Below are 56,846 nucleotides of genomic sequence, written 5' to 3' on the forward strand. Positions count from 1 at the left end.
GATCAAACTCTCCAATAAAGTTAGTTTGTCTAGCATCTAAAATAAAAATTGACGTTTCACGTTGTTTGTTTCGTTCAGTTTTCAAAGAACTACTTAGTCGCTCATTTGCGACTTCCTTATGTTAACATCTTCATTTTTCAATGTCAACTAAGTTTTTAAATTTCTTTTTTGTCGTTTTCTGCGTTTTCGCATCAGCGACGGTTATTAATTTACCATATACAAACCGTTAACGTCAACACTTTTTAATAAAAAATTCTTTTTCTTACATAACGAATACATTCTTCTGTGTTAGCTACTCTCCGGAATAAACAGAAAATGATTTTATATCTTTCTTCCATGGCTTTTTTTACAACTTCATGAATACGCTCATCTTCAAAATCAAATAAAAGTTCCTCTAATTCTCTCTTCAATATGTATTCCATTTCTTTTCTTTCTTCTTTTGTCAACATCAGCCCAAGCAAACAATCACCTCAATAATTCCTTACGCAACAATAAACGTTCCGCTCATTTTCAATTATCACAATCCTATCATCCATTATATCCACTACTTACGATATTAATCCTTTGTTCTCTTTTTTATATTTACAGCATATATGTAACTGAAAAGGATTGGACAAAGGGGCGTAATATTATGTTTTTCTTTTTTATTACGAGTAAGAGAAATTTTAAACACATTAGCTTAATAGTGATACTGTCCTTATTTACAGCATGGCTACTCTTTTTAAAAACATATTCACATGAATCTGCTTTTTCAACTGCTACAGGCCCTAAAGTAATTTACAAAAGAGACACCGCTAAAAAGCACGTTGCATTTACGTTTGATATTAGTTGGGGAGACAAAAAAGCAATTCCAATCCTAGATACTCTTAAAGAAAGAGAAATTAAGAATGCAACATTCTTCCTTTCTGCTGCATGGGCCGAAAGACACCCCGATATTGTAGAGCGAATCATGAAAGACGGACACGAAATTGGTAGTATGGGGTACAATTACACATCCTATACTTCTCTAGAGACAAATGAAATAAGACGAGACCTTTTACGAGCACAAGATGTTTTTACGAAACTTGGTGTAAAACAAGTCAAGCTGTTACGTCCACCTAGTGGCGAATTTAACAAAGCAACCCTTAAAATCGCAGAATCACTTGGATACACCGTCGTGCATTGGAGTAATAATTCAAACGATTGGAAAAACCCAGGTGTAAATAACATCGTTTCCACTGTCTCTAATAATTTGAAAGGTGGAGATATCGTCTTATTACACGCATCCGATTCTGCCCTTCAAACAAATAGAGCTTTACCGCTGCTCCTGCAAAAAATAAAAAGTGATGGATATGAGCAAATATCCGTGTCACAACTTATTTCCAACACAAGTACGAAAAGTGAAGATGTGAAGTAGCTTCTTCCCTACTACTCTTCACGCATAAAAAGCTCTACTACCTTTCAAGAAGGTGGTAGAGCTTTTTTAATCATACTATTTCCAGCATTATAACTGCTGGTGTATAAAACCTCTCTCTATTAAGCTGATTTACTTGTTTTTCCGATTAAACGATGTAATACAAGTAATTGATACGCATTACATAACAATAGCGGTATAACCATTAAATATAGCCAATCTGTATCATTAATCCGAAGCGCCGGTACCCATTCAAGGATTGTTACAACAACCATAAAGAACAGAGCTGGCACAAATGCTTTTTTATTTGTTTCTTTACTTTTTACATAAGCAACAATTGCTCCAAACACAAATAATATTCCAGCAACAAGTATGTTATTCCCTAACGAGACTTCCCCATTTGCAATAAGTACAGATCTTAAATACACAAAATCAAATAATACGAATGCAATAAAGAAGAGCTGGACTGCATTCCATAAAGAAGATGAGCGAAACATCCCTAGTCCAAAACGGTGGATTGTTAAATATGCAAAGAATCCCATTTGACTTATAACACTAAAAATAAATCCTACACCCATCAGCCAGAAAGATACTGCTAAAATCTCCTTACCGTCGAAATTTTTAAAAAATTCATTGTACTTGTCCCACTCCAAAACAAAACCAATAATAACTGTGCTAATCCCACCAAGAAACAACGTCGTTAAAAATAGTCGTACCCACTTGCGGCTATTCACAACACATCCCCCATTATCCTTATATTTCTAATTAAATTGTATCAATGACAATTTCAAAAAGCTAGCCATGTTCATGTATAAATTCCTTAAAGATATTTATATTAAAAAGAGAGAACTGTGCTGAAAGGAGTTCCAACTTATGAAACGGATGCTATTCATTTTCGTTTCTTCTTTTCTACTTATCGCACTTGCAGCATGCGCACAAGGAAAAGAAACGAAATCCGAACTAGATTACGATCAAACAAAGAAAATGATTGTTGATATTTTAAAAACAGATCAAGGTAAGAAAGCTATTCAAGATGTATTAACTGATGAAAAAATGAAACAAGCACTCATACTAGATGAAACAGTAGTAAAGAAAACGATTGAAGATGCCATGGTATCCGATAAAGGGCAACAATTCTGGGAAAAGCTCTTTAAAGATCCTGAGTTCTCATCAAAGTTTGCTAAAAGTATGGGGAAAGAACAAACTCAATTAATGAAAACCTTACTAAAAGACCCTGAATACCAAGCAGGTGTTATAGAAATTATGAAAAATCCTGAAGTAGAAAAAATGATGTTACAAACAATGAAGAGTAAAGAATACCGTCAATATCTACAACAAGTACTAACAGAAACTGCTGAAAGTCCACTCTTCCAAGCCAAGATGATTGATATCATTAGTAAAGGTGTGCAAAAAGCTGAAAAAGGCGGATCTGGTAAGAAAGAAGCAGGCGGTGACGGTGGTTCTCAAGGCGAGAAGAAGGAAGAACAGTAAAAAATAATAACTATAATAACGAGTGAACAATGTATACATTGTTCACTCGTTATTACTTTATCTTACTATTAACAGACAAAATGGACCGCCTCTAGTTAAGTGAAAGGTTTACTAACAACAAAAGCCTTATTGTTGTCAGTAACAGGTGAACCCCACTAATTAAAGTTTCACTTTATTTTTGTGTAACAGCTGTTTTATCAATTACTGTTTCAGCTATTTTACTATAAATAATGCCCGTTGTATGTGTATCTTCATATACTGAAGGAGCAAAGTCTTCTTTATTCCAATCGGGTTGTTGTAGCGGAATTCGACCAAGAACATTCGTTTGTAATTCGGTAGCTAACTTATCTCCCCCGCCTTTTCCAAATACATATTCTTTCTCACCAGTTACCTTACTTTCAAAATATGCCATATTCTCAACAACACCAAGAATACTATGTTCAGTGCGCAATGCCATCGCTCCAGCACGCGCTGCTACAAACGCAGCTGTTGGATGAGGCGTCGTTACAATAATCTCTTTGCAAGATGGCAACATTGAGTGCACATCTAACGCAACATCACCTGTGCCTGGTGGCAAATCTAGTACTAAATAATCTAAATCGCCCCATTCTACTTCTGTGAAGAAGTGGTTTAACATTTTCCCAAGCATAGGTCCTCTCCAAATAACTGGTGCATTATCCTCTACAAAGAAGCCCATTGAGATTACCTTTACACCTAAACGTTCCACCGGAATTATCTTGTCACCTCTTACGATAGGACGTTTTTCTATCCCCATCATGTCTGGCACACTAAAACCGTAAATGTCCGCATCGATAATACCAACTTTTTTTCCTAAACGAGCTAAAGCAACTGCAAGGTTAACGGAAACAGTTGATTTTCCCACGCCACCTTTTCCACTCGCTACCGCTAAGAATGTTGTTTTTGAATTAGGTGACAATAAAGATTCACTTTGCTCTTCTTCTTGTTCCGGTGCAAACTGAGCTAATTCCTCTTCTGTAAATTCTGCAAAACGAAGTCCAACTGTTGCTGCCCCAAGTTCTTTTACTAACTTTACAATTCCAGACTGCAACTGCATTTGTTCCGCTGTACCGGTTTTTACGATTGCAATTTTGACACTCACATGTTCCTTCTCTGGCTTGACTGTTACCTCTTTAATTGCACTTGTTTCTTTTAAAGTTTTATGTAAAAACGGATCTACAATCCCTTCTAACGCTTCAACCACTTGCTCTTTCGTTACCATAATTAGCCCAGCCCCCTGTATGAAAAATAACGTAATGTTAATTGAATTTATCTCTGCTTATTCTTGAAATAAATGCGTTTACATTTCCAGTATAACATATTTTCCGAAAACTTCGTTAACGAGAGAAGCTCAAAAAAATCCTCCTTATTCTGGAGGATTTCCTTTTTCCGTGAAATAACGTAATATACCACGGTATATTGCAGCTGCTACCTTTTGCTGATATTTCTCCGAATTTAACATATACCTTTCGTTCACATTCGATAAAAAGCCAGCTTCAATTAAAGCACCTGGTGTTTTAGAATACTTTAATAAATACACATGCGAAATAGTCTTAGCAGAACGATTCGTGTTCTCTAAACTTGTTCTCAATTCAGCCTGTATAAATTTTGCAGCACGTTCATTTTCAATTGAAGAGCGGTAATAGAACGTTTGTGCGCCTTTCGATCCACTACTAGTTAAAGCATTTAAATGAATACTTGCAAAAAAGTCTACATCAGGTTTATTGATGATTTCTACACGTTTTTTTAAATCCTCTGCTTTACGTCTGCTATATGACTTTGTATCTTTGTTAGCTAAATCATAATCTCCCTCACGCGTTAAAATGACTAGTGCACCTTGTTCTTGTAAATAGTCTTGTACCTTTTTTGTAATTTCAAGCGTAATATCCTTTTCTATAATATCCTTTCCACCAACAGCCCCTCCATCTGGTCCACCATGCCCAGCATCTAATACGATTACTTTCCCTGATAAGGGTAAATTCCAAGCACGCCACGATTTTGTAATTTGAAATTCTTGTTTGACTAAAAAAAACAATACAACCGCAGCGAGTGCAAAAGAGATAATTCGAATTCTCTTCATACCTTTCCTCCTCCAGCTAGTCCCTCTAATTACTTATATGGGACAAGAGGAAAGTTTATGCTTGTCTTAATGAAGCTTTAATCGATATCTTCTTTCACCTTTTTCATACCCTTCTTGCCACCACAATCCTATGAACTGCTGACAAGATTCAAAAAGTAATTTCTCATCTTTCAACTTTATTTCTCGCATAGTCATACTCGTTAAAAATTGAAATAGCGTTTCAGTTAATTGTTGTTCTTCTTCTAAAGCTCTATATTTCACATCAAAAAACGATTCACCATAATAACCAAATTTACTATATCTCGCTCCTAATAAATAAGATTCTATCCCTAATTCAATACAGTAATCTTCATACTGACGATGAAGCTCTTGCATTTGAAAGGCATCACGAATATTTGAACGCAATGTTTTTAATGATAATTCCCGCAACATCTTCCGCTCGTATTTTAACTGCTTTTCTTTTTGTTTTTCTTGTAAGCTGACAATGACATTCATAGTACTTATAAACCTCCCTAATACGTATTAGTCTAAACTTCTAAAGAAGAAGCATACGCGTGGCGGTAGCACTAAAATATTCCAAGCTATAAAAATTGCAAAAGAGGAATGAAACATAAAAAAAACCCCAACCAAAATGGTTGGGGTTTGTAGTTCGCAAAAATTAACGTTTTGAGAACTGAGGTGCACGACGTGCGCCTTTAAGACCGTATTTTTTACGCTCTTTCATACGTGCGTCACGAGTTAATAGACCTGCACGTTTTAGTGTTAGACGGTATTCTGGATCAGCTTTTAATAAAGCGCGAGAAATACCGTGACGAATAGCACCAGCTTGACCAGTGTATCCACCACCATTTACGTTTACAAGTACATCGTAGTTACCTAAAGTTTCTGTTGCAACTAGAGGTTGTTTCACTACTTCACGTAATGCAGCAAATGGGATATAGTTTTCAAAATCACGACCGTTAATGATAACGCGTCCTTCGCCTGGAACTAGGCGTACGCGCGCTACTGAACTCTTACGACGTCCAGTGCCATAGTATTGAACCTGTGCCAAAGTAAGCCCTCCTTTAATTAATTATCCGCGAAGTTCGTAAACTTCTGGTTTTTGTGCTTGGTGTGGATGCTCTGCTCCAGCATACACGTTAAGTTTCTTAAAAACTTGACGGCCTAAGCGTCCTTTTGGAAGCATGCCTTTAATTGCAAGCTCTAACATTTGTACAGGGTAGTTTGTACGCATTTCAAGAGCTGTTCTTTGCTTAAGTCCACCTGGGTGGTTAGTGTGACGGTAGTAAATTTTATCGTTTAATTTATTACCTGTTAAATGAATTTTCTCAGCGTTAATAATAATTACATGATCACCCGTGTCAACGTGTGGTGTAAATGTAGGTTTGTTTTTACCACGTAAAATGGATGCTACTTCACTAGCAAGGCGACCTAAAGTTTGACCTTCAGCATCAACCACATACCATTTACGCTCAACTTCGTTAGCTTTTGCCATAAAAGTCGTACGCATGTGTTTCCCTCCTCGTTATCTTTTCCATAGAAAAAATCTATTGTTTATCTTAAACACGATTTCCTTCCGGGGCTAATCGTGGTTTTAGAAACAATACCATATGTTATGATATACTTTTGAGTTTCTAATGTCAAGCAAATGTTACACCAGGATTAGTTGTTATAGTTTACCTCCCATAAGTAAAGCCCATGACCTGGAGCCATCTTTCCAGCAAACTGACGATTTTGTTTCGCTAAAATCTCTGGAATGCTATCAGGATCAAGCTTTCCTTGCCCTACGCTAAGTAACGTACCAACAATAATTCTGACCATATTATATAAAAATCCATTACCTACAAAACGAAAAATTATTTCATCATCTTGTTCAATTAACTCGATTTCATAAATTGTTCGCACTTTATCTTTTTTGTCAGTTTTTGCCGAACAAAAAGAAGTGAAATCATGCGTTCCAATAAAATAAGGAATTGCTTTTCTTATAGAGTTGATTTCGAGCGGGTATGGATATTGATATACGTAATTTCTACGGAATACATCCGCAGTCTTTGATAATAATACACGATAACGATATTCTTTTTTCTCAACACCGTAACGTGCATGAAATTCTTCTGTTTTTTTCTCTACTTGCCTAATAACAATATCATCTGGCAACATTGTGTTTAAAGCATTACTCCATTGCCACTCTTCAAGAGACAAAGGAGTATCAAAGTGTATTACTTGTCCTTTTGCATGAACTGTAGAATCTGTTCTACCAGATGCCTGAACACGAACAAGTTCTCCCTTATGCAATTTCTGCAATGCTTTTTCTATCTCCTGTTGAACAGTACGATGGTTCGGCTGAATTTGATAACCACAAAAATGCATGCCATCATATGCAACCGTACATTTTATTCTATCCATTTCTCTATTCTCCATTACGATCGCACCCATGCCAAAATACAAGCTAAACAAAATAAGCTGACAATCGTTACTGTATCGCTTGTTTTCCAGCGTAGTTGCCTAAATTTAGTACGTCCTTCACCACTTTGATATCCACGAGCTTCCATCGCAACGGCTAAGTCCTCTGCACGCTTAAAAGCACTGATAAACAGAGGAACGAGCAGTGAAATAATAGCTTTCATTCTATCTTTTATCGGTCCCCCGGCAAAATCAATACCACGTGACGCTTGTGCTTTCATTATTTTACTCGTTTCATCCATTAATGTCGGGATAAAACGAAGAGAAATTGACATCATTAATGCGATTTCATGAACAGGAACCTTTATACGCTTCAACGGCTTTAATAACGTCTCCAAACCATCTGTAATTTCAATAGGTGTCGTCGTTAACGTTAATAATGTCGTCATTAAAATAATAACGAAGAATCGTACAGAAATGTATATCCCTTGCTCTAATCCTTTTTCATATATCGAAAACCAACCAAGCTGGAATAGTACATCCCCCTCTTTATTTGTAAAAATATGCAGGAAAAATGTAAAAAGAAAAATCCATAAAATTGGTTTTAAGCCCGAAAGTACATAACGAATCGGCACTTTTGCAAAAAATAAAGCAATGAGTGCATATAAAAATAAAAATCCATATGAAATCGCATTATTTGCTAAGAAAACAACAAATACATATAAAAAGACAATCAGCAGCTTCGTACGTGGATCAAGTTGATGAATAAGTGAATTCCCCGGGATATATCTCCCAATAATCAACTGCTGCATGATTCATGACCACCTTTTCGTATCACCTGCACAACTTCATGAGTAAGATCCTCTAAGGATAAGGTAGCCTTTGGAATTGAAATACCAAACTTCTCTTCAATTGCACGTTTATACTTTAATGACATAGGAAGATCCACACCAATTTTCTCTAGTTCATCAGCATGTGAAAATACTTCCTCTGCACTTCCTTGCAAAAAGACCGTTCCTTTATGCATAACTACAATCTGCTCCGCATACTGAGCAGCATCCTCCATATTATGCGTTACAAGGATAACTGTAAGACCCTTCTCCTTGTGCAGCTTATAAAACATCTCCATAAGTTCGTTCTGCCTTTTTGGATCTAGTCCTGCTGTAGGTTCATCTAATACAAGCACTTCAGGTTCCATCGCCAGTACACCCGCTATAGCAACACGTCTCGTTTGTCCACCACTTAATTCGAACGGAGAACGTGTTAACAGTTCCGGTTCTAGCCCTACAAGTTCAATTGCCTTTCTAGCCTTTTGCCTTGCTTCGTCTACAGATACTCCAAAATTAGTAGGGCCGAAACAAATATCCTTCTCCACAGTCTCTTCAAACAACTGATGTTCTGGGAATTGAAAGACAACCCCTACTTTTTTACGTAGTGGTTTTAGCTTTTTTTCTTTCTTTCCTGCCGAAATCAAATGTTCACCAATTTGAACTGTACCATTTGTCGGCTGCAATAAACCATTTAAATGTTGAATCATCGTCGACTTACCTGAACCAGTATGACCGATAATGGCATAATAGCCCCCACTTGGAAACGACACGTCTACATCATAAAGTGCGCGTCTTTCAAATGGAGTTTTATATTGATAACGATGCTCTACTTTTTGGAATGTAATCTCCAAAGTTCGTTCACCAAGCTTTCCATTGTAAGATGCGTATTTTGCAAGAGAATTTCATTTCTTTTTAATAATTCTGCTATTTTCACTGAAAACGGTACATCTAAGCCAATTTCTTGGAGCATATGAGAGGATTTGAAAATTTTTTCTGGAGTCCCTTCCTCTAATATTTCTCCCTTATTTAAAATAATGACACGATCTGACTGTGCCGCTTCTTCTAAATCGTGCGTAATCGATAACACAGTAATACCTTTTTGAGTAACAAGCTGTCTAACCGTTTCTACTACTTCACGTCTCCCTTGAGGGTCTAACATTGACGTTGCTTCATCTAATATTAAAATAGATGGTTGAAGTGCTAAAACGCCTGCTATTGCCACTCGCTGCTTTTGCCCACCGGATAAGGAATGAGGCTCATCATTAAGAAAATCTTCCATACGGACAAGTTGCAAGGCCTGTTCTAATCTTTCAATCATTTGTTCTCTTGGCATTCCGATATTCTCTAAGCCAAATACAACATCATCTTGCACTGTTGTTCCAACAAATTGATTATCTGGATTTTGAAATACCATTCCAATTTGTTTTCGAACATCCCATACCGTTTCCTCTGATAAAACCATTGTATCATTTATTATAATAGTCCCTGCTTCTGGCAAAAACAAACCATTCAATAATTTTGCAAGTGTAGACTTTCCTGAACCGTTTTGTCCAATAATAGATACCCATTCTCCCTCATATAAGGAAAATGAAACATCTTTTAATGCATAAGTGGCTGCCCCAGGATATTGAAATGATATATTTTTTATCCGAAGTTTCTCTTTTTTCAATAGAAGGCACCCTTTCCTTCGCCAAGTTAGCCTATTTTTATATTTAAAAAAAAGGGCCATGACCAGTTTCTTGAAAAGAACTGTCCTGCCCTTTTAATTATCATTATACTAACTCGATAATTACCATTGGTGCTGCGTCTCCGCGACGTGGACCAATTTTTGCAATACGAGTGTATCCGCCTTGGCGCTCAGCATAGCGTGGAGCTACATCAGCGAATAGTTTTTGAAGTGCATCTTGACCAGTCTCAGCGTTAGCTACTTCATTGCGAATGAAAGCTGCTGCTTGACGACGAGCATGAAGATCTCCGCGTTTACCTAAAGTGATCATTTTTTCCACTACAGAACGAAGTTCTTTTGCACGAGTTTCTGTCGTTTGGATGCGCTCGTTGATAATTAAATCAGTAGCTAAATCACGTAACATAGCTTTACGTTGCGCACTTGTACGGCCTAATTTTCTGTATGCCATTCGTAGTTCCCTCCTTTGTTGATGGGTTTAAATCCTCAGTCGTCTTTACGTAAACCTAAACCTAATTCCTCAAGTTTATGTTTAACTTCTTCTAAGGATTTACGTCCTAAGTTACGAACTTTCATCATATCTTCTTCTGTTTTGTTCGCAAGCTCTTGTACAGTATTAATTCCTGCACGTTTTAGGCAATTATAAGAACGAACAGAAAGGTCTAGTTCTTCGATAGTCATCTCAAGAACTTTCTCTTTTTGATCTTCTTCCTTCTCGACCATAATCTCAGCATTTTGTGCTTCATCAGTTAAACCAACAAAGATATTTAAATGCTCAGTTAAGATTTTGGCACCTAAAGAGATAGCTTCTTTTGGCCCGATGCTTCCATCCGTCCATACATCAAGCGTAAGCTTATCATAATTAGCCACTTGTCCGACACGTGTCTTTTCCACTTGGTAAGTCACACGTGATACCGGAGTATAAATAGAATCAATAGGAATTACTCCTATTGGTTGATCTTCGCTTTTATTTGCATCAGCTGGCGTATACCCACGGCCACGCTTTGCAGTTAAACGCACGCGGAAATGCGCATCTTTTGCTAACGTTGCAATGTGTAAATCTGGATTTAAGATTTCTACATCACTATCGTGAGTAATATCAGCAGCTGTGACAATACCTTCGCCCTGTACATCAATTTCCAACGTCTTCTCTTCTTCAGAGTAGATTTTAAGAGCTAACTTTTTCAAGTTTAAGATGATCGTCGTAACGTCTTCTACTACGCCCTCAACTGTTGAAAATTCATGTAATACGCCATCGATTTGGATAGCAGTAACAGCGGCACCAGGGAGTGAGGATAAAAGAATACGACGTAAGGAGTTACCCAAAGTAGTACCATATCCACGCTCAAGCGGTTCAATTACGAATTTACCATATTTAGCATCTTCGTTAAGTTCAACCGTTTCGATTTTCGGCTTTTCGATTTCAATCATTAACTAAACCCTCCTTCAAAACGTCGAAACCCCGGTTAAACAAAGGTATAACCCCTGTCTAACCGAAAGTCCCCCTTAGGCAGTTCCCGATTGTGCACAACAAGCGATGTTTCTGTACGAAATTTCTCGATAATGCATCATATCCATTATAGACAAAAGGGAAAATTCTATACAGAAAAATTACACACGACGACGTTTTGGTGGACGACATCCATTATGAGGAACTGGAGTAACATCTCTAATTGCTGTTACTTCTAGACCTGCAGCTTGAAGAGCACGAATTGCAGCTTCACGACCAGCACCAGGACCTTTAACAGTAACCTCTAAAGTTTTTAAACCGTGTTCCATTGCAGCTTTAGCAGCAGTTTCAGCAGCCATTTGCGCAGCGAATGGAGTAGATTTACGAGATCCACGGAAACCAAGTGCACCAGCACTAGACCAAGAAAGTGCGTTACCGTGAGTATCTGTAAGTGTTACGATTGTGTTGTTGAAAGTAGAACGAATATGAGCTATACCAGCTTCAATATTCTTTTTCACACGTTTTTTACGAGTGTTTGTTTTACGTGCCATTGTTAGTTCAACCTCCTTTACTTATTATTTCTTTTTATTTGCTACTGTACGACGTGGACCTTTACGTGTACGAGCATTGTTTTTAGAGTTTTGACCACGAACTGGTAAACCACGACGGTGACGAAGACCACGGTAAGAACCGATCTCCATTAGACGTTTGATGTTAAGAGATACTTCACGACGAAGGTCTCCCTCAACTTTAATACGATCGATGATATCACGGATACGTCCTAATTCGTCTTCCGTTAAATCACGAACTCGTGTTTCTTCAGAAATACCTGCTTCAGCAAGAATTTTTTCAGCAGTTGTGCGACCAATGCCGAATACGTAAGTTAAAGAAATAACAACGCGTTTGTCTCGAGGAATATCTACACCTGCGATACGTGCCATTACGAATGCACCTCCTTCTGATTAACCTTGTTTTTGTTTATGTTTAGGGTTTTCACAAATAACCATTACTTTTCCACGTCTACGAATAACTTTACATTTTTCGCAGATTGGTTTAACTGACGGTCTTACTTTCATGTCTCGAACCTCCTTAAAGATTACGGAGTGCTATATTATTTAAAACGGTACGTAATACGACCACGATTTAAATCGTACGGAGATAATTCTACCGTAACTTTGTCTCCTGGTAAAATACGAATGAAGTTCATACGGATTTTACCAGAAACGTGAGCCAATACGACATGCCCATTCTCTAATTCTACTTTGAACATAGCATTTGGCAACGTTTCAAGAACGGTACCTTCGACTTCAATTACATCATCTTTAGCCATTCAATAGTTCTCCCTTCTTCAAATCAGTAACATTTTACACTGCTCTGAAATCCCGGAGAGCCAGCTACTTATAAAGTGGTAAGGATTTCGTATCCTGCTTCTGTAAGAGCAATCGTGTGCTCAAAATGGGCACACCATTTACCATCTACCGTTACCACTGTCCAGTCATCAGATAGTGTTTTTACATATCGTCTTCCTTGATTCACCATCGGCTCAACACAGATGACCATTCCTGGCTTTAATCTAGGGCCTCTATTTGGTGGACCATAGTGCGGGATTTGAGGGTCCTCATGTAAGTCTTGCCCGATTCCGTGACCAACATACTCCCTAACGATCGAGAATCCATTCTCTTCAGCATGGGTTTGAACCGCATGTGAGATATTTGATAATCTCTCGCCTGGTTTTACTTGTTCTAGACCAAGATACAACGATTTTTCTGTGACATCAAGTAGCTTTTGAACAGATTCAGAAATGTTTCCAACTGGATACGTCCATGCAGAATCTCCATGGTACCCATTGTATTTCGCACCAATATCGATACTGATGATATCGCCCTCTTTGAGCTTGCGCTTCCCTGGAATTCCGTGTACAAGCTCTTCATTTACAGAAGCACATATGCTCCCCGGAAATCCGTTGTATCCTTTAAAAGATGGCGTAGCACCATATTTTTGAATCGTCTTTTCCGCTATTTGATCGAGCTCTTTCGTTGTAATTCCTGGAGTAATGTGCTGTTTCAACTCTTGATGAGTCAAAGCAACGATCCTGCCAGCTTCTCGCATGATTTCTATCTCGCGAGGAGTTTTGCAGATTATCATTACGCTAAGCCTCCGATGAGAACATCGATATCAGCAAATACTTTATTGATATCTTGCTCACCATTAATGCTTTGTAAGTAACCAAGCTCTTCGTAGAAATCAAGCAAAGGTTTTGTTTGCTTAATATTTACATCTAAACGATTTGCTACAGTTTCTTCATTGTCATCAGAGCGTTGATATAATTCGCCACCACATTTATCGCACACATCAGCTTTTGCTGGTGGATTGAATTCTAAGTGGTAAGTCGCACCGCACTCTTTACAAATGCGACGGCCTGTAAGGCGTTTTAATAACAACCCTGAATCCACATTAATGTTTAAAACATAGTCGATTTTTTTGCCAAGATCTTTCATAATTTCTTCAAGAGCTGATGCTTGTGCAACAGTTCGTGGGAAACCGTCTAGTAAGAAACCTCTTACGCAGTCGTCTTGACTTAAACGTTCACGAACGATTCCGATTGTAACTTCATCTGGAACAAGTGCACCTTTATCAATAAAAGATTTTGCTTGTAGACCCATTTCAGTTTCAGCCTTCATAGCTGCACGGAACATGTCTCCTGTTGAAATGTGAGGGATGTTATACTTGGCAACAATCTGTTCGGCTTGTGTACCTTTACCAGCACCAGGAAGCCCCATTAAAATTAAGTTCATCCTTGTTCCCCCTCAGAGTACATGAGCATGTAGGGAAGACAATTCTTCCCACTTACTCACTGCTTGATAAACCCTTTGTAATGGCGTTTTACCAGTTGGCTTTCTAGCTGCTTCATTGTTTCTAAAGCAACGCCGACAACGATTAACATACTCGTTCCACCGATCTGTGCAGACGGAGGAAGATTTCCCAATTTCGTAAAGATAACTGGTAAGATTGCAATCGCTGCTAGGAAAATTGATCCTACAAAGGTCAAACGATACAAGATTTTTGTTAGATATTGTTCCGTATTCTTACCCGGACGAATACCTGGAACATATCCACCTTGCTTGTTTAGATTCTCTGACATTTGCTCTGGATTAACCTGAACAAATGCATAGAAATATGTGAAGGCTACAATGAGCGCAACATATATGATCATTCCCACTGGGTGAGAATAGTTAAAGTTTGCAATAATCCACTGCGATACATCATGTTTCGGGAAGAACTGTGCAATAGTCGGAGGCGTAATTAAGAATGAAACAGCAAAAATTACTGGAATAACACCAGCACTATTTACCTTAAGCGGTAAATGTGTGTTTTGTGCTCCAGCATAACCACCATTTCCTCCTGTTACACGCTTCGCATATTGAATTGGAATCTTTCTAACAGCCTGTTGAATGAAAATAACACCCACAATAACTGCTAGCACAGCTAGTAAAATCAATGCAACTTTAACGATACTCATGAACAATTGATCTCCGATATTTTGAAACTGTTGCTGATACACTTGAGATATAACACTTGGGATCGCTGCGGCAATACCGCCAAAGATAAGGATGGAAATACCATTACCTACACCTTTAGCTGTAATCTGTTCACCTAACCACATTAAAAATGCAGTACCAGCAGTCAGTACCGTAGCAATGTATAAATAAGTGCTCCAACCTGGATTCAAAATTAATTGTCCACCTACCATACCGTTAAAACCGATTGACATACCAAACCCCTGAATAAACGCAAGAACAATTGTAAAGTAACGCGTGAATTGCGTTACTTTACGACGGCCCATTTCACCTTGCTTCGACCATTCCGAAAATTTAGGAACAACATCCATCTGCAATAATTGCACGATGATGGATGCTGTAATATACGGCATGATTCCCATCGCAAAGATGGAGAAGTTTTTCAAGGCTCCACCGCCAAATGTATTTAGAATACCTAAAGCATTTAATTGATCTTGTGCCTTCAGTACGTCTCCATTTGTAAATGGCACGGGGATAAACGTGCCAATCCTGAATACGATTAACATCGCTAAAGTGAATAATATTTTACGTCTTATCTCAGCAACGCGCATAAAGTTGGAGATTGTACGAAACATTAGATCACCTCAACTGATCCGCCAGCTGCTTCAATTGCTTCTTTAGCACTTGAAGAGAACTTGTGCGCTTTAACAGTTAGTTTTTTCTCTACTGCTCCGCTTGCAAGAACTTTAACACCGTCGTTTAACTTGCTGATAACGCCAGTTTCCAGCAATAATTCAGGTGTTACTTCTGTACCATCTTCAAAACGATTTAACGTTGATAAGTTTACAATAGCAAACTCTTTACGGTTAATGTTTGTGAAGCCGCGTTTTGGTAAACGACGGAATAATGGAATTTGACCACCTTCGAAGTCAAGACGAACACCGCCGCCAGAACGTGCGTTTTGTCCTTTATGACCTTTACCAGCAGTTTTACCGTTACCAGAACCGATACCACGACCGACACGGTTACGTACTTTACGAGAACCTTCTGCAGGTTTTAATTCATGAAGTTTCATTCCCAGGCACCTCCTTATATTAATGAGTTATCCTTAAGCTTCTTTTACAGTTACAAGGTGAGAAACTTTGTTGATCATACCAAGAATAGCAGGAGTTTCTTCCTTAACTACAGTTGAATTCAACTTTTTAAGACCTAAAGCTTCTACCGTCGCACGTTGATCTTGTGGACGACCAATTACACTACGAGTGAGGGTAATTTCTAACTTTTTCGCCATTTGTTTTCCCTCCTTAACCTAGTAGCTCTTCTACAGATTTACCGCGTAATTTTGCAACATCTTCAGCGCGCTTAAGTTCGCTTAATCCGTTCACAGTAGCGCGAATCATGTTGATTGGTGTGTTAGAACCAAGAGATTTCGAAAGAATATCTTGTACACCAGCTAATTCAAGGACCGCACGAACAGGTCCACCAGCAATAACACCAGTACCCTCAGCAGCAGGTTTTAAGAATACTTCACCAGCGCCAAAATGACCGTTGATTGTGTGTGGAATTGTTGTACCAACTAATGGTACAGCGATTAAGTTTTTCTTAGCGTCTTCGATAGCTTTACGGATTGCGTCTGGTACCTCTTGTGCTTTACCAGTACCGAATCCAACATGACCGTTTTTATCGCCAACTACAACTAGTGCAGCAAAGCGGAAACGACGACCACCCTTAACAACTTTCGCGACACGATTTATCGTAACTACACGTTCTTCAAGTTCTAATTTACTTGGGTCAATGCGATGCATCAATTTTCCCTCCTTTGACCATTAAAATTGTAATCCAGCCTCACGAGCAGCCTCAGCTAGAGCTTTAACACGGCCATGGTATAAGTAACCACCGCGATCAAATACTACTTCTTTAACGCCTTTCTCTACAGCACGCTTAGCAACTGATTCTCCAACTTTCGTAGCAGCTTCAATATTGCTAGTACCGTTAAGAGCAAGGTCTTTATCAAGAGTAGATGCACTTACTAACGTTACACCATTCACATCATCAATAACTTGAGCGTAAATATGTTGGTTAGAACGGAACACGTTTAAACGTGGACGCTCTGCAGTACCAGTAAGTTTAGCACGTACACGTGCATGTCTTTTCTTACGAGTCGCATTTTTATCAGCTTTAGTGATCATTCTTGTCACTCCTTTCTCTCACCTAACGGGTTTACTTAGCAGTTTTACCTTCTTTACGACGAACAACTTCGCCTTCGTAACGAATACCTTTACCTTTGTAAGGCTCAGGAGCACGTACAGCACGGATGTTAGCAGCGAATTCGCCAACACGTTGCTTGTCGATACCTTTAATTACGATCTTAGTTGGTGCAGGTACTTCAACTTCAAGACCTGCTTCCGGAGTCATTTCTACTGGATGAGAATAACCTACGCTTAATACAAGTTTATCACCTTGTTTTTGAGCACGGTAACCAACACCGACTAATTCAAGTCCGCGTGCGAAACCTTCAGTTACACCTTCAACCATGTTTCCGATTAAAGCACGAGTTGTACCGTGTAATGCACGGTGTTCCTTCTGTTCAGATGGACGCTCAACTGTTAATGTATTCTCTTCAATTTTGATAAGCATATCAGCATTGAAAGTACGAGTTAATTCACCTTTAGGGCCTTTTACTGTTACAGTATTGTCTTCTGCAACTGTAATAGTAACACCTGCAGGGATTTCAAGAATCTTTTTACCAATACGAGACATGTGGTCACACCTCCGTTCGTTTTAAATATATATTACCAAACGTATGCTACTACTTCTCCACCAGTTTGTAATTGACGAGCGTCTTTGTCTGTCATTACTCCCTTAGATGTAGAAACAAGAGCGATACCTAATCCGTTAAGTACACGTGGTACTTCGTCAGCTTTAGCGTAAACGCGTAAGCCAGGTTTACTGATACGTTTTAATCCAGTGATTACACGTTCATTGTTTGCACCATATTTCAGGAAAATACGAAGGATACCTTGTTTGTTATCCTCGATGTATTCTACATCACGAATGAAACCTTCACGTTTTAAAAGTTCAGCGATCTCTTTTTTGATTTTAGAAGCAGGAACCTCTAATTTCTCATGACGTACCATGTTCGCATTACGGATGCGAGTAAGCATGTCTGCAATTGGATCTGTCATCACCATGTGTTTTACCTCCTTCCCATTTGTGGGTTTTACCAACTAGCTTTTTTAACACCAGGAATTTGACCTTTATATGCAAGTTCACGGAAACAAATACGGCAAAGTTTAAATTTGCGGTATACAGAATGCGGACGACCGCAGCGTTCGCAACGTGTATACTCTTGTACTTTAAACTTAGGAGTACGCTTTTGTTTCGCTATCATAGATTTTTTAGCCACGTTTTCGCCTCCTCTACTTAGCGTTGGCTTCCATTATTTTTGGAATGGCATACCGAATTGTGTTAAAAGTTCACGAGCTTCTTCATCAGTTTTCGCTGTAGTAACGATTACGATGTCCATACCGCGGACTTTGCTTACTTTATCATAATTAATCTCAGGGAAAATAAGTTGCTCTTTAACACCTAATGTATAGTTTCCACGACCATCGAATGATTTCTTAGAAACACCACGGAAATCACGTACACGTGGTAAAGAAACTGATACTAATTTGTCGAAGAACTCATACATTTGCTCGCCGCGTAAAGTTACTTTCGCACCGATTGGCATACCTTCACGAAGACGGAAACCAGCGATTGATTTTTTAGCACGAGTTACAACAGGTTTTTGACCTGTGATTTGTGTTAATTCTTCTACTGCGTTGTCTAACGCTTTTGAGTTAGATACCGCGTCACCAACACCAGTGTTGATTACGATCTTTTCGATTTTTGGTACCTGCATTACAGATTTATAGTTAAACTTGCTCACTAGAGCAGGAGTAATTTCCTTTTGGAACTTCTCTTTAAGGCGATTCAATGAAGTGACCTCCTTTCTTAAGAAAATTATTTATCTAATAATTCACCAGATTTTTTTGCAATACGAACTTTTTTACCATCTTCTACTTTGAAGCCTACACGAGTAGGTTCACCTGTTTTCGGATCTAAAATCATAACGTTAGAAACGTGAATAGGTGCTTCTTTAGTAATAATTCCACCTTGTGGATTTAATTGAGATGGCTTAGAGTGCTTCTTAACGATATTGACACCCTCAACGATAACACGGTTTTGCTTTGGGAAAGCCCCAAGGATAACGCCTTGTTTTCCTTTGTCTTTACCAGTGATTACCTGTACTTTATCACCTTTTTTTACATGCATCTTAATTCTGCACCTCCTTAGCAAGGCAATACCTTAAATTATAGAACTTCTGGAGCTAAAGAAACGATCTTCATGAAGTTGCTATCACGTAATTCACGAGCTACTGGTCCGAAGATACGAGTACCACGTGGGCTCTTATCGTCTTTAATGATAACCGCTGCGTTTTCATCAAATTTGATGTAAGAACCGTCCGGACGACGAGCTCCGCTCTTCGTACGTACCACTACTGCTTTAACAACGTCACCTTTTTTAACAACGCCACCTGGTGTTGCTTGTTTTACCGTAGCAACGATAATGTCACCAATGTTAGCATGTTTACGACCAGAGCCGCCTAATACTTTAATTGTTAAAAGTTCACGTGCACCAGAGTTGTCAGCAACTTTCAAACGAGATTCTTGTTGGATCATGTTATGAAACCTCCCTTCGGACTAAAAATTCCGATTCGTCTATTTAGATAATAACCGCTTCTTCAACGATTTCAACTAAACGGAAACGCTTAGTAGCAGAAAGCGGGCGAGTTTCCATGATTTTAACGATATCGCCAAGTTTCGCTTGGTTTTGCTCATCATGGGCTTTGTACTTCTTAGAATACTTAACACGTTTTCCGTACAAGGAATGAGTTTTGTAAGTTTCAACTAAAACTGTAATCGTTTTGTCCATTTTGTCAGACACTACACGACCAGTATAAACTTTGCGTTGGTTACGTTCGCTCACTATGCAAACCTCCCCTCAATTTATCGATTAATTCCGATCTCTCTTTCACGAACTACAGTTTTCATACGAGCAATTGCTTTACGCACTTCACGAATGCGAGTTGGATTCTCTAATTGTCCTGTAGCAAGTTGGAAGCGAAGATTAAACAACTCTTCCTTTAAAGCTTTAACTTTTGTTTCGATTTCGGCAGTGGTTAATTCACGAATATCATTAGTTTTCATTAGATTCACCACCATTTTCTTCACGTTTTACGAATTTACATTTCACAGGTAACTTGTGAGCTGCAAGACGTAATGCTTCGCGTGCTACCTCTTCAGATACACCCGCGATTTCGAACATGATTTTCCCAGGTTTTACTACTGCTACCCAGCCTTCTGGTGCCCCTTTACCGGAACCCATACGTACTTCTAGAGGTTTTGCAGTGTAAGGTTTAGAAGGGAAAATTTTAATCCATACTTTACCGCCACGTTTCATGTAACGAGTCATTGCACGACGAGCAGCTTCGATTTGACGGTTTGTAATCCATGAAGCAGCTTGTGCTTGTAAACCGAATTCACCGAAAGCAATTTCAGTTCCACCTTTAGCACGACCACGCATTTTACCACGATGCTCTCTACGATATTTTACGCGTTTTGGCATTAACATATTATTTTCCTCCTTCCTCAGAAGCTTTCTTTTTTGTAGGAAGGACTTCTCCACGGTAGATCCATACTTTTACGCCTAATTTACCGTATGTTGTATCAGCTTCAACTGCTGCATAGTCAATATCAGCGCGAAGTGTATGAAGTGGAACAGTTCCTTCACTGTAAGATTCTGCACGAGCGATATCAGCTCCGCCAAGACGACCAGAAACCTGTGTTTTAATACCTTTAGCACCTGCACGCATAGCACGTTGAATAACTTGCTTTTGTGCACGACGGAATGATACACGGTTTTCTAATTGACGAGCGATGTTTTCGCCTACTAATTTAGCGTTAAGATCAGCTCTCTTAACTTCTAAAATGTTGATGTGTACACGCTTGCCTGTTAATTGGTTAAGAGCTTTACGAAGTGCTTCAACTTCAGTACCACCTTTACCAATTACCATACCAGGTTTTGCAGTGTGAATTGTAACATTTACACGATTTGCTGCACGTTCGATTTCTACTTTAGCAACAGCAGAATCTTTTAAGCGTACATTAATGTACTCACGGATTTTGATGTCTTCATGTAATAATGTAGCGTAATCTTTCTCAGCGAACCAACGAGATTCCCAGTCACGGATAACGCCGACACGAAGACCAATTGGATTAACCTTTTGACCCATCGATTATCCCTCCTTCTTTTCTGATACCACAACTGTGATGTGGCTTGTGCGTTTGTTAATTTGGCTTGCACGACCCATTGCACGTGGACGGAAACGTTTTAACGTTGGACCTTCGTCAACGAAAACTTTTTCAACAACTAGGTTGTTAATGTCCATCTCATAATTGTGCTCTGCATTTGCGATTGCAGATTTTAAAACTTTTTCTACAACTGGAGAAGCAGTTTTTGGTGTGTGGTTAAGGATAGCAATCGCTTCACCCACTTGCTTACCTCGGATTAAGTCTACTACTAAACGAACTTTACGAGGAGCAATACGAACTGTTCTCGCTACTGCTTTAGCTTGCATTGAAGTGCCTCCTCTCATTATCTTCTAGTTTTCTTATCGTCAGCAAGGTGACCTTTATACGTACGAGTTGGTGCGAATTCACCTAACTTATGGCCAACCATATCCTCAGTGATGTACACAGGTACGTGTTTACGACCATCATATACAGCGATTGTGTGTCCGATGAACTGAGGGAAGATTGTTGAACGGCGAGACCAAGTTTTAACAACTTGTTTTTGCTCAGATGCAACTAATTTTTCCATTTTGCTCATTAAGTGATCATCGACAAATGGTCCTTTTTTTAAGCTACGAGCCATTTTGGTGCCTCCCTTCGTGATTGGCGTACGGTTCTAGAAATGAACCGTACTACAATCCCATTATTTTTTACGACGACGAACGATGAATTTGTCAGACGCTTTGTTTTTCTTACGAGTCTTGAATCCAAGAGTTGGTTTACCCCATGGAGACATTGGAGACTTACGTCCGATTGGAGAACGTCCTTCACCACCACCGTGTGGGTGATCAACCGGGTTCATTACAGAACCACGAACTGTTGGGCGTTTACCTAACCAGCGAGAGCGACCTGCTTTACCGATTTTGATAAGTTCGTGTTGTTCGTTACCTACTTGACCGATTGAAGCGCGACAAGCAGATAATACAAGACGTACTTCACCAGAAGTTAAACGTACAAGTACGTATTTACCTTCTTTACCAAGTACTTGAGCAGATGTACCAGCAGAACGAACTAATTGTCCGCCACGACCAGGCTTAAGCTCGATGTTATGAACAACAGTACCTACTGGAATGTTGATTAATGGTAATGCGTTACCGATTTTAATGTCAGCTTCTGGGCCAGACATAACTTCCATACCTACTTCTAAAGATTTAGGAGCAAGAATGTAACGTTTTTCACCGTCAACGTAGTTAATTAATGCGATATTCGCAGAGCGGTTTGGATCGTATTCGATCGTAGCAACGCGTCCTGGAATTCCATCTTTGTTACGCTTAAAGTCGATGATACGGTATTGACGCTTATGTCCGCCACCTTGATGACGTACAGTGATTTTACCTTGGTTATTACGACCAGCCTTCTTGCTTAAAGGAGCAAGTAATGACTTTTCGGGTCTATCAGTCGTGATTTCAGCGAAATCATTCGTAGTCATATTACGACGACCGTTAGTAGTTGGATTATACTTTTTGATTCCCATCTCAATTTCCCTCCTTCTTTAGTAAGAATTAAACGCCTTGGAAGATTTCGATTTCTTTGCTGTCAGCAGTTAGCTTAACGATTGCTTTACGACGACGGCTAGTAAAACCAGCGTGACGACCAACGCGTTTTGCTTTCGGCTTGTAGTTCATGATGTTCACTTTTTCTACTTTAACACCAAAGATCGCTTCAAGAGCATCTTTAACTTCTGTTTTATTAGATTTAACGTCCACATCGAACGTGTATTTTTTTTCAGCCATCATTTCCATAGAACGTTCAGTGATAACTGGGCGCTTAATGATATCACGAGGATCTCTCATTATGCAAGCACCTCCTCTACTTTTTCCACTGCCGCTTTTGTCATGATTAGCTTATCATGATGAAGCACGTCTAAAACGTTTACGCCATCAGCAGTGATTACTGTTACTCCAGGGATATTGCGAGCAGATAACTCTACAGATTCGTTTGCATCAGCAGTTACGATAAGAGCTTTCTTCTCAACAGTTAATCCTTTAAGTACTGCTAGCATATCTTTTGTTTTTGGTGCATTTAACACTAGGTCTTCAAGAACTACAATGTTGTTCTCAACTACTTTAGTAGCTAATGCAGATTTGATTGCTAAACGACGAACTTTCTTAGGAAGTTTGTACGCATAGCTTCTTGGTGTAGGTCCGAATACCGTACCACCACCACGCCATTGAGGAGAGCGGATAGACCCTTGACGAGCACGTCCAGTTCCTTTTTGACGCCATGGTTTACGACCACCACCGCGAACTTCAGAGCGAGTTTTTACTTTGTGTGTACCTTGACGTAAAGATGCACGTTGCATCATTACAGCTTCGAAAAGTACAGCTTCATTTGGTTCGATACCGAAAATAGCTTCAGCTAATTCGATTTCACCAACCTGTGAACCAGTTTGGTTATATACAGTAACTTTTGGCATTGGAATTCCTCCTTCCTATTGTGAATTATTTGCTAACCTTCACAGCGCCTTGAACAACTACAAGAGATTTCTTAGCACCTGGAACGTTACCTTTTACTAGTAATAAGTTGCGCTCAGTGTCAACTTGAACGATTTCTAAGTTTTGGATAGTAACTTGGTCTCCACCCATACGTCCAGCAAGTTTTTTGCCTTTGAATACACGGTTCGGAGCAACTGGGCCCATTGAACCTGGACGACGGTGATAGCGAGAACCATGAGACATAGGTCCGCGAGATTGTCCGTGGCGTTTGATAACACCTTGGAAACCTTTACCTTTAGAAATTCCTGTTACATCAACGATTTCACCTGTAGCGAATACGTCAACTTTTACCTCTTGACCAACCTCTAATCCGTCCACGTCTGCATCGCGGATTTCGCGAATGAAGCGCTTAGGAGTTGTAGATGCTTTAGCAGTGTGGCCTTGTTCAGGCTTGTTAGTTAACTTTTCACGTTTATCTTCAAATCCTAACTGGATTGCATTGTAGCCATCAGTTTCAGTTGTTTTCTTTTGAAGAACAACGTTTGGATTAGCAGCGATAACTGTTACTGGGATTAACTCACCGTTCTCAGCAAATACTTGAGTCATACCGATCTTTCTTCCTAAGATTCCTTTGGTCATGAGTTACACCTCCTACATTTTTAAGTTATATAAATTATAGTTTGATTTCGATATCTACACCAGATGGTAAGTCTAAACGCATTAATGAATCTACTGTTTGTGGAGTAGGACTCACGATGTCGATTAGACGTTTGTGCGTGCGCATTTCGAATTGCTCACGAGAATCTTTGTACTTATGAACAGCACGAAGAATTGTGTAAACAGTTTTTTCAGTTGGTAATGGGATCGGACCAGAAACTGTTGCCCCAGAACGCTTAGCTGTTTCTACAATTTTCTCAGCTGACTGATCAAGAATACGGTGATCGTAAGCTTTTAAACGGATACGAATTTTTTCTTTTGCCATTATTTTCCCTCCTTCGTTCGCCTATTTCTAAAATAGACCTTCTCCATGGAAATTTCCCCACACCATGCCATGGCAAAGCGGCCGGGTGTGTCAGCAACCTTCCACTTCATCGCAGTCAAAGACCAACATTGTTTATTATACAATGTTATTCGTCTAGATGCAAGCATCTTTTTGTTTGCATCTGCTTTTCTCTACTTTTGCTATTATACATGGCACTTTAAAGAATTTCAAGTTTTCATCTAACAGAATTCATTTTACAGTTTCTGGATTATCTTTTATTGTTTTTATATTACTATAGAAGAAACTCGTCAAAACAAAAAACACTCTCTTCTCCCTTATATAAACGCAAACAAAAAACCTAAGGGAAAATCCCTTAGGTTTTTTTATATCAGTTAAGATTACTCAACGATAGTAGCAACTACACCGTAACCTACTGTACGTCCACCTTCACGAATAGAGAATTTAGTTCCCTCTTCGATAGCGATTGGAGCGATAAGTTCGATAGTCATTTCGATGTTGTCACCGGGCATTACCATTTCAGTACCTTCTGGTAATTGGATGATACCAGTTACGTCAGTTGTACGGAAGTAGAACTGAGGACGGTAGTTAGCGAAGAATGGAGTGTGACGTCCACCTTCTTCTTTAGATAATACGAAAACTTCAGCTTTGAATTTAGCGTGAGCTTTTACAGAACCGCTTTTTGCAAGTACTTGTCCACGTTGGATGTCTTCACGAGCAACCCCACGAAGTAAAGCACCGATGTTGTCTCCAGCTTGAGCTTGGTCAAGAAGTTTACGGAACATCTCTACACCAGTTACAGTTGTAGAAGCATTTTCTTCAGCAAGACCGATGATTTCTACTACGTCACCAACTTTAACGATACCGCGCTCAACACGACCAGTAGCAACTGTACCACGACCTGTGATAGAGAATACGTCCTCTACAGGCATTAAGAATGGTTTGTCAGTTTCACGTTCTGGAGTTGGGATGTAAGCATCAACTTCAGCCATTAATTCAATGATTTTTGCTTCCCAATCAGCTTCTCCTTGAAGAGCTTTAAGAGCAGAACCTTTGATTACAGGAATGTCGTCGCCTGGGAATCCGTATTCAGATAATAGGTCGCGAACTTCCATTTCTACTAATTCCAATAATTCTTCGTCATCTACCATGTCGCATTTGTTTAAGAATACAACGATGTAAGGAACACCTACTTGACGAGAAAGAAGGATGTGCTCACGTGTTTGAGGCATTGGGCCATCAGCAGCAGATACTACTAAGATACCGCCGTCCATTTGAGCAGCACCAGTGATCATGTTTTTAACATAGTCAGCGTGACCTGGGCAGTCAACGTGTGCATAGTGACGAGTTTCAGTTTCGTACTCAACGTGTGCAGTTGAGATTGTGATACCGCGCTCTCTTTCTTCTGGAGCAGCATCGATTTGATCGTATCCGCGTGCTTCAGCACCACCAGCTTTTGCAAGAACTGTAGTGATCGCAGCAGTTAATGTAGTTTTACCATGGTCAACGTGGCCGATTGTACCGATGTTAACATGGGGTTTAGAACGTTCGAATTTAGCTTTAGCCATTCTAAATTCCTCCTTAGTTTATATAGGTTATTTTATATTTAGACTAGAAAGCGAAACTTACGTCCCACTTTCTAAGCTTACATAAGTAGTTATACTTGAACAATCGATAAAAATCAATTATTCACCTTTATTTTTTTTGATAATTTCTTCAGAAACAGACTTTGGTACTTCTTCATAGTGGTCAAACACCATAGAGAATGTTCCGCGTCCTTGAGTGTTAGAACGTAATGACGTTGCATAACCGAACATTTCAGAAAGTGGAACCATAGCGCGAACAACTTGTGCGTTACCGCGAGCTTCCATACCTTCTACACGTCCACGACGAGATGTTACGTCACCCATAATGTCACCCATGTACTCTTCAGGAATTACAACTTCAACTTTCATCATTGGCTCAAGAATTACTGGGCTACATTTAGAAACCGCAGCTTTAAGTGCCATAGATGCAGCGATTTTGAACGCCATCTCAGATGAATCGACATCATGGTAAGATCCGTCAACTAATGCAGCTTTAATGTCAACTAGTGGATAACCAGCTAGTACACCATTTTTAAGTGCATCTTCAAGACCTGCTCCAACAGCTGGGATGTATTCACGAGGAACTACACCACCGACGATCTTGTTTTCGAATTCGAATCCTTTACCTTCTTCGTTAGGTTCAAACTCAATCCAAACGTGACCGAATTGTCCACGACCACCAGATTGACGAGCGAACTTACCTTCAACTTTCGCAGCAGCGCGGAAAGTCTCACGGTATGCTACCTGAGGAGCACCAACGTTTGCTTCCACTTTGAATTCACGGCGCATACGGTCAACGATGACATCAAGGTGAAGTTCACCCATACCAGCGATGATAGTTTGGCCAGTTTCTTGGTCAGTGTGAGCACGGAATGTTGGATCTTCTTCAGAAAGCTTAGATAATGCTGTACCCATCTTATCTTGGTCAGCTTTAGATTTTGGTTCGATAGCTACAGAGATAACTGGCTCTGGGAATTCCATAGACTCAAGGATAACAAGGCTCTTCTCGTCACAAAGAGTATCACCAGTAGTAGTATCTTTTAAACCTACAGCAGCAGCGATATCACCAGCGTAAACTGTTGAAATCTCTTCACGGCTGTTAGCGTGCATTTGTAGGATACGACCTACACGCTCACGCTTACCTTTAGTTGAGTTTTTCACGTATGATCCAGAGTTTAACACACCAGAGTACACACGGAAGAACGTTAACTTACCAACATAAGGGTCAGTCATGATTTTGAATGCTAAAGCTGCGAATGGTTCTTCATCGCTAGACTTACGTTCTACTTCTTCATCTGTATCCGGTAGAGTACCTTTAATAGCAGGTACATCTAGTGGAGATGGAAGGTAGTCGATAACTGCGTCTAACAGAATTTGAACACCTTTGTTTTTGAATGCAGAACCACAGATTACTGGGAAGAATTCTACAGAAGTTGTAGCCTTACGGATACCAGCTTTAAGCTCTTCTACAGTGATTTCTTCACCTTCTAGGTACTTCATCATCATTTCTTCATCAAGCTCAGCTACCGCTTCAATAAGTTTTCCACGGTATTCTTCAGCTAATTCTTTGTGCTCTTCAGGAATTTCAACACGTTGAATGTCTGTTCCTAAATCGTTACCGTACATGTAAGCACACTCTTCAACAAGGTCAATGATACCATTGAACTCATCTTCAGCACCGATTGGTAACTGAATTGGATGTGCGTTTGCTTGTAAACGATCGTGGATTGTTCCTACAGAGTATAAGAAATCTGCACCGATCTTATCCATTTTGTTAACGAATACGATACGAGGTACGCCGTAAGTAGTAGCCTGACGCCAAACAGTTTCTGTTTGTGGTTCTACACCAGATTGCGCATCAAGTACTGCTACAGCGCCATCAAGTACGCGTAAAGAACGTTCTACTTCTACTGTGAAATCTACGTGTCCTGGAGTATCGATGATGTTTACACGATGACCTTTCCATTGTGCTGTAGTTGCAGCAGAAGTAATTGTGATACCACGCTCTTGCTCTTGCTCCATCCAGTCCATCTGAGATGCACCTTCGTGAGTTTCACCGATTTTATGAATACGTCCTGTGTAGTACAGAATACGCTCAGTTGCTGTTGTTTTACCAGCATCGATGTGAGCCATGATACCAATATTACGAGTGTTTTCTAAAGAGAACTCTCTTGCCATTTGGTGTCTTGCTCCTTCCATATATGGATTGGATTTTTTTATTTTAAGTAGCAAAAAAGCCACTTTATATTGTTACACATGTCAGTATGTCCAGTACTCTCATTATGTAAAACGAGCGCCCGATGAAAGGGAGAGGCATTCTCCCTCTCCACACTTCCATAAGCGACAAATAAAGCGGTTTATGCTTACATTTATTTTACGTTGAATCCTACCAACGGTAATGAGCAAATGCTTTGTTAGCTTCTGCCATTTTATGAGTGTCTTCACGTTTCTTAACAGATGCACCAGCGTTGTTAGCTGCATCTAAGATTTCGTTAGCAAGACGCTCTTCCATAGTTTTTTCACCACGAAGACGAGCGTAGTTTACTAACCAACGAAGACCTAAAGTTGTACGGCGTTCTGGACGAACCTCAACTGGAACTTGGTAGTTAGCACCACCAACACGACGAGCGCGTACTTCAAGAACAGGCATGATGTTCTTAAGAGCTTGCTCGAATACTTCCATTGGCTCTTTACCAGTACGTTCGTTTACGATATCGAACGCATTATAAAGAATTGTTTGAGATTTACCTTTTTTACCGTCAACCATCATTTTGTTGATAAGGCGTGTTACTAGCTTAGAATTGTACATTGGATCTGGTAACACGTCACGTTTCGCAACAGGTCCTTTACGAGGCATATTGAGTTCCTCCTTTCATTTTAAAGTTATTATTTTTTAGCAGGTTTTGGTCTCTTAGTACCATATTTAGAACGTCCTTGCATACGTTTGTCAACACCAGCTGTGTCAAGCGCACCACGAACGATGTGGTAACGTACCCCCGGTAAATCCTTTACACGACCACCGCGAATTAATACTACGCTATGCTCTTGTAGGTTATGACCGATACCTGAGATGTAAGCTGTAACCTCGATACCGTTTGTTAAACGTACACGAGCGCATTTACGTAACGCTGAGTTAGGTTTCTTTGGAGTCATTGTACCAACACGAGTACATACACCACGTTTTTGAGGTGCAGAGATATCAGTTGATTTTTTCTTTAAAGAGTTAAAACCTTTGTTTAACGCAGGTGATTTAGATTTCCATACTTTATCAGTACGACCATTTCTCACTAATTGGTTAATAGTAGGCATTTGATTATCCTCCCTTTGCATGTTTGTATGACCACATATCCAGGTGGTTCATTATTAGTTGAAAACAAAGTTTTTGCAAGGAAGAGCAAATGCTCTCTCCTCACAAAAACAGTTTTAACTTATTATTCCTATTGCTGAAGCTCCCACTTGAATCCCCGAAGCTTTACCAAGCTTACGAACTGATTCAACTTTTGTTATGGGCACGTTATATTGCATTGCAACACGAATGATAGCATGGGTTAACCGCATGTCAGCATCCTCTGCGATGACAACTTCTTTAACTATACCATTTTTGATTGCTTCCAATGTGCGTTTATGACCAACGACTACATTTTCAGCAGTTGATACTTTTTGATAAGACATATAAATATCCTCCAAAGCATCATTCAGGAGCAACCTTGATTATAGTAACATTTTGACTCATACAATGTCAACTAAGATTAATTGTTTTTATACAAAATTTATACCGGAAAATTTTACTGTTCCACATAAACCTCATCGTTTTCTACATTCATGTCATCTTGTGTTGTTTTTACAAGATCCACTTTGCGATAACGATTCATACCTGTTCCAGCAGGAACAAGTTTACCGATAATAACATTTTCTTTTAATCCTAGAAGTTCATCGCGTTTACCCTTAATTGCTGCATCAGTTAAGACACGAGTTGTTTCTTGGAACGATGCTGCAGATAAGAATGAATCTGTTTCAAGTGAAGCTTTTGTAATACCAAGTAGAACAGGTCTAGCCGTTGCTGGTTGCTTACCTTGCAGTAAGACCTTAGCATTCGCATCAGTAAACTGATGGATATCTAGTAATGTTCCTGGTAATACATCTGTTTCACCTGCATCACTTACACGAACTTTACGTAACATTTGACGTACCATTACTTCTACGTGTTTGTCACCAATTTCTACCCCTTGCATACGGTATACTTTTTGAACTTCACGTAATAAGTATTCTTGAACCGCCGTAATGTCCGTTACTTTTAGTAATTCTTTCGGATCAATAGAACCTTCTGTTAACTCTTTACCGTGGCTAATTGGCTGTCCTGGAGTTACTTTCAGACGAGCACCGTAAGGAATAGCATACGTACGAGCTTCAACTTCACCCTGCACAACTACTTCTTGGCGATCTTTAACGTCGTTGATCGCTGCGATAACACCGTCGATTTCACTGATAACTGCCTGACCTTTCGGATTACGAGCTTCGAAAATCTCTTGGATACGAGGTAAACCTTGAGTGATATCATCTCCGGCAACCCCACCTGTATGGAATGTACGCATCGTTAACTGTGTACCTGGCTCACCGATAGATTGAGCTGCGATAATACCTACCGCTTCTCCTACTTCTACGTCTGTTCCAGTTGCTAAGTTACGACCGTAACACTTCTTACATACACCGTGGCGAGTGTTACACGTAAACGCTGAACGAATGTTTACAGTTTCAACACCCGAATTTTCAACGATATGAGCAATATCTTCAGTAATTAATTGATTTTCAGCAACTAATACTTCACCTGTTTCAGGATGTTTTACAGTTTTTCTTGCAAAACGTCCAACAAGACGATCATATAATAACTCGATAACTTCATTACCCTCTTTAATCGCACCAATTAATAAACCGCGATCTGTTCCACAATCATCTTCACGAACGATTACATCTTGTGCAACGTCAACAAGACGACGTGTTAAGTAACCAGAATCGGCAGTTTTAAGTGCTGTATCGGCAAGACCTTTACGCGCACCATGCGTAGAGATGAAGTACTCAAGTACTGTTAAACCTTCACGGAAACTCGATTTGATTGGAAGTTCGATGATACGACCAGATGGATTGGCCATAAGACCACGCATACCAGCAAGCTGAGTAAAGTTAGATGCGTTACCACGGGCACCTGAGTCACTCATCATGAAGATTGGGTTGCGTTTATTCAAGGATTTCATCAGTTTTCCTTGGATAACATCTTTTGCATTACTCCAAATAGAGATACCGCGATCGTAACGTTCTTCTTCCGTGATTAAACCGCGACGGAATTGTTTAATTACATTATCTACTTTTGCTTGTGCTTCGTGGAGAATTTCATCTTTTTCGCCTAATACAAGAATGTCAGATACCCCAACTGTAATACCAGCTTTTGTAGAGTACTTGAATCCTAAGTTTTTCATACGGTCAAGCATGCGAGACGTTTCTGTAATTTGGAAACGTTTGAACACTTCCGCAATGATGTTACCAAGGATCTTCTTGCTAAATGGCGCCACTTCTTCGCGACTAGCAATAATTTCTTTAATGTTCGCACCTTTTTCAACGAAATATTTCGCTGGTGTTTCTTTTTCAAGGTTTGAATTTGTTGGTTCATTAATATAAGGGAACGACTCTGGTAAGATTTCGTTAAATATTAATTTACCAACTGTTGTTAATAGAAGCATACTCTTTTGCTCTTCAGTAAATGTTGCGTTGTTTACTGCACTTGCAGCTACTGCAACACGTGTATGAAGATGAACATATCCATTTTGGTATGCAAGCAATGCTTCGTTTGCATCTTTAAAGACCATACCTTCACCGATTGCACCTTCACGCTCAAGTGTTAAGTAATAGTTACCTAATACCATATCCTGAGATGGAGTAACAACTGGTTTACCGTCTTTCGGGTTCAAGATGTTTTGTGCCGCTAACATAAGAAGACGAGCTTCAGCTTGAGCTTCTGATGATAAAGGTACGTGAACGGCCATTTGGTCACCGTCAAAGTCCGCGTTGTATGCAGTACATACAAGTGGGTGTAGACGGATTGCGCGACCTTCTACTAATGTAGGTTCAAACGCCTGGATACCAAGACGGTGAAGTGTTGGTGCGCGGTTTAGAAGTACTGGATGTTCTTTAATCACAGACTCTAAAACGTCCCAAACTTCAGGTTGTACACGCTCGATTTTACGTTTCGCACTCTTAATGTTATGTGCTAATCCTTTTTCAACTAACTCTTTCATTACGAAAGGTTTGAACAGTTCAAGCGCCATTTCTTTTGGTAATCCACATTGATACATCTTTAAGTTCGGTCCTACAACGATTACAGAACGACCAGAGTAGTCAACACGTTTACCTAATAAGTTTTGACGGAAACGTCCTTGTTTACCTTTAAGCATGTGAGATAGTGATTTTAATGGACGATTACCTGGTCCAGTAACTGGACGGCCACGACGACCATTATCGATTAATGCGTCTACAGCTTCTTGTAACATACGTTTTTCGTTTTGAACGATGATGCTTGGTGCACCTAAGTCCAATAGACGTTTTAAACGATTGTTACGGTTAATTACACGACGGTATAAGTCGTTTAAGTCAGAAGTAGCAAAACGTCCACCGTCTAACTGTACCATTGGGCGTAGTTCTGGTGGGATTACTGGTAGAACATCTAAGATCATCCAAGACGGTTCATTTCCAGAGTTACGGAATGCTTCTAATACTTCTAGACGTTTAATAGCACGAGTACGGCGTTGTCCTTGTGCTGTTTTTAATTCTTCTTTTAAGAAGTCTACTTCTTTATCTAAATCGATGTCTTGTAGTAGCTTTTTAATTGCTTCTGCACCCATAGCAGCTTGGAATGTGCTACCATATCGATCACGATATGCACGGTATTCTTTTTCAGAAAGTAATTGCTTCTTATCAAGTGGTGTATCTCCACTTTCTGTTACAACATAAGAAGCGAAATAAATTACTTCTTCAAGCGCGCGAGGGGACATGTCTAAGACAAGTCCCATGCGGCTCGGGATACCTTTGAAATACCAAATATGAGATACAGGAGCAGCTAATTCGATATGACCCATACGTTCACGACGTACTTTTGCACGCGTTACTTCAACGCCACATCGATCACAAACTACACCTTTATAACGTACACGTTTGTATTTTCCGCAATGACATTCCCAGTCCTTTTGTGGTCCGAAAATACGCTCACAGAACAAGCCATCTTTTTCAGGCTTTAACGTACGATAGTTAATAGTTTCTGGTTTCTTAACTTCACCGTATGACCAAGAACGAATCTTGTCAGGTGAAGCAAGTCCAATCTTCATATATTCAAAGTTATTTACATCTATCAAGGGGCCTACCTCCCTTTTAGTCTACAGGTTATCCCAATTATTCCTTAGTTGTCTCAACTTCGACATTCAATTTATCTGCTGATTGATGATCATCGTCATCTTCTGTATCACGCATTTCAATTTCTGTATCGTCGCTAGACATCATTTTAACGTCCATACCTAAACTTTGCAGCTCTTTAATCAATACTTTGAATGATTCAGGAACGCCTGGTTCTGGAACATTTTCGCCTTTAACAATTGCTTCATAAGTCTTAACACGTCCAACAACATCATCAGACTTCACTGTTAAGATTTCTTGAAGAGTATAAGCAGCACCGTATGCTTCAAGTGCCCAAACCTCCATCTCACCGAAACGCTGTCCACCGAACTGAGCTTTACCTCCAAGAGGTTGCTGCGTTACAAGTGAGTATGGTCCAGTAGAACGAGCATGAAGTTTATCGTCAACCATGTGCGCAAGTTTGATCATATACATGACACCAACAGATACGCGGTTATCGAATGGTTCACCAGTACGTCCGTCATACAGGATTGTTTTCGCGTCATTTGCCATACCAGCTTCTTCAATTGTGCCCCAAACATCTTCCTCACGAGCACCATCAAATACTGGTGTTGCAATGTGAATGCCAAGGTATCTTGCTGCCATACCAAGATGAAGTTCTAATACCTGACCGATATTCATACGAGATGGTACCCCTAATGGGTTTAACATGATATCGATTGGCGTACCGTCTGGTAAGTAAGGCATATCTTCTTCTGGTAAAATACGAGAAATAACACCTTTGTTACCGTGACGTCCGGCCATCTTGTCACCTTCAGAGATTTTACGTTTTTGAACGATATATGCACGTACAAGTTGATTCACACCTGGTGGTAATTCATCGCCATCTTCACGGTTGAATACTTTTACATCTAAGATAATACCGCCACCACCGTGTGGTACACGTAGTGATGTATCACGTACTTCACGTGCTTTTTCTCCAAAGATAGCATGTAATAGACGTTCTTCAGCTGTTAATTCTGTTACACCTTTAGGTGTTACTTTACCAACAAGTAAATCTCCATCTTTTACTTCAGCACCAACGCGAATGATACCGCGCTCGTCAAGGTTACGTAATGCGTCTTCCCCAACGTTTGGAATGTCACGTGTAATTTCTTCTGGTCCAAGCTTCGTATCACGAGCTTCTGATTCATATTCTTCAATATGAATAGAAGTGTACACATCATCTTTTACAAGGCGCTCACTCATGATGATCGCATCCTCGTAGTTATAACCGTCCCAAGTCATGAAGCCAACAAGTACGTTACGTCCAAGTGCTAGTTCACCTAATTCCATAGAAGGACCATCCGCAAGGATTTCACCTTTTACAACTTCATTTCCAACACTTACGATTGGACGTTGGTTGTAACAAGTTCCTTGGTTAGAACGAATGAATTTTTGCATTTTGTAGCGATCTAAGTCGCCTTTTACTGTTTGACCGTCAACTTCTACATAGCGACGTACCCAAACTTCACGTGCTTCTACGCGCTCAACAACACCAGGATGTTTACAGATTACTGCAGCACCTGAGTCTTTTGCTGATACGTACTCCATACCTGTACCTACAATCGGAGATTCCGGATTCATTAACGGAACCGCCTGACGTTGCATGTTCGCTCCCATAAGTGCGCGGTTAGAGTCATCGTTTTCTAAGAACGGAATACAAGCTGTCGCTGCCGACACTACTTGTTTTGGAGATACATCCATGTAGTCGATGCGTTCTCTATTTGTGACAATGTTTTCACCACGGAAACGAGCTACGATATCTTCACTTAGGAATTCACCTTCGTCAGATAATTTCATATTCGCTTGGGCTACAACATAGTTATCTTCTTCATCTGCTGTTAAGTAATCAACATGCCCTGTTACAAGACCAGTTTCTGGGTCAACACGACGGTATGGTGTTTCAATGAAACCAAACTCATTTACTTTCGCGAACGAAGATAATGAGTTAATCAAACCGATGTTTGGTCCCTCTGGTGTTTCAATCGGACACATACGACCGTAGTGGGAGTAATGAACGTCACGCACTTCAAAGCCTGCGCGCTCACGCGTTAAACCACCAGGTCCTAATGCAGATAGTCTTCGTTTGTGAGTTAACTCTGCTAATGGGTTTGTTTGGTCCATAAACTGAGATAACTGAGAACTTCCGAAGAACTCTTTAATAGATGCAATAACAGGACGAATATTAATTAGTGCCTGTGGTGTAATTGCATTTGTATCTTGGATCGACATTCTCTCACGAACAACACGTTCCATACGAGAAAGACCGATACGGAATTGATTTTGTAATAGTTCTCCAACAGAACGCAGACGACGGTTTCCTAAATGGTCAATATCATCTGTATCCCCTACTTTGTATAGTAGGTTGAAGAAGTAACTGATAGAAGCAAGGATATCACCTGGTGTGATGTGTTTCACATCACGAGTAATGTTTGCATTACCAATTACATTAATTACGCGTTCGCCTTCCGACTCAGGAGCATAAATCTTAATAGATTGCAGCTCAACATCGCCTTCTACCACTCCACCCATTGGTTTCGCTGTTTTGAATCCAATGTTTTTCTCTAAGTAAGGTAAAATGCGATCAAGTGTACGACGATCTAAGATTGTTCCTTCTGCCGCTAAAATTTCACCAGTTTCTGGATCCACTAATGTTTCAGCTAAACGTTGATTAAACAACCTGTTTTTAATGTGTAACTTCTTGTTGATCTTATAGCGACCTACATTTGCTAAATCGTAGCGCTTTGGATCGAAGAAACGAGACACAAGTAAGCTCTTAGCATTTTCTACTGTTGGTGGTTCACCAGGACGTAGACGCTCATAAATTTCAAGCAATGCTTTTTCTGTGCTATCTGTGTTGTCTTTTTCTAATGTGTTGCTTAAGTATTCGTTATCACCTAAAAGCTCGGTGATTTCTTGATCAGAGCCAAACCCTAATGCGCGTAACAAAACAGTTACAGGAAGTTTACGCGTACGGTCAATACGCACATATACAACATCCTTAGCATCTGTCTCATACTCTAACCAAGCTCCGCGGTTTGGAATTACAGTAGCAGTAAACCCACGTTTTCCGTTTTTATCCACTTTGCCACTATAGTATACGCTTGGAGAGCGAACTAACTGGGAAACGATAACACGTTCTGCACCGTTAATTACGAATGTTCCAGTCTCTGTCATGAGTGGGAAATCTCCCATGAACACATCTTGTTCTTTTACTTCACCAGTTTCCTTGTTGATTAGACGCACTTTTACACGAAGTGGTGCTGCATACGTCACATCACGCTCTTTGCATTCGTCTACAGAGTATTTAGGTTCACCTAAGCTGTAGTCGATAAATTCAAGCGATAGATTTCCCGTAAAGTCTTCAATCGGAGAAATGTCTTGGAACATTTCTCGCAAACCCTCATCAAGAAACCACTGATAAGAAGAGGTTTGAATTTCGATAAGATTTGGTAACTCTAATACTTCACTAATACGGGCATAACTTCTTCGTTGGCGGTGGCGTCCGTATTGAACTAGTTGACCTGTCAACTGCTTCACCCCTCAAATCATGAGTATTATAAATGCACAAAAAAATTTGTGCAAAATCACAAATAAATACAACTACTGCTATTAGCGTAGTCTCTTTCTCTTAAAGATAAATACGTTGAGTCTTTCTACCTGCTCAAAAAAGAAAAATGGCTTCTATAAGAAAACCATCATTCTGTTTCATAATCTGCTGATTTTACTATCTTTTCCAAGAGAAACAAAAATATACATCTTTCTCAACGCAGAAAATCATATATTGGCATTGTATAATGTTAACATAGCCAAAAATAACCGTCAACGTTTTTTTGATTTTATGATATAATATCCTTTTTTCTTTTCTACAACCTCAACTTCAGAAAATACTTCTTCTAGTTTTTTTAGCGCAGACGGTGCACCTTGTTTCTTTTGAATAACAATCCAAAGTTCTCCACCCGGAACTAAATACTCCACAGCTTTTTCTAAAATCTCATGTACGATATCTTTACCCGCACGAATTGGAGGGTTAGATAGAATAGCAGCATACTTACCATCTACATTTTCATAGACGCTACTTTGAAAAATACGTATATTCTCGATTTTGTTATTAGCGGCGTTTTCTTTCGCAAGCCCAAGTGCCCTCTCGTTCACATCCACCATGTGAACTTCACGACCTTGAAACTCTTTCGCTAACGACAAACCAATAGGACCGTATCCGCAACCTACGTCTAATATATCACCTTTAATATCTGGCATTTGAAACGCTTCAATTAAAAGACGGGAACCAAAGTCCACTTCGTTTTTCGAGAACACCCCATGGTCAGATAAGAAAGTAAATCGAGATCCACGAAGGGCAAACTCCCATCGCTTACGATCACTTTCACTAGAAGGGTCGTTAGAAAAATAATGGTCTGCCATATGGCCACCTCTTTTCTTTACAGTTAAAAAAAAGCTCGCATGAGAGCGAGCTTTTTTTAAAGCATCAAAAGTTAATTACTTAACTTCTACAGCAGCGCCAACTTCTTCAAGTTTAGCTTTGATTTCTTCAGCTTCTTCTTTAGCAGCAGCTTCTTTGATTACTTTTGGAGTGTTATCAACTAATTCTTTAGCTTCTTTTAAGCCAAGACCAGTGATTTCACGAACAACTTTGATAACTTTGATTTTTTGTGCACCAGCGCTAGTTAGTTCCACATCAAATTCAGTTTTCTCAGCAGCAGCTTCTCCAGCGCCACCAGCAACAGCTACAGGAGCAGCAGCAGTTACGCCGAATTCTTCCTCGATAGCTTTTACTAAGTCGTTAAGTTCTAATACAGTCATAGATTTAACTGCTTCAATGATTTGTTCTTTAGTCATTGTAAATATCCTCCCTTAAATAGGTTTGTATTGTTTTATCGATAATACGTAATTATCTTTTAAAAAATTAAGCGCCTTGCTCTTCCTTTTGGTCTGCAACTGCTTTAGTAGCAAGTGCAAGGTTACGGATTGGAGCTTGAAGAACGCTAAGAAGCATAGAAAGTAAGCCTTCACGTGATGGAAGAGTAGCGATTGCTTTAACCTCATCAAGTGTTACAAGTTTACCTTCGATTACGCCCGCTTTAATTTCTAAAGCTTCATGATCTTTAGCGAAGTCGTTTAATACTTTCGCAGGAGCAACTACATCCTCGTTACTGAACGCGATTGCGTTTGGTCCTGTTAAGAATTCATTTAACTCAGCCATTTCAGCAGATTCTGCAGCACGACGAGTTAGAGAGTTTTTGTAAACTTTGAACTCAACGCCAGCTTCACGTAATTGCTTACGTAATTCTGTTGCTTCAGAAACTGTTAAACCACGGTAGTCAACAACGATTGTAGATTTACTAGCGCGAAGTTTGTCCGCGATTTCAGTTACAACTTGTTGTTTAGTTTCGATTACTTTGCTCATGTTATTACACCTCCTGTAGATTATATAGAAGATGTACCGAAAGTGCACTAAAAACCTCCATGCCCAACTTGTAGACATGGAGGCATATAGTCACAGAAAAAAGATTCCGCTTCGTATATTAACACCTAGGTAGGAAATTAAGTCTATTGACACCTACTGTCTACGGTACACTAATTAAATTCACAACATAAATGATTATATTAAAACTTCTTTATGAAGTCAACTTCCAAAATTTACGCTAATGTAGAAACGTCTACACGTACGCCAGGTCCCATTGTAGAAGCAACTGTTACGTTCTTCATGTAAGTACCTTTTGCAGCAGCTGGCTTAACTTTTTGTAAAGTGTCAGCAATTGTTTTGAAGTTTTCTACTAATTTAGCATCTTCGAAAGATACTTTACCGATTGGAACGTGGATGTTACCAGCTTTATCAACGCGGTATTCAACTTTACCAGCTTTGATTTCGTTAACAGCTTTAGTTACATCGAAAGTAACTGTTCCAGTTTTAGGGTTTGGCATTAAACCTTTAGGTCCTAATACGCGACCAAGTTTACCAACTTCACCCATCATGTCAGGAGTTGCTACTACTACATCGAAATCGAACCAACCTTGTTGGATTTTACCGATGTAATCAGTATCGCCTACGAAGTCAGCTCCAGCAGCTTCAGCTTCTTTAGCTTTTTCACCTTTAGCAAATACTAATACACGTTGTACTTTACCAGTACCGTGTGGAAGAACAACTGCGCCACGGATTTGTTGGTCAGCTTTCTTAGGGTCAACACCTAAACGGAATGCAGCTTCTACAGTTGCATCAAATTTAGCTGTGTTTGTTTTCTTTACTAATTCTACTGCTTCTGTTGCAGAGTAAGCAGCTGCACGATCAACAAGCTTTGCAGCTTCTACGTACTTTTTACCTCTTTTAGCCATTTTTATTTCCTCCTCGAATGTGGTTTTAGCGGAATAACCTCCCACGTTTACGCCTGTTTTCAGGTATAACCTGAGGATGAGCGCCATCCATTTATTTAAAAACGATAATCATTTACGATAATAAAGGTTGCGAATTGGAATTCCAGACCCGCAACCTTTTTTAAAAACAAATCGAATTAGTCTTCGATAACGATGCCCATACTGCGTGCAGTACCTTCAACCATACGCATTGCAGCTTCTACGCTAGCAGCGTTTAGGTCAGGCATTTTAGTTTCAGCGATTTCGCGTACTTTATCACGCTTAACAGTTGCCACTTTATTACGGTTTGGTTCACCAGAACCAGACTCAATACCAGCTACTTTCTTAAGAAGAACAGCAGCAGGAGGAGTTTTAGTAATGAAAGTGAATGAACGGTCCTCAAATACCGTAATTTCAACAGGGATGATAAGACCAGCTTGATCTGCTGTACGAGCGTTAAACTCTTTACAGAAGCCCATGATGTTAACACCTGCTTGTCCTAATGCTGGACCAACTGGTGGAGCTGGGTTAGCTTTACCTGCAGGAATTTGAAGCTTTACCATTTTAATTACCTTTTTAGCCACGAGACACACCTCCTTAAGTCCGTGATGTGGTCAATTGGACAGTGATTTGCCCTCCCACGTCATATTTTATCTGTAAGGATAAAATCTTTCAAAAAACGTCTCCGATAACGAAGACGTACTGACTTAAAAGATATTATCACTTTTTACAATTCATTTCAAGTTTCATTTTATAATTTTTCAATTTGATGGAAGTCAAGTTCAACTGGAGTCTCGCGACCAAACATGTCCACAAGCACGCTAACCTTTTTCTTCTCCACATCAATTTCTTCAATAGCACCTGTATAATCTGCGAATGGCCCCTCATTTACACGTACTGTCTCATGAAGTTCAAAGTCGAAATCAACCACTTCGTTGTCCATTCCCATATGTTTCATAATGGTAACAACTTCCTCTTCTAATAGAGGTGATGGTTTAGATCCAGAACCAGAAGAACCAACGAACCCAGTTACACCTGGCGTGTTACGTACAACATACCAAGAGTCATCAGTCATGATTAATTCTACTAATACATAACCTGGGAACACTTTTCTTTTCATTAATTTTTCTTTTCCGTTTTTCATTTCTACTTCTACTTCTTCCGGGACAACAACACGGAAAATTTTATCTTGCATACCCATTGATTCTACACGTTTCTCTAGGTTTGCTTTTACTTTATTTTCATATCCAGAATAAGTATGGACAACATACCAACTTTTTTCCATTCATTTAGGACGAGCGTCCTTCCCTCCCTGACGTACATTTTTTTGCGCAAATGAAAAAACCCGTTCACCGGGCTTTTACACAGTTCTTATAAATAACATTATATCATGGATAAGTGCTTCTTATTCAAGAATTAACCAAGAATTAACCGAATTAAAGAAGAAATGCCCATATCAACTACTGCGAAGAAAATCGCAAAGAACACAACTGTAGCAACAACAGTCGCTGTTGAGCGGAGTAATTCATCTTTTTTAGGCCAACTTACTTTTTTCATTTCGCGACCTACATCGCCGAAAAAGTTCGTTAAACGCATCTGCGGGACCTCCAGTGTATTATTTCAATTATTTATTTTGTTTCCTTGTGAACTGTATGCTGATTGCATGTTTTACAAAACTTTTTTATTTCAAGTCGCTCTATTGAGCTCGTATCTTTCATAGTAGAGTAGTTTCGATTTTTACACTCTTCACATGAGAGTACAACTTTTTTCCTCATTAGTTACACCAACCTTGTAACATTATGTCCCTAAAAATGTATCATACAATAAAAGACAATGTCAATGACATGCATTTTGTACTCTCTACAAAAGAAAACAGGTGATTTATTTTACACCTGCAGCACTTGTTACTTCTTATGAATTTAAAGTTGTACTTTCTCTCATTTCCATATATCGTTCCAATTTCCTCTTTACTCGTTGTAAAGCGTTATCAATAGATTTCACATGCCTGTTTAACTGTTCTGAAATCTCTTGATAAGAACGACCATCTAAATATAAAGAAAGCACTTTTCTTTCTAAATCGCTTAATAATTCAGATATTTTTGATTCTATGTCTGTATATTCTTCCTGGCTAATGATCATCTCTTCAGGATTAGTCACCTTCGCTTCAGAAATAACATCCAATAACGTTCGATCAGATTCCTCATCGTAAATCGGCTTATCTAAAGACACATACGAATTTAAAGGAATATGTTTTTGTCTTGTTGCCGTTTTAATAGCGGTAATAATTTGTCGAGTGATACATAGTTCAGCAAATGCTTTGAATGAAGACAGCTTGTCCTCTTTATAATCACGAATTGCTTTAAACAACCCTATCATACCTTCTTGAACAATGTCTTCTCGATCGGCACCCACTAAAAAGTAAGATCTTGATTTCGCACGAACAAAGTTCTTATACTTGTGAATTAAATATTCTAGAGCGTCAGTATTACCTTTTCGAACTAACTCAACGATTGCCTCATCCTCTAAATCACGAAATGTAACGTCGCCTATACTTACGAAGCCTGCTTCCACCTTGATCCCTCCGACCGCTATTTATTTAGCAATATTATACAGTAAAAAGATAAAGAGCGTCAATGCTTCAACGCTCTCCTCCTCTTAATTTTTCTAATTTTTCTGTAATATCCTTACTAAATATCTTTCGCATGGCAGGCTGCTGTTCTTTCGCGTCTTTTGTACGCCTTCTTACTTGTTGTTCCATCGCTTGTACTTCCAACTCTAATTCACGCGCAGATTTTCGAAGGGCACCTTGCCCAAATATAACCCATTGTTCTGTATAATCAGAAGTCGCAACATATATTTGTGTATTTATATTTCTAAGCTCTATTGCAAGTTGCTCTATCTTTTCGTCTGCAGTTTGATTCTTTCGTGTGAATATTACTTCTACACGAGATTGTTTCATCTTTTTTTCAATACCATGGACTGTATAGGCATCAAAGACTATCATCACTTTTGTGCCTGTATAACCTTGATAATCCGCCATCTTATCAATAAGCGCATCTCTTGATGATTGTAAATCTACATCCCGCAGTTTCTTCAAATCTCCCCAAGCTCCGATAATGTTGTAACCGTCAACGATTAAAATATCGTTCATTTTTTATTTACCAATTTCGTGACGTTTACGATATACCTCATACATTAACAAACTTGCGGCTACTGAAGCATTTAAGGATGTAACTTTACCAACCATCGGTAGAGTGATTAAGAAATCACACTTTTCACCAATAATACGACTCATACCTTTTCCTTCACTACCAATTACTAATCCAATCGGCATTGTACCATCTAAATTACGGTAATCCGTTTTCCCTTTGGCATCTGTACCAGCAATCCAAAGTCCACGCTCTTTTAATTCATCAATTGTACGAGATAAGTTTGTTACGCGCGCAACAGGAATGTATTCAATCGCTCCTGTTGATGCTTTCGCAACTGATGCTGTAAGTCCCACAGCTCTTCTCTTCGGAATAATAATTCCATGAGCTCCTGTTGCATCAGCAGTACGCATAATAGAACCTAGGTTATGCGGATCTTCAATCTCATCTAAAATCAAGAAGAACGGATCTTCATTACGTTTTTCTGCCACTTTGAATAAATCTTCTAACTCTGCATACTGATATGCAGCTACTTGAGCAATTACACCTTGATGATTACCCTCAACTAATTGATCTAACTTTTTCTTTGGTGCATGTTGTAAAATAATCTTATTTTCTTTCGCTAACGCTAGTACAATTTGTACTTGTCCTTTGGCAGCACCTTCTGCGATCCAAATTTTATTAATATCTCTCCCTGATCTTAACGCTTCAATTACAGGGTTACGTCCGATAATATATTCACTAGTCATGATGATGTGCCCCCTTCCTTTTCTTCTAAAACTGCAATTGCCTTATATACAATTTCGTCTAATCTTTCACGATTATTTAATAAATGATGATAACCAATTAGTGCTTCAAAGGCTGTACTATGTCGATATGTTTGTACATCCGTATTTTTCGGAACTGTACCTGAATTTGCATTACGCCCTCTTCTTAATACCGCCTCTTCTTCCTCTGTCAAAAATGCCGTCTCTAATAAATGATAAACAACTTTCGCCTGTGCTTTTGCTGAAACAAAGCTCGTCCCTAAGCGATGTAATTGATTAGGGCGAACTTTTCCTTTTTGAAGGAGGTGATAGCGGATATATTGTTCATATACCGCATCACCCATATACGCTAACGCCAAGCTGTTTAATTGCTTTGCATCAATCATCCTTATCCTCTTTTCCATCTTGTACCTTGAGCGGTATCTTCTAAAATAATATTACGTTCTTTTAAATCGTCACGAATTTGATCAGACAATGCGAAATCGCGATTTTTACGAGCTTCAATGCGCTTTTGGATAAGCTCTTCAATTTCTTCATCCAGTAATTCTTCTTTTGATAATTCTAATCCTAAAATATCAAATAACGTTTCCAGTTGTTTTACGTATGCTTCAATCACAACTTTAGATGTATGCTCTTCAAGTAAATATTGATTTGCATGATTTGCTACGTTGTATAATTCGGTAATTGCATTTGCAGTGTTAAAGTCATCATTCATTGCCTCTTCAAATGCAGTCTGGAATTTCTCTATTTCAGCTAACCATTTCTCATTATGGTCCGTTAAATCCGTACTACTCTCCATACGATGCTTTAAGTTTCCATAAGCTGTTTTAATTCTTTCCAGTCCATTATTCGTACTTTGTAATAACTCTTCACTAAAGTTAATCGGGTGACGATAGTGTACTGATAACATAAAGAATCTAATTAACTGCGGGTCGTATTGCTTAATAATATCGTGAACTAAAATAAAGTTACCAAGCGATTTAGACATCTTCTCATTGTTAATATTAATATATCCATTATGCATCCAGTAACGTGCAAACGTTTTTCCAGTCAATGCCTCTGACTGCGCAATTTCATTTTCATGATGCGGGAACGCCAAATCTTGCCCACCAGCATGAATGTCAATTGTATCCCCTAAGTACTTACGCGCCATTGCTGAGCATTCAATATGCCATCCTGGACGTCCTTGCCCCCAAGGGCTTTCCCAGAAGATTTCTCCTTCTTTCGCAGCTTTCCATAAAGCAAAATCAAGAGGGTCTTGTTTCTTTTCCCCTACCTCAATACGAGCACCATGACGTAAATCTGCGATTGGTTGATGTGATAATTTACCGTAACCTTCGAATTCCTTCGTCTTAAAGTACACATCACCCTCTGATTCATATGCATACCCTTTATTCACAAGTTCTTGAATAAATTCAATAATGATATCCATATTTTCTGTTACACGAGGATGAACTGTTGCATGTTTGCAACCTAGTGCTGTTACATCTTCAAAGTACGCTTCAACAAAACGATCAGCAATCGTTGGTACATCTTCACCTAATTCATTTGCCGCTTTAATTAATTTATCATCTACGTCCGTAAAGTTAGATACATATTGCACATCGTATCCTTTGTATTCTAAATAACGACGCACTGTATCGAATACCATAGGAGGTCTTGCATTCCCAATATGAATGTAGTTATAAACTGTAGGTCCGCATACATACATCTTTACCTTATTTTCTTCTAATGGAACAAACTCTTCTTTTTGACGTGTTAACGTATTATAAATGTGAATAGTCATTTTTATCCTTCCTTTCTACCTTTAATTCCAATTGTTTCTTCAATTTATCAAGTTCTACTTCCATAGCCTTTAATTTATCAAAAATCGGATCTGGAAGGTCAGAGTGATTTAATTCTTGACCAATCTTTACTCCATTTTGAATAACGACACGGCCAGGTATACCTACAACTGTAGAATGTGCAGGAACTTCTTTTAATACGACAGACCCTGCTCCGATTTTAGAATTCTCTCCCACAGTAATAGACCCAAGAACTTTAGCACCCGTCGCAATTAATACATTATCCTGAATTGTTGGGTGCCTCTTCCCTTTTTCTTTTCCTGTACCACCTAATGTAACCCCTTGATAAATCGTTACATTATCACCAATTTCACAAGTTTCTCCAATTACAACTCCCATTCCATGATCTATAAAAAAGCGTCGACCAATAGTTGCTCCTGGATGGATCTCAATGCCAGTAAAAAAGCGACTCACTTGTGAAACAAAACGTGCAAGAAAGAAAAAATTCCTTTTATAAAAAGCATGTGCAATTCGATGGGCCCAAACTGCATGTAATCCAGAGTAAGTTAAAATGACTTCGAAATAACCTCTTGCCGCTGGATCCTGTTCAAAAACGACTTCAATATCTTCCCGAAGCCTCTTAAACATCGGTGTTCCCTCCCCTTTATGGGCTGCTTTTTTGTCGAACGAACTAACTCCCCTAACTCATCACTTCTCCCCTAATTCTTTATATAAGGGGAGAAATTCTATATCTCTACCTATTTACACGGTATAAAAAAAAAGGCGTCTCTGTCATATTGACAGAGACGCCTTTTAAGCGCGGTTCCACTCTGTTTAGGCTTAAAAAAGCCTCAAACTCATCCATGATAACGGTGTACACCGCTTCTGCTTACTTTGCGGCCTAAGACGTCCCACGAAGCAATTCGCTGTTCAGCAGAAGACTCGAAGGGGCATTTCAAAAACCCGCTTATAAACCACTCCCAGCCTAAAGGTGGTTCTCTCTGTAAAAAGCCTGATTTTCTACTTCTCCTTCTCGTCGCTTTTCCTTATTAGATTTTAGGTATACTTATTATATTTCTAAATCTAGAAAATGTTAACCAATTACTTTTTGAAGACGATTTAAAACTTTTTCTTTTCCAAGAAGTGCAATAGCATTCGGAAGCTCTGGACCATGCGTTTGTCCTGTAGTTGCAACACGGATTGGCATAAATAAATTTTTACCTTTATGTCCTGTTTCCTTTTGAACTGCTTTAATTGCTGCCTTAATTGCTGCTGGCTCCATTGCTTCTAGAGCTTCTATTTGACCAGCAAATGCACGAAGTACTTCAGGTACTTGTTCACCATTTAATACTTCTTGTCCTTCTTCTTCATAATCAACATGATCTTTAAAGAACATTTCAGAAAGCTCTACAATTTCAGCTCCAAAACTCATTTGTTCATGGTATAAAGCAATTACATCACGAATCCAAGCTTGGTCTTGTTCGCTTAAAGTTTCTCCCACACGTCCAGCTTTCACTAAATGCGGTAAGCTTAACTCTACAACCGTATCTAAATCTTGCTTTTTCATATACTGGTTGTTCATCCATTTTAGTTTTTGATAATCAAATAATGCAGGTGATTTTGATAAACGAGCTGCATCGAACATTTTGATAAACTCATCTTTAGAGAAGATTTCTTCTTCTCCTACCGGAGACCAACCTAGTAGTGCAATAAAGTTAAAGATTGCTTCTGGAAGATACCCAAGCTCTTTATATTGCTCAATAAATTGAATAATAGATTCATCACGCTTACTTAACTTTTTACGACTTTCATTAACAATTAGAGTCATATGACCGAATTGTGGAATATCCCAGCCGAAAGCTTCATAAATCATCATTTGTTTCGGTGTATTTGAAATATGATCATCACCACGAAGTACATGTGTAATTTCCATTAGATGATCATCTACTGCTACTGCAAAGTTATAAGTTGGAATTCCATCTTTTTTCACAATAACAAAATCACCGAAATCATTTGAATGGAACGCAACTTCATCTTTTACAATATCTTTGAATGTGTAGTCACGATCAGCTGGTACACGGAAACGAATACTTGGAATACGTCCCTCAGCTTCAAATTCTTTCACTTGTTCTTCAGTTAATTCACGGTGGTTACCTGCGTAACGAGGTGTTTCACCGCGAGCGATTTGTCCTTCACGCTCTGCTTCTAGCTCTTCTTCTGTCATGTAACATTTATAAGCTAGACCACGCTCTAATAAATCTTCATATAATTTTTTATAAATATCTAAACGCTCTGTTTGGCGATATGGTCCAAATTCACCACCAACATCAACACCTTCATCCCAGTCCATACCGAGCCATTTCAAGTATTTTAATTGGCTTTCTTCTCCACCAGCCACGTTACGTTTTACATCAGTATCTTCAATACGAATAATAAATTTGCCATCTAAATGACGAGCAAATAAATAATTAAATAATGCCGTACGCGCATTTCCGATATGTAAGTGTCCTGTTGGACTTGGCGCGTAGCGCACTCTCACTTGCTTTTCCATAATTGGTACACCTTCCATTCTTAATGTCAACACATTCTATAATTGTACACCAAAAAAATGTGATTATCCATCTTACGAATTAAAAACCATTATTTTTTCTGTAATAAAACAACCGCTTGAGAAGCAATCCCTTCTTCTCTACCTGTAAATCCTAATTTTTCTGTTGTTGTTGCCTTTACATTAATGTTATTGATAGACGTTTCTAACAGTTCACTAATGCGCTTACGCATGCTCTCAATATGTGGTGCCATTTTTGGTTTTTGAGCAATAATTGTACAATCTAAATTTCCTAACTCGTAACCTTGTTCACGCACAAATTCCCAAACTTTTTGTAACAATACAGCTGAATCTGCATCTTTAAAAGCTGGGTCTGTATCAGGAAAATGCTTTCCGATATCTCCTGCTGCAATCGCACCTAAACATGCATCAGCAATCGTATGTAACAATACATCTGCATCTGAATGACCGATTAATCCTTTCTCGTGTGGAATTGTAATTCCACCGATAATCAACGGACGTCCTTCCGCAAATTCATGTACATCAAAACCTTGTCCAATTCGAAACATCCTTACTTCCTCCTTAAGCTAAACTACTGAGCTTTATGACTCTATATTATATCGCTATCCTTATAAAGAAAAGCCCGGCTGTTGCCGAGCTTTTCTTTATTAACACATCATCAACGTTATTTCTTCTGAACACGAAGGAAACTTTCAGCAATTAGTAGATCTTCCGGAGTCGTCACTTTAATATTATAGTAACTCCCCTCCACTACACCAACTTGCTTCCCAACGCGTTCTACGAGACTTGCATCATCTGTGCCAAGAAAACAACTTTGCTTTGCGCTTCTATGAGCTTCTAGCAAAAGAGAAACAGAGAATCCTTGTGGTGTTTGTACAGCGTTAAGTTGAGACCTCTCTACCGTTTCTACAACAACACCCCGCTCTACTTTCTTAACAGTATCTTTTACTGGCACTGCACAAATGGAAGCTCCATATTTTTCTGCTGCAGTTAATACATCGCGAATCACTTTATTCGTTACGAACGGGCGCGCCCCGTCATGAACAAGAACATATTCGACACCACTCGCATACTGAAGTGCGTTATATACGCTATCTTGTCTTTCGGCTCCACCCTGAATAAATTGTACCTGCTTTTCAATCTGGTACTTCTGCATCAACTCTTCAAAATACGGGCGTTCTTCTTCGTTAATTGCCATAATAATACTTTTGCACGCTTTATCTTTTTCAAAAGCACGCAATGTGTGCACAATAATTGGTACTTCATCTATAAGTAAAAATAACTTATTTTTACCAGCACCCATTCGTTTCCCTTGGCCCGCTGCCGGAATAATTAATGTATACATATTAATAATCCTCTACTTATAATGCTTTTTCTAGCAATTTACGTTTTGCGAAAATCATACGACCAGCCGATGTTTGTAATACGCTAGTAACAAGTACATCAAGTTGTGAACCCACATACTCTCTACCATCTTCTACTACAATCATCGTACCATCATCTAAGTATGCAACACCTTGATTCTGTTCTTTACCATCTTTCACAACATAAACACTTAATTCTTCACCAGGGAGTACGACTGGTTTAATCGCATTAGCTAAATCATTAATGTTTAACACCGTAACCCCTTGTAATTCAGAAACTTTGTTTAAATTGAAATCGTTTGTTACTACAGTTCCACCAGTGATTTTTGCCAACTTTACAAGCTTGCTATCTACTTCTTGGATATCATCGAAATCGCCTTCATAAATTTCTACCGGAATTGGCATCTCCTTTTGAATACGATTTAAAATGTCTAGTCCTCTGCGGCCACGATTACGCTTTAAAGCATCTGAAGAATCGGCAATATGCTGAAGCTCTTCTAATACGAATTGTGGAATGACGATTGTTCCTTCTAAAAACTTTGTTTGGCAAATATCTGCAATACGTCCATCAATAATTACACTCGTATCGAGAATTTTCCAATGAGTCGTAGATTTTTCTGCTTCGACCTCTACCTCTTCATTCTCACTATTGTTTTTCTTCTTACCTCCGCGTTGGGGTAATGTAAATAATCCTAGCAATTCATTCCTCTTTTTAAATCCTACTTGGAATCCTAAATATCCAAGTAAAAGGGTGAAGAACACTTGCAACACCGTACTAATAACTGGAATTGTAAATTCACGAATTGGTATCAAAATTAAATATGCAACAATAAGACCAGAGATTAATCCTAATGTACCAAATAAAACATCTGCTACAGGCGCCTTTACAAGAGCCTCTTCAATATGCTTAATAAGTTGAACAATATAATCTACAAGCCAAAATGTTGTTAAAAATAAAATAATTGCACCAATAATTGCACGAACATACGATCCTTCCAACAAAGGAACCGCACCGATATCTAATACATTAATAATTTTTGGGATTAAGTAAATCCCTAACGCTCCCCCGATCACTAAAAAGAAGAGCTGTACAATCCGTTTTAACATCCAACCACCTCCTACTCATTATTAACCATTGTTTCGCTAATCAAAACGCCGAATGCAAAAGCGGACGTGTTTTTTTGTAAATAGTTTTATTTACCAATATATCATATACCAAAAATGTTCTAGTGTCGTTATATTATAGAATCAATGTAATATTCTTAATTGTGTCTACTCATATAGAGATGCTCTTGAATTCTTTTTAGACCTTCTCGTATTTTCTTCGCTCTCACTTCTCCAATTCCTTCCACATCATCCAATTCATTAATAGTTGCTCGGCAAACACCTTGCAATGTTTTAAATCGATTAATTAAATTTTCGATAATAAGTGGCGGAACACGAGAAATCTTGCTTGTGATTCGGTATCCTCTAGGTGTCACACTTTCTTCTAAACTTGTTTGTCCTGAATACCCAAGTAATTTAACTAAATCACTATCCTCTAAAAGTTGTGTATTTGCAAGATCTTGTAACTTTTTCAAGATTTGATGATGGTCTTGTGTTTTCTCCTGGTGATAATCTTTAATTAACAATGCTGCCTCTGCCTCTAAATCAGCTAGTAATTCTGTAAGCTGTAAACGAATTAACCTACCTTCTGTTCCTAGCTCATGAATATAGCTCAATATTTCATTTTTTATACGCAGCACCATTTCAACACTATGTAAAACGTGAACCACCTCGGACATTGTAACGACCTCTTCAAATTCTAGAATACCCAAATTCGTAATGCCGTCATTCCATACAGCCTTATATTTTTCTAGCGTTTGAATTGCTTGATTTGCCTTCGTTAAAATGACACCTATATCTTTTAATGTATAACGTAAGTTCCCTTGATATAGCGTAATTACATTACGTCTTTGTGAAATGGCCACAACAAGGCTGCCCGTCTGCTTTGCTACACGCTCTGCTGTTCGGTGACGCATACCTGTTTCAATAGAATCAATAGATGAATCCGGAACTAACTGTGCGTTTGCAATTAAAATTTTACTTCCAGTTTCATTTAAAATAAGTGCTCCATCCATTTTTGCTAATTCATATAAACTAGCAGGAGAGAATCCGCAATTAATATGAAAACCACCATCAACAATGCTTTTAATCTGCTCATTATACCCAAGAACAATTAGTCCCCCTGTTTGTGCGCGAAGTACATTATCTATCCCTTCGCGCAGTGGTGTTCCCGGGGCCACGAGCTGTAAAATATTAATTATACTTTTGACACGTTGCTTATTTTCTTCCATAGCCTAGCCTCCTAATGTCAAACGAAGCGCTTCTCCTAAATTAGAAACACCTACAACCTCAATCCCCTCTGGAATTGTCCACCCCCCTAAATTTTTTCTAGGAATGATAGCACGTTGAAATCCTAATTTAGCTGCTTCTTGTACACGTTGTTCGATTCTTGATACTCTTCTTATTTCTCCAGTTAATCCAACTTCTCCTATTACCGCATCAGTTGGTGCCGTAGATTTATCTCTAAAACTTGAAGCTATACTTAAGGCAACAGCTAAATCAATTGCCGGTTCATCTAATTTCAAACCACCAGCTACTTTTAAATGCGCATCTTGATTTTGTAATAGTAAACCTGTTCTTTTCTCTAGTACCGCCATAATAAGCGAGACACGATTATGATCAATTCCTGTCGCCATTCTTCGAGGATTTCCAAAACTAGTAGGGGAAATTAATGCCTGTATTTCTACTAAAACTGGTCTTGTTCCTTCCATTGAGGCAACTACTGTTGAACCTGCAACTCCAACTGGTCTTTCCTCAAGGAAAATTTCAGAAGGATTTAAGACTTCTGCAAGGCCAAGTTCTTTCATTTCAAAGATACCCATTTCATTCGTAGAACCAAAACGATTCTTTACAGCTCGTAAAATACGATATGTATGGTGTCGATCTCCTTCAAAGTAAAGAACTGCATCGACCATATGTTCTAGCATACGCGGTCCCGCAATTGCACCTTCTTTTGTCACATGCCCTACGATAAAAATTGGGATTCCCTTTGTTTTTGCAAGTTTCATTAATTCTGCTGTACATTCACGTACTTGCGCCACACTACCAGGAGCTGATGTCACTTCAGGTAAATGTATCGTTTGAATAGAATCAATAACAACAAAAGCAGGATTCATCTCTTCAATATGTGCTGCAATACGCTGTAAATCTGTCTCTGATACAACAAATAGATTACTACCATTTACATGTAAACGATCTGCACGAAGTTTAATCTGCTTTGCTGACTCCTCACCTGATATATACAATACATCATATGAAGCATCTGCTAATTGCGAGGAAATCTGTAATAATAACGTTGATTTTCCAATCCCAGGGTCCCCACCAATAAGTACTAAAGATCCATCTACAATTCCGCCACCTAGTACACGGTTAAACTCCTGAAATTTTGTTTCAATACGTGCCTCAGACTTTGTTTCTACTTCTATAAGACGTCTTGGTTTTGTTACTTCTGTTTGAATTGCATTTGCATAATTTAGGCGTCTGGATGATACAACGGGTTTCATCTCTTCAACAAGCGAATTCCATTGACCACACCCTGGACATTTACCCATATATTTTGGTGATTGATAACCACACTCTTGACATGTGAATTTTGTTTTCTTTTTAGCCATATCTTTTTATATTTCACTTCGCTTTCATCTATAAACATTTGACCTTCTCGTACAAGAAAGAGGGCTATCTCGTAGCCCTCTTAGTTTGTCTATACTTATTTTACCTTTTCAGCACTATGAATGACAAATGTTTCCCCTTCTACATCAAAGATAACTTTTTGCCCTTTCTCAATAGCACCTTTTAAAAGTTCTTCCGATAGTCTATCTTCTACATGCTTCTGAATTGCTCTACGTAGTGGACGAGCACCATATTCACGATCAAACCCTTTATCAGCAATAGCTGTAATCGCCCCTTCTGTTAATTGCAATTCAATTTCTTGTTCTTTTAAGCGATTCACTAACTGATTTACCATAAGAGTCACAATTTCTTGAATATGTTTTTTCTCAAGCATATGGAATACGATAATTTCATCAATACGGTTTAAGAATTCTGGACGAAATGCCTTTTTCAGCTCATCCATTACTTTACCTTTCATATCCGAATAATCACGGCTTTCATCTTGTACGTTAAATCCAAGATGTTTGTTACGTTTTAACGCCTCAGCACCAACGTTAGACGTCATAATAACAATCGTATTACGGAAGTCAACTGTACGTCCTTTAGAATCAGTTAAACGACCATCTTCCAATACCTGTAGTAAAATATTAAATACATCGGGATGCGCCTTCTCTACTTCATCTAATAGGACAACTGAATACGGCTTACGACGAACCTTCTCTGTTAATTGTCCGCCTTCTTCATACCCAACATATCCTGGAGGAGAACCAACTAAGCGAGAAGTTGAATGTTTCTCCATATACTCAGACATATCAATGCGAATCATTGCATCCTCATCACCGAACATAGATTCTGCCAATGCTCTTGCTAATTCTGTTTTACCTACACCTGTTGGTCCTAAGAAAATAAATGAACCAATTGGACGTTTCGGATCTTTTAGTCCTGCTCTTGCACGACGAACAGCTTTCGCTACAGCCACTACCGCTTCATCCTGGCCGATGACACGATCATGAAGAATGGATTCTAAGTTTAATAATTTATCAGTCTCTGTTTGTGCAAGTTTAGAAACAGGGATACGTGTCCATGTAGAAACGACATTTGCAATATCTTCTACCGTAACCTCTGAATTTTCTTTTCCTTGTTGCTCTTTCCACTGACGCTTTGTATCTTCCAATTTCTCACGTAAGCGTTGTTCCATATCACGTAAGGAAGCAGCCTTTTCAAACTCTTGACTTTGTACAGCCGCATCTTTTTCTTTTCGAATTTCCTCAAGCTTCACTTCAAGCTCTTTTAAGTTTGGTGGTGTTGTATAAGAGCGTAAGCGAACCTTTGAAGCAGCTTCATCAATTAAATCAATTGCTTTATCCGGTAAGAAACGATCCGTAATATAACGATCAGAAAGTTTTACAGCTGCATCAATTGCATCATCTGTAATAGACACACGGTGATGCGCCTCATAACGATCGCGTAAACCTTTCAAGATTTGAGTTGATTCTTCTAGACTCGGCTCATCAACATGAATTGGCTGGAAACGTCTCTCTAAAGCTGCATCCTTTTCAATATATTTACGATACTCATCTAAAGTTGTCGCACCAATACATTGTAATTCTCCGCGTGCTAAAGATGGTTTTAAAATATTTGATGCATCGATTGCACCTTCTGCTCCACCTGCACCGATTAATGTATGAAGTTCATCAATAAATAGAATAATATTCCCTGCTTGACGTATTTCATCCATTACTTTCTTTAAACGATCTTCAAACTCACCACGATATTTCGTCCCAGCTACCACTGTTCCCATATCTAGTGTCATAACACGCTTATCTCTTAACGTTTCAGGAACTTCATTATTTACGATTTGCTGTGCTAACCCTTCAGCAATTGCTGTTTTACCTACACCAGGCTCTCCAATTAACACTGGATTGTTTTTTGTTCTACGGCTTAACACTTCAATTACACGTTGAATTTCTTTACTACGTCCAATAACAGGATCCAAACGATTCTCACGTGCAACAACTGTTAAGTCGCGCGCTAAACTGTCTAGTGTCGGTGTATTGGCATTTGTCGATGAACCACCTTGGTGACCTGAACTCGCTTCGTTACTTCCAAGAAGTTGTAACACTTGTTGTCTTGCTTTGTTGAGGCTTACGCCTAAATTATTTAAAACACGTGCCGCTACACCTTCACCTTCACGGATTAAGCCAAGTAAAATATGTTCTGTTCCAACGTAAGAATGTCCTAGCTTACGCGCTTCATCCATAGACAATTCAATAACTTTTTTAGCACGAGGTGTATAATGTACAGTTTGAGAAGCTTCTGTTCCACGTCCAATTAACGCTTCTACCTCTTTTTGCACTTTTTCCGGGCTCAATCCAAGAGCAATTAACGCTTTTGCTGCAATTCCTTCACCTTCGCGTACAAGCCCAAGTAAAATATGTTCTGTTCCAATATTATTATGCCCAATGCGAATTGCTTCCTCTTGAGATAAAGCTAATACTTTCTGTGCTCTTTCTGTAAATCTTCCAAACATCATAGAAATCGCCTCCTACTTGCGCTTAGTTTTTTTCAATACGTAATCGCTCACGGATTAAGGTTGCTCTTCGATAATCTCTTTCTTCTGGTCCTAAAGGTCCTCCTGCGTATTGTTGTAAAATACCTGGTTGCGTAAGAACCATTAGCTCAGTCAAAATATTTCTCGATATACCTTTTATATATCCTAGATCAATACCAAGTCGTACATCCGATAAGCAAGTTGCCGCTTCTGCAGATTGAATTAAACGACTGTTTGCTAGTATACCGTAAGAACGATAAACCTTATCTTCAAGCTCAATACTCGAATTTTGTACAATTAATTCTCTGGCCAATTTTTCTTGTTGTATAATTTGCTGCATGACACTCTTTAAATCTGCAATAATATCTACTTCGGATTTCCCTAGCGTCATTTGATTTGATACTTGAAATATATTACCTAACGCTTCGCTACCTTCACCGTATATTCCTCTTACTACTAACCCTAATTTTTGAATTACTTGTATAATACGGCTAATTCTTTTTGTTAAAACCAGCCCTGGTAAATGAATCATTACAGAAGCTCTTAATCCTGTACCAACGTTAGTAGGACAACTCGTAATATATCCAAGTGATTCATCAAAAGCATATTCAACCTCTTTCTCAATCCAATTATCTATTTGATTAGCGCTTTGAAGCGCCTTTGATAACTGTAGCCCTGGAAATAGGCACTGAATCCTAATGTGGTCTTCCTCATTAAGCATCACACTAATGTGTTCGCTTTCTGATAACAGACATGCTCCATATTCGGTCCCTGCGAGATTTGGACTAATTAAATGCTTTTCGACTAAAACTCTCCTTTGAAGAGGCGTTAATTCATTCATTTTTAATAATCCAAACTT

The 56,846-nt window shown here is 39.0% G+C and carries 72 protein-coding genes and 2 other annotated features (1 of these 74 running past the window's edge); of the genes, 2 read left to right on the forward strand and 70 right to left on the reverse strand.

Translation table 11 applies throughout. The features are described 5' to 3' along the window. Positions 1-242: 242 nt before the first annotated feature. Positions 243-461 carry a hypothetical protein gene (locus MR169_RS17750; protein ID WP_000901147.1) on the reverse strand — a complete coding sequence of 73 codons (219 nt, stop codon included), beginning with the start codon at positions 459-461 and terminating at the stop codon, positions 243-245. Between the two features lie 170 nt (positions 462-631). On the opposite strand from MR169_RS17750, the gene pdaB reads away from it, so the two are divergent. Continuing rightward, positions 632-1,396 carry a polysaccharide deacetylase family sporulation protein PdaB gene (gene pdaB, locus MR169_RS17755; RefSeq protein ID WP_242319768.1) on the forward strand — a complete coding sequence of 255 codons (765 nt, stop codon included), beginning with the start codon at positions 632-634 and terminating at the stop codon, positions 1,394-1,396. Positions 1,397-1,515: 119 nt separating this feature from the next. Here pdaB and kbaA read toward each other — a convergent pair whose 3' ends face one another. After that, on the reverse strand, positions 1,516-2,127 hold the full coding sequence (gene kbaA, locus MR169_RS17760; protein WP_242319769.1) for a KinB signaling pathway activation protein KbaA: 612 nt from the start codon (positions 2,125-2,127) through the stop codon (positions 1,516-1,518). A 139-nt stretch (positions 2,128-2,266) separates the two neighbouring features. On the opposite strand from kbaA, the gene gerD reads away from it, so the two are divergent. Next, entirely contained in the window at positions 2,267-2,884 is a 618-nt protein-coding gene (gene gerD / locus MR169_RS17765; RefSeq protein ID WP_000827295.1) for a spore germination lipoprotein GerD, read from the forward strand. 172 nt (positions 2,885-3,056) lie between these two features. Here the strand turns inward: gerD and MR169_RS17770 are convergent, their stop codons facing one another. The 68 genes from MR169_RS17770 to mcsB all read right to left on the reverse strand — a co-directional run. Continuing rightward, complete coding sequence (locus MR169_RS17770; protein ID WP_000256628.1) at positions 3,057-4,124, reverse strand: Mrp/NBP35 family ATP-binding protein; 1,068 nt, start codon at positions 4,122-4,124, stop codon at positions 3,057-3,059. A 144-nt stretch (positions 4,125-4,268) separates the two neighbouring features. After that, positions 4,269-4,982 carry an N-acetylmuramoyl-L-alanine amidase CwlD gene (gene cwlD / locus MR169_RS17775; RefSeq protein ID WP_000822439.1) on the reverse strand — a complete coding sequence of 238 codons (714 nt, stop codon included), beginning with the start codon at positions 4,980-4,982 and terminating at the stop codon, positions 4,269-4,271. 66 nt (positions 4,983-5,048) lie between these two features. After that, entirely contained in the window at positions 5,049-5,477 is a 429-nt protein-coding gene (locus MR169_RS17780; protein WP_242319770.1) for a DUF2521 family protein, read from the reverse strand. 163 nt (positions 5,478-5,640) lie between these two features. Further along, positions 5,641-6,033 carry a 30S ribosomal protein S9 gene (gene rpsI / locus MR169_RS17785; protein ID WP_000079986.1) on the reverse strand — a complete coding sequence of 131 codons (393 nt, stop codon included), beginning with the start codon at positions 6,031-6,033 and terminating at the stop codon, positions 5,641-5,643. A gap of 21 nt (positions 6,034-6,054) precedes the next feature. After that, entirely contained in the window at positions 6,055-6,492 is a 438-nt protein-coding gene (gene rplM / locus MR169_RS17790; RefSeq protein ID WP_242319771.1) for a 50S ribosomal protein L13, read from the reverse strand. Positions 6,493-6,644: 152 nt separating this feature from the next. Beyond that, positions 6,645-7,388, reverse strand: a complete 744-nt coding sequence (gene truA / locus MR169_RS17795; RefSeq protein WP_002164804.1) for a tRNA pseudouridine(38-40) synthase TruA — start codon at positions 7,386-7,388, stop codon at positions 6,645-6,647. A gap of 14 nt (positions 7,389-7,402) precedes the next feature. Further along, positions 7,403-8,197 (reverse strand): energy-coupling factor transporter transmembrane component T family protein, encoded by a 795-nt coding sequence (locus MR169_RS17800; RefSeq protein WP_001186528.1) that lies wholly within the window; start codon positions 8,195-8,197, stop codon positions 7,403-7,405. After that, positions 8,185-9,066, reverse strand: a complete 882-nt coding sequence (locus tag MR169_RS17805) for an energy-coupling factor ABC transporter ATP-binding protein (RefSeq protein WP_242319772.1) — start codon at positions 9,064-9,066, stop codon at positions 8,185-8,187. Before MR169_RS17805 ends, MR169_RS17800 begins: the two co-directional genes overlap by 13 nt. After that, positions 9,042-9,884, reverse strand: coding sequence for an energy-coupling factor ABC transporter ATP-binding protein (locus tag MR169_RS17810; RefSeq protein WP_000711765.1), 843 nt, complete (start codon positions 9,882-9,884; stop codon positions 9,042-9,044). The genes MR169_RS17805 and MR169_RS17810 overlap by 25 nt, the downstream gene beginning before the upstream one ends. Positions 9,885-9,987: 103 nt before the next feature. Then, positions 9,988-10,350, reverse strand: a complete 363-nt coding sequence (gene rplQ / locus MR169_RS17815; protein ID WP_000331490.1) for a 50S ribosomal protein L17 — start codon at positions 10,348-10,350, stop codon at positions 9,988-9,990. 35 nt (positions 10,351-10,385) lie between these two features. Further along, positions 10,386-11,330 carry a DNA-directed RNA polymerase subunit alpha gene (locus tag MR169_RS17820; RefSeq protein WP_000569643.1) on the reverse strand — a complete coding sequence of 315 codons (945 nt, stop codon included), beginning with the start codon at positions 11,328-11,330 and terminating at the stop codon, positions 10,386-10,388. 180 nt (positions 11,331-11,510) lie between these two features. Continuing rightward, positions 11,511-11,900 (reverse strand): 30S ribosomal protein S11, encoded by a 390-nt coding sequence (rpsK, locus tag MR169_RS17825; RefSeq protein WP_000101798.1) that lies wholly within the window; start codon positions 11,898-11,900, stop codon positions 11,511-11,513. Positions 11,901-11,924: 24 nt separating this feature from the next. Then, positions 11,925-12,290 (reverse strand): 30S ribosomal protein S13, encoded by a 366-nt coding sequence (gene rpsM, locus MR169_RS17830; protein ID WP_000090788.1) that lies wholly within the window; start codon positions 12,288-12,290, stop codon positions 11,925-11,927. 21 nt (positions 12,291-12,311) lie between these two features. Further along, a complete protein-coding gene (gene rpmJ, locus MR169_RS17835; RefSeq protein ID WP_000868344.1) occupies positions 12,312-12,425 on the reverse strand; it encodes a 50S ribosomal protein L36 in 114 nt (37 codons plus the stop codon). Positions 12,426-12,460: 35 nt separating this feature from the next. After that, positions 12,461-12,679, reverse strand: coding sequence for a translation initiation factor IF-1 (gene infA, locus MR169_RS17840; RefSeq protein WP_001029884.1), 219 nt, complete (start codon positions 12,677-12,679; stop codon positions 12,461-12,463). Between the two features lie 68 nt (positions 12,680-12,747). Further along, a complete protein-coding gene (map, locus tag MR169_RS17845) occupies positions 12,748-13,494 on the reverse strand; it encodes a type I methionyl aminopeptidase (RefSeq protein WP_000582539.1) in 747 nt (248 codons plus the stop codon). After that, positions 13,494-14,144, reverse strand: coding sequence for an adenylate kinase (locus MR169_RS17850; protein ID WP_001048989.1), 651 nt, complete (start codon positions 14,142-14,144; stop codon positions 13,494-13,496). The genes map and MR169_RS17850 overlap by 1 nt, the downstream gene beginning before the upstream one ends. A gap of 56 nt (positions 14,145-14,200) precedes the next feature. Beyond that, positions 14,201-15,502 carry a preprotein translocase subunit SecY gene (gene secY / locus MR169_RS17855; RefSeq protein WP_233935644.1) on the reverse strand — a complete coding sequence of 434 codons (1,302 nt, stop codon included), beginning with the start codon at positions 15,500-15,502 and terminating at the stop codon, positions 14,201-14,203. Further along, positions 15,502-15,942, reverse strand: a complete 441-nt coding sequence (rplO, locus tag MR169_RS17860; RefSeq protein WP_242319773.1) for a 50S ribosomal protein L15 — start codon at positions 15,940-15,942, stop codon at positions 15,502-15,504. The genes secY and rplO overlap by 1 nt, the downstream gene beginning before the upstream one ends. Before the next feature lie 33 nt (positions 15,943-15,975). Next, positions 15,976-16,158 (reverse strand): 50S ribosomal protein L30, encoded by a 183-nt coding sequence (gene rpmD / locus MR169_RS17865; protein WP_001085234.1) that lies wholly within the window; start codon positions 16,156-16,158, stop codon positions 15,976-15,978. Positions 16,159-16,171: 13 nt separating this feature from the next. After that, on the reverse strand, positions 16,172-16,672 hold the full coding sequence (rpsE, locus tag MR169_RS17870) for a 30S ribosomal protein S5 (RefSeq protein WP_000554646.1): 501 nt from the start codon (positions 16,670-16,672) through the stop codon (positions 16,172-16,174). 21 nt (positions 16,673-16,693) lie between these two features. Then, positions 16,694-17,056 carry a 50S ribosomal protein L18 gene (gene rplR / locus MR169_RS17875; RefSeq protein WP_000628816.1) on the reverse strand — a complete coding sequence of 121 codons (363 nt, stop codon included), beginning with the start codon at positions 17,054-17,056 and terminating at the stop codon, positions 16,694-16,696. Positions 17,057-17,087: 31 nt separating this feature from the next. Then, positions 17,088-17,627: a 50S ribosomal protein L6 gene (gene rplF, locus MR169_RS17880; RefSeq protein WP_000086558.1), complete on the reverse strand. Its 540-nt coding sequence runs from the start codon at positions 17,625-17,627 to the stop codon at positions 17,088-17,090. 32 nt (positions 17,628-17,659) lie between these two features. Beyond that, complete coding sequence (gene rpsH / locus MR169_RS17885) at positions 17,660-18,058, reverse strand: 30S ribosomal protein S8 (RefSeq protein ID WP_000245511.1); 399 nt, start codon at positions 18,056-18,058, stop codon at positions 17,660-17,662. A gap of 29 nt (positions 18,059-18,087) precedes the next feature. Beyond that, a complete protein-coding gene (gene rpsN / locus MR169_RS17890; protein ID WP_001085700.1) occupies positions 18,088-18,273 on the reverse strand; it encodes a 30S ribosomal protein S14 in 186 nt (61 codons plus the stop codon). A gap of 33 nt (positions 18,274-18,306) precedes the next feature. Next, positions 18,307-18,846: a 50S ribosomal protein L5 gene (gene rplE / locus MR169_RS17895; protein WP_242319774.1), complete on the reverse strand. Its 540-nt coding sequence runs from the start codon at positions 18,844-18,846 to the stop codon at positions 18,307-18,309. Positions 18,847-18,872: 26 nt separating this feature from the next. Then, positions 18,873-19,184, reverse strand: coding sequence for a 50S ribosomal protein L24 (gene rplX, locus MR169_RS17900; RefSeq protein WP_242319775.1), 312 nt, complete (start codon positions 19,182-19,184; stop codon positions 18,873-18,875). Positions 19,185-19,222: 38 nt separating this feature from the next. Beyond that, a complete protein-coding gene (gene rplN, locus MR169_RS17905; protein ID WP_242319776.1) occupies positions 19,223-19,591 on the reverse strand; it encodes a 50S ribosomal protein L14 in 369 nt (122 codons plus the stop codon). 43 nt (positions 19,592-19,634) lie between these two features. Continuing rightward, complete coding sequence (gene rpsQ, locus MR169_RS17910; RefSeq protein WP_000004106.1) at positions 19,635-19,898, reverse strand: 30S ribosomal protein S17; 264 nt, start codon at positions 19,896-19,898, stop codon at positions 19,635-19,637. A 20-nt stretch (positions 19,899-19,918) separates the two neighbouring features. Continuing rightward, positions 19,919-20,119, reverse strand: coding sequence for a 50S ribosomal protein L29 (rpmC, locus tag MR169_RS17915; RefSeq protein ID WP_000855718.1), 201 nt, complete (start codon positions 20,117-20,119; stop codon positions 19,919-19,921). After that, positions 20,109-20,543, reverse strand: coding sequence for a 50S ribosomal protein L16 (rplP, locus tag MR169_RS17920; protein ID WP_000928969.1), 435 nt, complete (start codon positions 20,541-20,543; stop codon positions 20,109-20,111). Before rplP ends, rpmC begins: the two co-directional genes overlap by 11 nt. A 1-nt stretch (position 20,544) precedes the next feature. Then, positions 20,545-21,204: a 30S ribosomal protein S3 gene (gene rpsC / locus MR169_RS17925; RefSeq protein ID WP_000529956.1), complete on the reverse strand. Its 660-nt coding sequence runs from the start codon at positions 21,202-21,204 to the stop codon at positions 20,545-20,547. Positions 21,205-21,207: 3 nt separating this feature from the next. Next, on the reverse strand, positions 21,208-21,549 hold the full coding sequence (gene rplV / locus MR169_RS17930; RefSeq protein WP_001148024.1) for a 50S ribosomal protein L22: 342 nt from the start codon (positions 21,547-21,549) through the stop codon (positions 21,208-21,210). A gap of 17 nt (positions 21,550-21,566) precedes the next feature. Continuing rightward, positions 21,567-21,845: a 30S ribosomal protein S19 gene (rpsS, locus tag MR169_RS17935; RefSeq protein ID WP_000124454.1), complete on the reverse strand. Its 279-nt coding sequence runs from the start codon at positions 21,843-21,845 to the stop codon at positions 21,567-21,569. 60 nt (positions 21,846-21,905) lie between these two features. Continuing rightward, positions 21,906-22,736, reverse strand: a complete 831-nt coding sequence (gene rplB, locus MR169_RS17940; protein ID WP_000511583.1) for a 50S ribosomal protein L2 — start codon at positions 22,734-22,736, stop codon at positions 21,906-21,908. Positions 22,737-22,764: 28 nt separating this feature from the next. Next, on the reverse strand, positions 22,765-23,055 hold the full coding sequence (rplW, locus tag MR169_RS17945; RefSeq protein ID WP_001205558.1) for a 50S ribosomal protein L23: 291 nt from the start codon (positions 23,053-23,055) through the stop codon (positions 22,765-22,767). Further along, the gene (gene rplD / locus MR169_RS17950; protein WP_001127258.1) at positions 23,055-23,678 is read right to left on the reverse strand and encodes a 50S ribosomal protein L4; all 624 of its coding nucleotides are present in this window, start codon (positions 23,676-23,678) and stop codon (positions 23,055-23,057) included. Before rplD ends, rplW begins: the two co-directional genes overlap by 1 nt. Positions 23,679-23,703: 25 nt before the next feature. Beyond that, positions 23,704-24,336 (reverse strand): 50S ribosomal protein L3, encoded by a 633-nt coding sequence (rplC, locus tag MR169_RS17955; RefSeq protein ID WP_000160207.1) that lies wholly within the window; start codon positions 24,334-24,336, stop codon positions 23,704-23,706. A gap of 34 nt (positions 24,337-24,370) precedes the next feature. Continuing rightward, positions 24,371-24,679, reverse strand: coding sequence for a 30S ribosomal protein S10 (gene rpsJ, locus MR169_RS17960; protein ID WP_001040596.1), 309 nt, complete (start codon positions 24,677-24,679; stop codon positions 24,371-24,373). A gap of 398 nt (positions 24,680-25,077) precedes the next feature. Beyond that, complete coding sequence (tuf, locus tag MR169_RS17965) at positions 25,078-26,265, reverse strand: elongation factor Tu (protein WP_001029614.1); 1,188 nt, start codon at positions 26,263-26,265, stop codon at positions 25,078-25,080. 117 nt (positions 26,266-26,382) lie between these two features. Next, positions 26,383-28,461, reverse strand: a complete 2,079-nt coding sequence (gene fusA, locus MR169_RS17970; protein ID WP_242319777.1) for an elongation factor G — start codon at positions 28,459-28,461, stop codon at positions 26,383-26,385. A 208-nt stretch (positions 28,462-28,669) separates the two neighbouring features. Beyond that, positions 28,670-29,140 carry a 30S ribosomal protein S7 gene (gene rpsG, locus MR169_RS17975; RefSeq protein ID WP_001137491.1) on the reverse strand — a complete coding sequence of 157 codons (471 nt, stop codon included), beginning with the start codon at positions 29,138-29,140 and terminating at the stop codon, positions 28,670-28,672. Between the two features lie 29 nt (positions 29,141-29,169). Continuing rightward, positions 29,170-29,592, reverse strand: coding sequence for a 30S ribosomal protein S12 (gene rpsL / locus MR169_RS17980; RefSeq protein ID WP_242319778.1), 423 nt, complete (start codon positions 29,590-29,592; stop codon positions 29,170-29,172). A gap of 114 nt (positions 29,593-29,706) precedes the next feature. Further along, positions 29,707-29,955 (reverse strand): ribosomal L7Ae/L30e/S12e/Gadd45 family protein, encoded by a 249-nt coding sequence (locus MR169_RS17985; RefSeq protein ID WP_242319779.1) that lies wholly within the window; start codon positions 29,953-29,955, stop codon positions 29,707-29,709. Between the two features lie 113 nt (positions 29,956-30,068). Next, positions 30,069-33,680: a DNA-directed RNA polymerase subunit beta' gene (rpoC, locus tag MR169_RS17990; RefSeq protein ID WP_242319780.1), complete on the reverse strand. Its 3,612-nt coding sequence runs from the start codon at positions 33,678-33,680 to the stop codon at positions 30,069-30,071. Positions 33,681-33,717: 37 nt separating this feature from the next. Beyond that, positions 33,718-37,251, reverse strand: a complete 3,534-nt coding sequence (gene rpoB / locus MR169_RS17995; RefSeq protein ID WP_000147553.1) for a DNA-directed RNA polymerase subunit beta — start codon at positions 37,249-37,251, stop codon at positions 33,718-33,720. 291 nt (positions 37,252-37,542) lie between these two features. Continuing rightward, positions 37,543-38,142, reverse strand: a complete 600-nt coding sequence (locus tag MR169_RS18000; protein ID WP_242319781.1) for a class I SAM-dependent methyltransferase — start codon at positions 38,140-38,142, stop codon at positions 37,543-37,545. 75 nt (positions 38,143-38,217) lie between these two features. Then, positions 38,218-38,577: a 50S ribosomal protein L7/L12 gene (gene rplL / locus MR169_RS18005; RefSeq protein ID WP_000159736.1), complete on the reverse strand. Its 360-nt coding sequence runs from the start codon at positions 38,575-38,577 to the stop codon at positions 38,218-38,220. Positions 38,578-38,644: 67 nt separating this feature from the next. Continuing rightward, positions 38,645-39,145 (reverse strand): 50S ribosomal protein L10, encoded by a 501-nt coding sequence (gene rplJ / locus MR169_RS18010; RefSeq protein WP_000048716.1) that lies wholly within the window; start codon positions 39,143-39,145, stop codon positions 38,645-38,647. Between the two features lie 39 nt (positions 39,146-39,184). Next, positions 39,185-39,329, reverse strand: a sequence feature (ribosomal protein L10 leader region). Positions 39,330-39,378: 49 nt separating this feature from the next. After that, positions 39,379-40,071: a 50S ribosomal protein L1 gene (gene rplA, locus MR169_RS18015; RefSeq protein WP_001987630.1), complete on the reverse strand. Its 693-nt coding sequence runs from the start codon at positions 40,069-40,071 to the stop codon at positions 39,379-39,381. A gap of 176 nt (positions 40,072-40,247) precedes the next feature. Further along, a complete protein-coding gene (gene rplK, locus MR169_RS18020) occupies positions 40,248-40,673 on the reverse strand; it encodes a 50S ribosomal protein L11 (RefSeq protein WP_001085872.1) in 426 nt (141 codons plus the stop codon). A 167-nt stretch (positions 40,674-40,840) separates the two neighbouring features. Then, positions 40,841-41,374 (reverse strand): transcription termination/antitermination protein NusG, encoded by a 534-nt coding sequence (gene nusG / locus MR169_RS18025; protein WP_000415794.1) that lies wholly within the window; start codon positions 41,372-41,374, stop codon positions 40,841-40,843. Between the two features lie 131 nt (positions 41,375-41,505). Then, positions 41,506-41,685, reverse strand: a complete 180-nt coding sequence (gene secE / locus MR169_RS18030) for a preprotein translocase subunit SecE (protein ID WP_001241323.1) — start codon at positions 41,683-41,685, stop codon at positions 41,506-41,508. 32 nt (positions 41,686-41,717) lie between these two features. Then, the gene (rpmG, locus tag MR169_RS18035) at positions 41,718-41,864 is read right to left on the reverse strand and encodes a 50S ribosomal protein L33 (protein WP_014481927.1); all 147 of its coding nucleotides are present in this window, start codon (positions 41,862-41,864) and stop codon (positions 41,718-41,720) included. A 136-nt stretch (positions 41,865-42,000) separates the two neighbouring features. Beyond that, positions 42,001-42,660, reverse strand: a complete 660-nt coding sequence (locus MR169_RS18040; RefSeq protein ID WP_242319782.1) for an RNA polymerase factor sigma-70 — start codon at positions 42,658-42,660, stop codon at positions 42,001-42,003. A 67-nt stretch (positions 42,661-42,727) separates the two neighbouring features. Next, positions 42,728-43,240 (reverse strand): NYN domain-containing protein, encoded by a 513-nt coding sequence (locus tag MR169_RS18045; RefSeq protein WP_242319783.1) that lies wholly within the window; start codon positions 43,238-43,240, stop codon positions 42,728-42,730. A gap of 3 nt (positions 43,241-43,243) precedes the next feature. Further along, positions 43,244-43,987 (reverse strand): 23S rRNA (guanosine(2251)-2'-O)-methyltransferase RlmB, encoded by a 744-nt coding sequence (rlmB, locus tag MR169_RS18050; RefSeq protein ID WP_000200237.1) that lies wholly within the window; start codon positions 43,985-43,987, stop codon positions 43,244-43,246. Beyond that, positions 43,984-44,391 (reverse strand): Mini-ribonuclease 3, encoded by a 408-nt coding sequence (locus MR169_RS18055; protein ID WP_000564261.1) that lies wholly within the window; start codon positions 44,389-44,391, stop codon positions 43,984-43,986. Before MR169_RS18055 ends, rlmB begins: the two co-directional genes overlap by 4 nt. A 2-nt stretch (positions 44,392-44,393) precedes the next feature. Then, positions 44,394-45,791 carry a cysteine--tRNA ligase gene (cysS, locus tag MR169_RS18060; RefSeq protein ID WP_000152276.1) on the reverse strand — a complete coding sequence of 466 codons (1,398 nt, stop codon included), beginning with the start codon at positions 45,789-45,791 and terminating at the stop codon, positions 44,394-44,396. Continuing rightward, positions 45,772-46,437 (reverse strand): serine O-acetyltransferase, encoded by a 666-nt coding sequence (gene cysE, locus MR169_RS18065; RefSeq protein ID WP_000476497.1) that lies wholly within the window; start codon positions 46,435-46,437, stop codon positions 45,772-45,774. The genes cysS and cysE overlap by 20 nt, the downstream gene beginning before the upstream one ends. Before the next feature lie 151 nt (positions 46,438-46,588). After that, positions 46,589-46,835, reverse strand: a binding site (T-box leader). A gap of 47 nt (positions 46,836-46,882) precedes the next feature. Then, positions 46,883-48,340, reverse strand: a complete 1,458-nt coding sequence (gltX, locus tag MR169_RS18070; RefSeq protein ID WP_242319784.1) for a glutamate--tRNA ligase — start codon at positions 48,338-48,340, stop codon at positions 46,883-46,885. A gap of 89 nt (positions 48,341-48,429) precedes the next feature. Then, entirely contained in the window at positions 48,430-48,906 is a 477-nt protein-coding gene (gene ispF / locus MR169_RS18075) for a 2-C-methyl-D-erythritol 2,4-cyclodiphosphate synthase (RefSeq protein ID WP_000488388.1), read from the reverse strand. 116 nt (positions 48,907-49,022) lie between these two features. Further along, positions 49,023-49,703 carry a 2-C-methyl-D-erythritol 4-phosphate cytidylyltransferase gene (gene ispD / locus MR169_RS18080; protein ID WP_242319785.1) on the reverse strand — a complete coding sequence of 227 codons (681 nt, stop codon included), beginning with the start codon at positions 49,701-49,703 and terminating at the stop codon, positions 49,023-49,025. 16 nt (positions 49,704-49,719) lie between these two features. Further along, positions 49,720-50,829: a PIN/TRAM domain-containing protein gene (locus tag MR169_RS18085; RefSeq protein WP_000919677.1), complete on the reverse strand. Its 1,110-nt coding sequence runs from the start codon at positions 50,827-50,829 to the stop codon at positions 49,720-49,722. Between the two features lie 155 nt (positions 50,830-50,984). Then, positions 50,985-52,058, reverse strand: coding sequence for a DNA integrity scanning diadenylate cyclase DisA (gene disA / locus MR169_RS18090; RefSeq protein ID WP_242319786.1), 1,074 nt, complete (start codon positions 52,056-52,058; stop codon positions 50,985-50,987). A 3-nt stretch (positions 52,059-52,061) separates the two neighbouring features. Further along, positions 52,062-53,438, reverse strand: coding sequence for a DNA repair protein RadA (gene radA / locus MR169_RS18095; protein ID WP_242319787.1), 1,377 nt, complete (start codon positions 53,436-53,438; stop codon positions 52,062-52,064). A gap of 95 nt (positions 53,439-53,533) precedes the next feature. After that, positions 53,534-55,969 (reverse strand): ATP-dependent protease ATP-binding subunit ClpC, encoded by a 2,436-nt coding sequence (gene clpC / locus MR169_RS18100; protein WP_000971186.1) that lies wholly within the window; start codon positions 55,967-55,969, stop codon positions 53,534-53,536. Between the two features lie 22 nt (positions 55,970-55,991). Next, positions 55,992-56,846, reverse strand: the 3' portion of a protein-coding gene (gene mcsB, locus MR169_RS18105; RefSeq protein WP_000050843.1) for a protein-arginine kinase McsB. Its footprint extends 210 nt past the window's final position; 855 of the gene's 1,065 nt are visible here — the last part of the coding sequence; the start codon falls outside the window, past its right edge; it ends in the stop codon at positions 55,992-55,994.

It is taken from the genome of Bacillus cereus group sp. BfR-BA-01349 (assembly GCF_022663795.1).
In the GTDB taxonomy this organism is placed as follows: domain Bacteria; phylum Bacillota; class Bacilli; order Bacillales; family Bacillaceae_G; genus Bacillus_A; species Bacillus_A cereus.

Bases quoted from the DNA above. Each gene is read 5' to 3' on its own strand.
- pdaB (WP_242319768.1), top strand. From the start codon at position 632: ATGTTTTTCTTTTTTATTACGAGTAAGAGAAATTTTAAACACATTAGC.
- gerD (WP_000827295.1), top strand. From the start codon at position 2,267: ATGAAACGGATGCTATTCATTTTCGTTTCTTCTTTTCTACTTATCGCA.
- MR169_RS17770 (WP_000256628.1), bottom strand. From the start codon at position 4,124: ATGGTAACGAAAGAGCAAGTGGTTGAAGCGTTAGAAGGGATTGTAGAT.
- cwlD (WP_000822439.1), bottom strand. From the start codon at position 4,982: ATGAAGAGAATTCGAATTATCTCTTTTGCACTCGCTGCGGTTGTATTG.
- MR169_RS17780 (WP_242319770.1), bottom strand. From the start codon at position 5,477: ATGAATGTCATTGTCAGCTTACAAGAAAAACAAAAAGAAAAGCAGTTA.
- rplM (WP_242319771.1), bottom strand. From the start codon at position 6,492: ATGCGTACGACTTTTATGGCAAAAGCTAACGAAGTTGAGCGTAAATGG.
- truA (WP_002164804.1), bottom strand. From the start codon at position 7,388: ATGGATAGAATAAAATGTACGGTTGCATATGATGGCATGCATTTTTGT.
- MR169_RS17800 (WP_001186528.1), bottom strand. From the start codon at position 8,197: ATGCAGCAGTTGATTATTGGGAGATATATCCCGGGGAATTCACTTATT.
- rplQ (WP_000331490.1), bottom strand. From the start codon at position 10,350: ATGGCATACAGAAAATTAGGCCGTACAAGTGCGCAACGTAAAGCTATG.
- MR169_RS17820 (WP_000569643.1), bottom strand. From the start codon at position 11,330: ATGATTGAAATCGAAAAGCCGAAAATCGAAACGGTTGAACTTAACGAA.
- rpsK (WP_000101798.1), bottom strand. From the start codon at position 11,900: ATGGCACGTAAAACAAACACTCGTAAAAAACGTGTGAAAAAGAATATT.
- rpsM (WP_000090788.1), bottom strand. From the start codon at position 12,290: ATGGCACGTATCGCAGGTGTAGATATTCCTCGAGACAAACGCGTTGTT.
- rpmJ (WP_000868344.1), bottom strand. From the start codon at position 12,425: ATGAAAGTAAGACCGTCAGTTAAACCAATCTGCGAAAAATGTAAAGTT.
- infA (WP_001029884.1), bottom strand. From the start codon at position 12,679: ATGGCTAAAGATGATGTAATTGAAGTCGAAGGTACCGTTCTTGAAACG.
- map (WP_000582539.1), bottom strand. From the start codon at position 13,494: ATGATAATCTGCAAAACTCCTCGCGAGATAGAAATCATGCGAGAAGCT.
- MR169_RS17850 (WP_001048989.1), bottom strand. From the start codon at position 14,144: ATGAACTTAATTTTAATGGGGCTTCCTGGTGCTGGTAAAGGTACACAA.
- secY (WP_233935644.1), bottom strand. From the start codon at position 15,502: ATGTTTCGTACAATCTCCAACTTTATGCGCGTTGCTGAGATAAGACGT.
- rplO (WP_242319773.1), bottom strand. From the start codon at position 15,942: ATGAAACTTCATGAATTAAAACCTGCAGAAGGTTCTCGTAAAGTACGT.
- rpmD (WP_001085234.1), bottom strand. From the start codon at position 16,158: ATGGCGAAAAAGTTAGAAATTACCCTCACTCGTAGTGTAATTGGTCGT.
- rpsE (WP_000554646.1), bottom strand. From the start codon at position 16,672: ATGCATCGCATTGACCCAAGTAAATTAGAACTTGAAGAACGTGTAGTT.
- rplR (WP_000628816.1), bottom strand. From the start codon at position 17,056: ATGATCACTAAAGCTGATAAAAATGCGACTCGTAAGAAAAGACATGCA.
- rplF (WP_000086558.1), bottom strand. From the start codon at position 17,627: ATGTCTCGTATTGGTAAAAAGATTCTTGAAATCCCTGCAGGTGTTACT.
- rpsH (WP_000245511.1), bottom strand. From the start codon at position 18,058: ATGGTGATGACAGATCCAATTGCAGACATGCTTACTCGCATCCGTAAT.
- rplX (WP_242319775.1), bottom strand. From the start codon at position 19,184: ATGCATGTAAAAAAAGGTGATAAAGTACAGGTAATCACTGGTAAAGAC.
- rplN (WP_242319776.1), bottom strand. From the start codon at position 19,591: ATGATCCAACAAGAATCTCGTTTGAAAGTTGCTGACAACTCTGGTGCA.
- rpmC (WP_000855718.1), bottom strand. From the start codon at position 20,119: ATGAAAACTAATGATATTCGTGAATTAACCACTGCCGAAATCGAAACA.
- rplP (WP_000928969.1), bottom strand. From the start codon at position 20,543: ATGTTAATGCCAAAACGCGTAAAATATCGTAGAGAGCATCGTGGTAAA.
- rpsC (WP_000529956.1), bottom strand. From the start codon at position 21,204: ATGGGTCAAAAGGTTAATCCAATTGGTCTTCGTGTCGGCGTTATCCGT.
- rplV (WP_001148024.1), bottom strand. From the start codon at position 21,549: ATGCAAGCTAAAGCAGTAGCGAGAACAGTTCGTATTGCTCCTCGTAAA.
- rpsS (WP_000124454.1), bottom strand. From the start codon at position 21,845: ATGGCTCGTAGCTTAAAAAAAGGACCATTTGTCGATGATCACTTAATG.
- rplB (WP_000511583.1), bottom strand. From the start codon at position 22,736: ATGGGAATCAAAAAGTATAATCCAACTACTAACGGTCGTCGTAATATG.
- rplW (WP_001205558.1), bottom strand. From the start codon at position 23,055: ATGAGAGATCCTCGTGATATCATTAAGCGCCCAGTTATCACTGAACGT.
- rplD (WP_001127258.1), bottom strand. From the start codon at position 23,678: ATGCCAAAAGTTACTGTATATAACCAAACTGGTTCACAGGTTGGTGAA.
- rplC (WP_000160207.1), bottom strand. From the start codon at position 24,336: ATGACCAAAGGAATCTTAGGAAGAAAGATCGGTATGACTCAAGTATTT.
- rpsJ (WP_001040596.1), bottom strand. From the start codon at position 24,679: ATGGCAAAAGAAAAAATTCGTATCCGTTTAAAAGCTTACGATCACCGT.
- tuf (WP_001029614.1), bottom strand. From the start codon at position 26,265: ATGGCTAAAGCTAAATTCGAACGTTCTAAACCCCATGTTAACATCGGT.
- fusA (WP_242319777.1), bottom strand. From the start codon at position 28,461: ATGGCAAGAGAGTTCTCTTTAGAAAACACTCGTAATATTGGTATCATG.
- rpsG (WP_001137491.1), bottom strand. From the start codon at position 29,140: ATGCCTCGTAAAGGACCTGTTGCGAAACGTGACGTGTTACCAGATCCA.
- rpsL (WP_242319778.1), bottom strand. From the start codon at position 29,592: ATGCCTACTATTAACCAATTAGTGAGAAATGGTCGTACTGATAAAGTA.
- MR169_RS17985 (WP_242319779.1), bottom strand. From the start codon at position 29,955: ATGTCTTATCAAAAAGTATCAACTGCTGAAAATGTAGTCGTTGGTCAT.
- MR169_RS18000 (WP_242319781.1), bottom strand. From the start codon at position 38,142: ATGGCAGACCATTATTTTTCTAACGACCCTTCTAGTGAAAGTGATCGT.
- rplL (WP_000159736.1), bottom strand. From the start codon at position 38,577: ATGACTAAAGAACAAATCATTGAAGCAGTTAAATCTATGACTGTATTA.
- rplJ (WP_000048716.1), bottom strand. From the start codon at position 39,145: ATGAGCAAAGTAATCGAAACTAAACAACAAGTTGTAACTGAAATCGCG.
- rplA (WP_001987630.1), bottom strand. From the start codon at position 40,071: ATGGCTAAAAGAGGTAAAAAGTACGTAGAAGCTGCAAAGCTTGTTGAT.
- nusG (WP_000415794.1), bottom strand. From the start codon at position 41,374: ATGGAAAAAAGTTGGTATGTTGTCCATACTTATTCTGGATATGAAAAT.
- secE (WP_001241323.1), bottom strand. From the start codon at position 41,685: ATGCGTTTAACGAACTTTTTCGGCGATGTAGGTCGCGAAATGAAAAAA.
- rpmG (WP_014481927.1), bottom strand. From the start codon at position 41,864: ATGAGGAAAAAAGTTGTACTCTCATGTGAAGAGTGTAAAAATCGAAAC.
- MR169_RS18045 (WP_242319783.1), bottom strand. From the start codon at position 43,240: ATGAACGATATTTTAATCGTTGACGGTTACAACATTATCGGAGCTTGG.
- rlmB (WP_000200237.1), bottom strand. From the start codon at position 43,987: ATGACTAGTGAATATATTATCGGACGTAACCCTGTAATTGAAGCGTTA.
- MR169_RS18055 (WP_000564261.1), bottom strand. From the start codon at position 44,391: ATGATTGATGCAAAGCAATTAAACAGCTTGGCGTTAGCGTATATGGGT.
- cysS (WP_000152276.1), bottom strand. From the start codon at position 45,791: ATGACTATTCACATTTATAATACGTTAACACGTCAAAAAGAAGAGTTT.
- cysE (WP_000476497.1), bottom strand. From the start codon at position 46,437: ATGTTTAAGAGGCTTCGGGAAGATATTGAAGTCGTTTTTGAACAGGAT.
- gltX (WP_242319784.1), bottom strand. From the start codon at position 48,340: ATGGAAAAGCAAGTGAGAGTGCGCTACGCGCCAAGTCCAACAGGACAC.
- ispF (WP_000488388.1), bottom strand. From the start codon at position 48,906: ATGTTTCGAATTGGACAAGGTTTTGATGTACATGAATTTGCGGAAGGA.
- ispD (WP_242319785.1), bottom strand. From the start codon at position 49,703: ATGTATACATTAATTATTCCGGCAGCGGGCCAAGGGAAACGAATGGGT.
- MR169_RS18085 (WP_000919677.1), bottom strand. From the start codon at position 50,829: ATGTTAAAACGGATTGTACAGCTCTTCTTTTTAGTGATCGGGGGAGCG.
- disA (WP_242319786.1), bottom strand. From the start codon at position 52,058: ATGGAAGAAAATAAGCAACGTGTCAAAAGTATAATTAATATTTTACAG.
- radA (WP_242319787.1), bottom strand. From the start codon at position 53,438: ATGGCTAAAAAGAAAACAAAATTCACATGTCAAGAGTGTGGTTATCAA.
- clpC (WP_000971186.1), bottom strand. From the start codon at position 55,969: ATGATGTTTGGAAGATTTACAGAAAGAGCACAGAAAGTATTAGCTTTA.